General features: G+C 60.4%; 50 protein-coding genes, 2 tRNA genes and 1 pseudogene (1 of these 53 cut by a window edge). 32 read left to right on the forward strand and 21 right to left on the reverse strand.

What is annotated here, in order from left to right:
- Window positions 1-109 precede the first annotated feature (109 nt).
- Window positions 110-676 carry a hypothetical protein gene (locus WA070_RS16955; RefSeq protein ID WP_422635083.1) on the forward strand — a complete coding sequence of 189 codons (567 nt, stop codon included), beginning with the start codon at window positions 110-112 and terminating at the stop codon, window positions 674-676.
- A 250-nt stretch (window positions 677-926) separates the two neighbouring features.
- Here the strand turns inward: WA070_RS16955 and WA070_RS16960 are convergent.
- A tRNA-Leu gene (locus tag WA070_RS16960) sits at window positions 927-1,013 on the reverse strand.
- Between the two features lie 134 nt (window positions 1,014-1,147).
- On the opposite strand from WA070_RS16960, the gene WA070_RS16965 reads away from it, so the two are divergent.
- The 3 genes from WA070_RS16965 to WA070_RS16975 all read left to right on the forward strand — a co-directional run bounded on the left by WA070_RS16965 (window position 1,148) and on the right by WA070_RS16975 (window position 3,078).
- Window positions 1,148-1,903: an alpha/beta hydrolase gene (locus WA070_RS16965; protein ID WP_422635084.1), complete on the forward strand. Its 756-nt coding sequence runs from the start codon at window positions 1,148-1,150 to the stop codon at window positions 1,901-1,903.
- On the forward strand, window positions 1,903-2,754 hold the full coding sequence (locus WA070_RS16970; protein ID WP_422635085.1) for a tetratricopeptide repeat protein: 852 nt from the start codon (window positions 1,903-1,905) through the stop codon (window positions 2,752-2,754). Before WA070_RS16965 ends, WA070_RS16970 begins: the two co-directional genes overlap by 1 nt.
- A gap of 78 nt (window positions 2,755-2,832) precedes the next feature.
- Window positions 2,833-3,078, forward strand: a complete 246-nt coding sequence (locus tag WA070_RS16975; protein ID WP_422635086.1) for a glycine zipper 2TM domain-containing protein — start codon at window positions 2,833-2,835, stop codon at window positions 3,076-3,078.
- Window positions 3,079-3,092: 14 nt separating this feature from the next.
- On the opposite strand, the gene WA070_RS16980 is transcribed toward WA070_RS16975, so the two are convergent.
- A complete protein-coding gene (locus WA070_RS16980; protein ID WP_422635087.1) occupies window positions 3,093-3,800 on the reverse strand; it encodes an SIMPL domain-containing protein in 708 nt (235 codons plus the stop codon).
- A 101-nt stretch (window positions 3,801-3,901) separates the two neighbouring features.
- Here WA070_RS16980 and WA070_RS16985 point away from each other — a divergent pair, with 101 nt between their 5' ends.
- The 3 genes from WA070_RS16985 to WA070_RS16995 all read left to right on the forward strand — a co-directional run bounded on the left by WA070_RS16985 (window position 3,902) and on the right by WA070_RS16995 (window position 5,592).
- A complete protein-coding gene (locus WA070_RS16985; RefSeq protein WP_422635088.1) occupies window positions 3,902-4,333 on the forward strand; it encodes a VOC family protein in 432 nt (143 codons plus the stop codon).
- 5 nt (window positions 4,334-4,338) lie between these two features.
- Entirely contained in the window at window positions 4,339-5,061 is a 723-nt protein-coding gene (gene gloB, locus WA070_RS16990; protein WP_422635139.1) for a hydroxyacylglutathione hydrolase, read from the forward strand.
- Window positions 5,062-5,190: 129 nt separating this feature from the next.
- A complete protein-coding gene (locus WA070_RS16995; protein ID WP_422635089.1) occupies window positions 5,191-5,592 on the forward strand; it encodes a hypothetical protein in 402 nt (133 codons plus the stop codon).
- A gap of 169 nt (window positions 5,593-5,761) precedes the next feature.
- On the opposite strand, the gene WA070_RS17000 is transcribed toward WA070_RS16995, so the two are convergent.
- The gene (locus tag WA070_RS17000; protein ID WP_422635090.1) at window positions 5,762-6,484 is read right to left on the reverse strand and encodes a hypothetical protein; all 723 of its coding nucleotides are present in this window, start codon (window positions 6,482-6,484) and stop codon (window positions 5,762-5,764) included.
- 227 nt (window positions 6,485-6,711) lie between these two features.
- Between WA070_RS17000 and WA070_RS17005 the strand changes: the two genes are divergently transcribed.
- The 8 genes from WA070_RS17005 (at window position 6,712) to WA070_RS17040 (ending at window position 16,231) form a co-directional block, all read left to right on the forward strand.
- On the forward strand, window positions 6,712-7,161 hold the full coding sequence (locus WA070_RS17005; RefSeq protein WP_422635091.1) for a DUF3576 domain-containing protein: 450 nt from the start codon (window positions 6,712-6,714) through the stop codon (window positions 7,159-7,161).
- A 99-nt stretch (window positions 7,162-7,260) separates the two neighbouring features.
- On the forward strand, window positions 7,261-9,774 hold the full coding sequence (leuS, locus tag WA070_RS17010) for a leucine--tRNA ligase (RefSeq protein WP_422635092.1): 2,514 nt from the start codon (window positions 7,261-7,263) through the stop codon (window positions 9,772-9,774).
- Window positions 9,775-9,829: 55 nt separating this feature from the next.
- Complete coding sequence (gene lptE / locus WA070_RS17015) at window positions 9,830-10,348, forward strand: LPS assembly lipoprotein LptE (protein ID WP_422635093.1); 519 nt, start codon at window positions 9,830-9,832, stop codon at window positions 10,346-10,348.
- Window positions 10,345-11,373: a DNA polymerase III subunit delta gene (gene holA / locus WA070_RS17020; RefSeq protein WP_422635094.1), complete on the forward strand. Its 1,029-nt coding sequence runs from the start codon at window positions 10,345-10,347 to the stop codon at window positions 11,371-11,373. Before lptE ends, holA begins: the two co-directional genes overlap by 4 nt.
- 31 nt (window positions 11,374-11,404) lie before the next feature.
- Window positions 11,405-11,806 (forward strand): peptide-methionine (R)-S-oxide reductase MsrB, encoded by a 402-nt coding sequence (msrB, locus tag WA070_RS17025; RefSeq protein ID WP_422635095.1) that lies wholly within the window; start codon window positions 11,405-11,407, stop codon window positions 11,804-11,806.
- Between the two features lie 121 nt (window positions 11,807-11,927).
- Window positions 11,928-14,000 carry a transglycosylase domain-containing protein gene (locus WA070_RS17030; protein ID WP_422635096.1) on the forward strand — a complete coding sequence of 691 codons (2,073 nt, stop codon included), beginning with the start codon at window positions 11,928-11,930 and terminating at the stop codon, window positions 13,998-14,000.
- A 234-nt stretch (window positions 14,001-14,234) separates the two neighbouring features.
- A complete protein-coding gene (gene rho / locus WA070_RS17035; protein WP_422635097.1) occupies window positions 14,235-15,491 on the forward strand; it encodes a transcription termination factor Rho in 1,257 nt (418 codons plus the stop codon).
- Between the two features lie 20 nt (window positions 15,492-15,511).
- Window positions 15,512-16,231: a YjbE family putative metal transport protein gene (locus WA070_RS17040; protein WP_422635098.1), complete on the forward strand. Its 720-nt coding sequence runs from the start codon at window positions 15,512-15,514 to the stop codon at window positions 16,229-16,231.
- Window positions 16,232-16,286: 55 nt separating this feature from the next.
- On the opposite strand, the gene WA070_RS17045 is transcribed toward WA070_RS17040, so the two are convergent.
- Window positions 16,287-17,255, reverse strand: coding sequence for a quinone oxidoreductase family protein (locus tag WA070_RS17045; RefSeq protein WP_422635099.1), 969 nt, complete (start codon window positions 17,253-17,255; stop codon window positions 16,287-16,289).
- Window positions 17,255-17,956, reverse strand: a complete 702-nt coding sequence (locus WA070_RS17050; RefSeq protein WP_422635100.1) for a dienelactone hydrolase family protein — start codon at window positions 17,954-17,956, stop codon at window positions 17,255-17,257. The genes WA070_RS17045 and WA070_RS17050 overlap by 1 nt, the downstream gene beginning before the upstream one ends.
- A gap of 143 nt (window positions 17,957-18,099) precedes the next feature.
- On the opposite strand from WA070_RS17050, the gene WA070_RS17055 reads away from it, so the two are divergent.
- From WA070_RS17055 to pepN, 7 genes are all read left to right on the forward strand, one after another.
- Entirely contained in the window at window positions 18,100-18,354 is a 255-nt protein-coding gene (locus WA070_RS17055) for a DUF6489 family protein (RefSeq protein ID WP_422635101.1), read from the forward strand.
- 5 nt (window positions 18,355-18,359) lie between these two features.
- Complete coding sequence (gene mnmE / locus WA070_RS17060) at window positions 18,360-19,655, forward strand: tRNA uridine-5-carboxymethylaminomethyl(34) synthesis GTPase MnmE (RefSeq protein ID WP_422635102.1); 1,296 nt, start codon at window positions 18,360-18,362, stop codon at window positions 19,653-19,655.
- Window positions 19,656-19,714: 59 nt separating this feature from the next.
- Complete coding sequence (gene mnmG, locus WA070_RS17065) at window positions 19,715-21,565, forward strand: tRNA uridine-5-carboxymethylaminomethyl(34) synthesis enzyme MnmG (RefSeq protein WP_422635103.1); 1,851 nt, start codon at window positions 19,715-19,717, stop codon at window positions 21,563-21,565.
- On the forward strand, window positions 21,562-22,206 hold the full coding sequence (gene rsmG / locus WA070_RS17070; protein ID WP_422635104.1) for a 16S rRNA (guanine(527)-N(7))-methyltransferase RsmG: 645 nt from the start codon (window positions 21,562-21,564) through the stop codon (window positions 22,204-22,206). The genes mnmG and rsmG overlap by 4 nt, the downstream gene beginning before the upstream one ends.
- Window positions 22,203-22,985 (forward strand): ParA family protein, encoded by a 783-nt coding sequence (locus WA070_RS17075; RefSeq protein WP_422635105.1) that lies wholly within the window; start codon window positions 22,203-22,205, stop codon window positions 22,983-22,985. The genes rsmG and WA070_RS17075 overlap by 4 nt, the downstream gene beginning before the upstream one ends.
- Complete coding sequence (locus WA070_RS17080) at window positions 22,982-23,911, forward strand: ParB/RepB/Spo0J family partition protein (protein WP_422635106.1); 930 nt, start codon at window positions 22,982-22,984, stop codon at window positions 23,909-23,911. The genes WA070_RS17075 and WA070_RS17080 overlap by 4 nt, the downstream gene beginning before the upstream one ends.
- 65 nt (window positions 23,912-23,976) lie before the next feature.
- Entirely contained in the window at window positions 23,977-26,580 is a 2,604-nt protein-coding gene (gene pepN, locus WA070_RS17085) for an aminopeptidase N (RefSeq protein WP_422635107.1), read from the forward strand.
- Window positions 26,581-26,627: 47 nt separating this feature from the next.
- On the opposite strand, the gene WA070_RS17090 is transcribed toward pepN, so the two are convergent.
- On the reverse strand, window positions 26,628-27,143 hold the full coding sequence (locus WA070_RS17090; RefSeq protein WP_422635108.1) for an outer membrane protein assembly factor BamE: 516 nt from the start codon (window positions 27,141-27,143) through the stop codon (window positions 26,628-26,630).
- A 161-nt stretch (window positions 27,144-27,304) separates the two neighbouring features.
- Here WA070_RS17090 and WA070_RS17095 point away from each other — a divergent pair, with 161 nt between their 5' ends.
- From WA070_RS17095 to dinB, 3 genes are read left to right on the forward strand one after another with little or no spacing between them, the layout of a single operon-like run.
- Complete coding sequence (locus WA070_RS17095) at window positions 27,305-27,832, forward strand: ubiquinol-cytochrome C chaperone family protein (RefSeq protein ID WP_422635140.1); 528 nt, start codon at window positions 27,305-27,307, stop codon at window positions 27,830-27,832.
- Entirely contained in the window at window positions 27,829-28,359 is a 531-nt protein-coding gene (locus tag WA070_RS17100) for a YceD family protein (protein WP_422635109.1), read from the forward strand. Before WA070_RS17095 ends, WA070_RS17100 begins: the two co-directional genes overlap by 4 nt.
- Before the next feature lie 57 nt (window positions 28,360-28,416).
- Entirely contained in the window at window positions 28,417-29,496 is a 1,080-nt protein-coding gene (gene dinB, locus WA070_RS17105) for a DNA polymerase IV (RefSeq protein ID WP_422635110.1), read from the forward strand.
- A gap of 4 nt (window positions 29,497-29,500) precedes the next feature.
- Here dinB and WA070_RS17110 read toward each other — a convergent pair whose 3' ends face one another.
- On the reverse strand, window positions 29,501-30,301 hold the full coding sequence (locus WA070_RS17110) for a DUF1134 domain-containing protein (RefSeq protein ID WP_422635111.1): 801 nt from the start codon (window positions 30,299-30,301) through the stop codon (window positions 29,501-29,503).
- Window positions 30,302-30,526: 225 nt separating this feature from the next.
- On the opposite strand from WA070_RS17110, the gene WA070_RS17115 reads away from it, so the two are divergent.
- Window positions 30,527-30,618, forward strand: a tRNA-Ser gene (locus WA070_RS17115).
- Window positions 30,619-30,847: 229 nt separating this feature from the next.
- Here the strand turns inward: WA070_RS17115 and WA070_RS17120 are convergent.
- The 3 genes and pseudogenes from WA070_RS17120 to WA070_RS17130 all read right to left on the reverse strand — a co-directional run bounded on the left by WA070_RS17120 (window position 30,848) and on the right by WA070_RS17130 (window position 34,889).
- Window positions 30,848-31,609, reverse strand: a pseudogene (locus WA070_RS17120) (IS5 family transposase).
- A gap of 384 nt (window positions 31,610-31,993) precedes the next feature.
- Complete coding sequence (locus WA070_RS17125; RefSeq protein ID WP_422635112.1) at window positions 31,994-32,491, reverse strand: flavin reductase family protein; 498 nt, start codon at window positions 32,489-32,491, stop codon at window positions 31,994-31,996.
- A gap of 136 nt (window positions 32,492-32,627) precedes the next feature.
- Complete coding sequence (locus WA070_RS17130; RefSeq protein ID WP_422635113.1) at window positions 32,628-34,889, reverse strand: NADP-dependent malic enzyme; 2,262 nt, start codon at window positions 34,887-34,889, stop codon at window positions 32,628-32,630.
- Window positions 34,890-35,012: 123 nt separating this feature from the next.
- Between WA070_RS17130 and mutS the strand changes: the two genes are divergently transcribed.
- On the forward strand, window positions 35,013-37,670 hold the full coding sequence (gene mutS, locus WA070_RS17135) for a DNA mismatch repair protein MutS (protein ID WP_422635114.1): 2,658 nt from the start codon (window positions 35,013-35,015) through the stop codon (window positions 37,668-37,670).
- A gap of 9 nt (window positions 37,671-37,679) precedes the next feature.
- Window positions 37,680-40,442: a [protein-PII] uridylyltransferase gene (locus WA070_RS17140; protein WP_422635115.1), complete on the forward strand. Its 2,763-nt coding sequence runs from the start codon at window positions 37,680-37,682 to the stop codon at window positions 40,440-40,442.
- A 12-nt stretch (window positions 40,443-40,454) separates the two neighbouring features.
- On the opposite strand, the gene WA070_RS17145 is transcribed toward WA070_RS17140, so the two are convergent.
- From WA070_RS17145 to WA070_RS17160, 4 genes are read right to left on the reverse strand one after another with little or no spacing between them, the layout of a single operon-like run.
- Entirely contained in the window at window positions 40,455-41,069 is a 615-nt protein-coding gene (locus tag WA070_RS17145; RefSeq protein WP_422635116.1) for an ABC-type transport auxiliary lipoprotein family protein, read from the reverse strand.
- Window positions 41,070-41,110: 41 nt separating this feature from the next.
- Window positions 41,111-42,073 carry an MlaD family protein gene (locus WA070_RS17150; RefSeq protein WP_422635117.1) on the reverse strand — a complete coding sequence of 321 codons (963 nt, stop codon included), beginning with the start codon at window positions 42,071-42,073 and terminating at the stop codon, window positions 41,111-41,113.
- 3 nt (window positions 42,074-42,076) lie between these two features.
- Complete coding sequence (locus WA070_RS17155; protein WP_422635118.1) at window positions 42,077-42,958, reverse strand: ABC transporter ATP-binding protein; 882 nt, start codon at window positions 42,956-42,958, stop codon at window positions 42,077-42,079.
- Window positions 42,958-44,067, reverse strand: a complete 1,110-nt coding sequence (locus WA070_RS17160; RefSeq protein ID WP_422635119.1) for an ABC transporter permease — start codon at window positions 44,065-44,067, stop codon at window positions 42,958-42,960. Before WA070_RS17160 ends, WA070_RS17155 begins: the two co-directional genes overlap by 1 nt.
- 98 nt (window positions 44,068-44,165) lie before the next feature.
- Here WA070_RS17160 and WA070_RS17165 point away from each other — a divergent pair, with 98 nt between their 5' ends.
- Window positions 44,166-44,840, forward strand: coding sequence for an HAD family hydrolase (locus tag WA070_RS17165; protein ID WP_422635120.1), 675 nt, complete (start codon window positions 44,166-44,168; stop codon window positions 44,838-44,840).
- Here the strand turns inward: WA070_RS17165 and WA070_RS17170 are convergent.
- From WA070_RS17170 to WA070_RS17180, 3 genes are all read right to left on the reverse strand, one after another.
- A complete protein-coding gene (locus WA070_RS17170) occupies window positions 44,837-46,699 on the reverse strand; it encodes an AsmA family protein (protein WP_422635121.1) in 1,863 nt (620 codons plus the stop codon). The two genes, WA070_RS17165 and WA070_RS17170, sit on opposite strands and share 4 nt — an antisense overlap.
- 67 nt (window positions 46,700-46,766) lie before the next feature.
- Complete coding sequence (locus WA070_RS17175) at window positions 46,767-47,696, reverse strand: 2-hydroxyacid dehydrogenase (protein WP_422635122.1); 930 nt, start codon at window positions 47,694-47,696, stop codon at window positions 46,767-46,769.
- Window positions 47,697-47,700: 4 nt separating this feature from the next.
- A complete protein-coding gene (locus WA070_RS17180) occupies window positions 47,701-49,026 on the reverse strand; it encodes a cystathionine gamma-synthase family protein (protein WP_422635141.1) in 1,326 nt (441 codons plus the stop codon).
- A 179-nt stretch (window positions 49,027-49,205) separates the two neighbouring features.
- Between WA070_RS17180 and WA070_RS17185 the strand changes: the two genes are divergently transcribed.
- Window positions 49,206-51,617: a ligase-associated DNA damage response DEXH box helicase gene (locus WA070_RS17185; RefSeq protein WP_422635123.1), complete on the forward strand. Its 2,412-nt coding sequence runs from the start codon at window positions 49,206-49,208 to the stop codon at window positions 51,615-51,617.
- Here WA070_RS17185 and WA070_RS17190 read toward each other — a convergent pair.
- The 3 genes from WA070_RS17190 to gyrB are packed head-to-tail and all read right to left on the reverse strand — an operon-like array spanning window position 51,614 to window position 55,203.
- A complete protein-coding gene (locus tag WA070_RS17190) occupies window positions 51,614-52,138 on the reverse strand; it encodes a COG3650 family protein (RefSeq protein ID WP_422635124.1) in 525 nt (174 codons plus the stop codon). The two genes, WA070_RS17185 and WA070_RS17190, sit on opposite strands and share 4 nt — an antisense overlap.
- Complete coding sequence (locus WA070_RS17195) at window positions 52,135-52,710, reverse strand: DNA-3-methyladenine glycosylase I (RefSeq protein ID WP_422635125.1); 576 nt, start codon at window positions 52,708-52,710, stop codon at window positions 52,135-52,137. The genes WA070_RS17190 and WA070_RS17195 overlap by 4 nt, the downstream gene beginning before the upstream one ends.
- A gap of 3 nt (window positions 52,711-52,713) precedes the next feature.
- The gene (gene gyrB, locus WA070_RS17200; protein WP_422635126.1) at window positions 52,714-55,203 is read right to left on the reverse strand and encodes a DNA topoisomerase (ATP-hydrolyzing) subunit B; all 2,490 of its coding nucleotides are present in this window, start codon (window positions 55,201-55,203) and stop codon (window positions 52,714-52,716) included.
- A gap of 86 nt (window positions 55,204-55,289) precedes the next feature.
- Between gyrB and WA070_RS17205 the strand changes: the two genes are divergently transcribed.
- Complete coding sequence (locus WA070_RS17205; protein WP_422635127.1) at window positions 55,290-55,784, forward strand: hypothetical protein; 495 nt, start codon at window positions 55,290-55,292, stop codon at window positions 55,782-55,784.
- 27 nt (window positions 55,785-55,811) lie between these two features.
- On the opposite strand, the gene WA070_RS17210 is transcribed toward WA070_RS17205, so the two are convergent.
- A complete protein-coding gene (locus WA070_RS17210) occupies window positions 55,812-56,318 on the reverse strand; it encodes a DUF1993 domain-containing protein (RefSeq protein WP_422635128.1) in 507 nt (168 codons plus the stop codon).
- A 200-nt stretch (window positions 56,319-56,518) separates the two neighbouring features.
- On the opposite strand from WA070_RS17210, the gene WA070_RS17215 reads away from it, so the two are divergent.
- A protein-coding gene (locus tag WA070_RS17215; RefSeq protein ID WP_422635129.1) for a PLP-dependent aminotransferase family protein crosses the window boundary here: on the forward strand, window positions 56,519-57,523 show its 5' portion. Its footprint extends 465 nt past the window's final position; the window shows 1,005 of its 1,470 coding nt (coding positions 1-1,005); the start codon lies at window positions 56,519-56,521; the stop codon falls past the right edge of the window.

Below are 57,523 nucleotides of genomic sequence, written 5' to 3' on the forward strand. Positions count from 1 at the left end.
TCCAAAACCAACATCCCGATCTCGCCGCCTGAAAATCCAGCCGGCTGCTTAAACCATCGAAATGAGGGGTCCCTTTTAGACGCCGATCACCCCGCTAACGGGGTCCTTTTTGCACGCCGATCCACACTCCAGCGCGCATCGCGGTGACAGTCAATACTTCCAGGCGATTGTCGACGAGATGGAAAACGGCGGCCTTCAGGCAATGCTGTATGATCTTCTGACCTTTGTGCCGGAGAATGGATGGAACGTTCTCCGCACCGCACCCGTCACCCTGGGCTTGAAGGAACAGGTAGTGGACTCGCTCCGAGGGATTGATCGCTTTATGTATGAGCTGCTCTCGACCGGCATGTATGAGTGCGACAATCTTGTCGATGGCGGCATCTTCCTGTCCGAGGATCATGGCACGGACGTTAGCATGAAGGAACTGCGCGTTGCTGCCCGCGTCTACTTGGCGGACCACCACTCCGGTCAGAAGGCAGTTAGCTTCGATTTGATCGAACGTGCGGTTCGCGAATGGTTCAGCGCCAACGTAGTGACGCGTCCTGGGAGGCAGAACGCCTCCCGCTGGGTTTTCTTCCCTTCCTTGGCAGAGTGCCGCGAGCATGTACGTCGCACGAAAGGGATGGAGATCCCCGCACCAAAGGAGCGCAAGCCTAGCCTGGCAATTGCAGCCTAATCGACGAACATATTGCATAACCGACTAACGGGCTCCCAATCGGGGGCCCGTTTTTCATATGAGCAAATGATAAGCGCCGCCTGACTGAACATGACAAACAGGCAAACCGGTTAGATAAAACGCAAATCTAGCCGTTTTCGTCCGCACTGGGCCGGAACAATCCGGTCAAAAATGAGGGAGCAGCCGAGGGTTCGATGAAGGCATGGAAACTAGAAAACTTTGAGTTTTCAAATAGTTACCACGCCAATAATGGTGCCCAGAAGAGGACTCGAACCTCCACGACCTTGCGATCGCCAGCACCTGAAGCTGGTGCGTCTACCAATTCCGCCATCTGGGCACGGGGTAGGAGCGCGCAACTAGCCGGTGGCTGTTGGACTGTCAACGCAGGTGCGGCATTATTTTATGCATGGCGATGAAAAGCCGGTTTAAAGGGCTGACGAATGCTTGCCTACTCATCAGGACGACATCGCCATGCCAGATACCGCGTTGCCTCAGCCCACATTCTTTACCCGCCCTGACGGTTTGCGGCTGGCTTATCGGCAAAGGGCGGGCCTTGGCCCCACGCTGCTGTTTCTGCCGGGATATATGTCCGACATGGAGGGCAGCAAGGCCGTTGCGCTGGACCGGTGGGCCGCAGATGCGGGGCGGGCCATGTTGCGGCTGGACTATGCCGGAAACGGAGCGAGCGAAGGGCATTTTGCCGATGGCAAGCTGGCCAGTTGGCGCGACGATGTGCTGCTGTTGCTGGATGCGTTGACGACCGGGCCTGTCGTGCTGGTTGGGTCGTCCATGGGCGGCTGGCTGGCGCTGCTGGTCGCGCTCGCCCGACCCGATCGGGTGGTAGCCATCATTGGGATCGCCGCCGCGCCCGACTTTACCGAATGGGGCTTTACGGATGCGGACAAGGCGATCCTTGCGACGGAAGGCCGGATCGAGGAACCAACGCCCTATGGCGATCAGCCCTATGTCACGACGCTGGCTTTCTGGGAATCGGGTCAAGCCCTGCGTGTCCTGGACCACGCCATTGCGATCGATTGTCCGGTGCGGCTGTTACAGGGGCAGGAGGATCGCGATGTGCCATGGGAAACGGCATTGCGGGTTGCAGAGCGTCTGCGTTCAGCCGATGTGCAGACGCTGCTGATTAAGGACGGCGACCATCGCCTGTCCCGCGACGCTGACATCGCGCTGCTGATTTCCACTGTTACCACTGTGCTGGATAGTTTCTGATGCCCTTCTTTCTCCCCCTTTTGCTTCAGGCCTATGATCCGGAAATCGAGGCGGTCATGAACCGCAGCCGCAAGGAGAAGCAGGAGCAGCGCGCGACGGCGGCTTCGGCGGTGGCACCTGCATCAACGGCGCGCGATGGTGGGCATATTCCTGTGCCTGCCAAATATGCTGCGCCATTGCAGGCATGCTTGGATCAGGCGATCGAATCGACCGATGCCGGGGTGGCCTTTGCGCAAAAATGGCGGATCGACGGCGGCGGATTTTATGCGCGGCATTGCATGGGCTTTGCCTTCGCGCGCGCGGAACGGTGGGGACCGGCAATCATCGCTTTCGAACAGGCGGCCGAAGAGGCGGAGCGGGGCGGCGAAATGGCCCAGAGCGCCCGGCTCTGGGCGCAGGCGGGTAACGCCGCACTGGCGAGTGGCGACGCGGCAAAAGCGCGCAACGAATTTGATGCCGCGTTGGCGCGTGGCTTGCCGGACGGAATGGAAAAGGGCGAGGTGCATCTGGATCGCGCGCGTGCTCTGGTGGCACTGGGCGACTTACCGGCAGCACGCGATTCACTGGACATTGCGTTGACGCAGGCGCCGCGCGATCCATTGGGTTGGCTTTTGTCGGCAACGCTGGCGCGGCGATCGGGCGAGATGCCTTTGGCGCAGGCGCATATCGCGCGGGCGGTCCAATTGTCCCCTGACGACGCATCGGTCGCACTGGAAGAAGGCAATATTGCCGTTCTCACGGCCCATGAGGACATAGCACGCGCGGCATGGGGACGTGCGGTTAAGCTCAGTCCGCAATCACCAGCGGGGAAAGCGGCGGCCGATAATCTGACGCGGCTGACGCCTGGCTGATTGCACCAGCAAGATTTTGTCACGGAACGCTCTGTCATCCGACCCGTTCGCTTGTCAGTCAGACAGGAGTGAAAGACGATGAACGGAACGCATGGAAAATGGCTTGGTGCGGCCGTGTTACTGGCGGCGGCGATGACGACGACTGCCTGTTCACGTGGTGCGACACGAGGCGGATTGATTGGCGGGGTCGGCGGCGCTGTGGTTGGCAGTGCGACAGGACTGGGCACGACCGAAGGTGCGGTGATCGGCGGAGCGGCCGGCGCAGTCATCGGCGACAATGCCGACCGTTGTTCACGCCGTGACCGTCGTCGTGGCCGCTGCTGATTCCGACTGCGCGTTTATTTGAGATAGAAATCCACAGTGGTGACGACACGTACTTTTTTATAGGGCGTGTCGCCCGCGCCTTCACCACCTTCTCCATCGCGTGGTTCGATGGAAAAATAGCCTTGAGTGGCGCTCTTGATCCCGCCGACGCCAGACCCGCTGTCCTTGGCGAATTGTTCGGCGGCGGAACGTGCATCGCGGGTTGCGGCGGCGACCATGGGCGGTTTCAAATCGTTCAACTTGGTGAAGCTGTACCGCATCCCGGACCCCTCCTGTAAGGTGACGCCGCGACGGACAAGATCGAATTGCTGCGCTACGGCTTTTTCGGCGCGGGCGATGTCGCTGGTGCGCAACAGCATGCGTTGCGTAATGGTAATCGTGCTGACACCATTGTTGAGCCATTGGTTGACCCCAGCGCCGACAGGCCGGAGATCGCTATCCTTGAAACCCAATGTTTTGAAATAATCGCGTAACTCTCGGGTATTGCCATCAATCTCCGCACGGACGGATGGCAGGTCGAAGCCGGTGGCCGAATAGCTGATGGACCATGTCGCGAGATTGGCAGTGACGTCCTTTTCCGCCAGTCCGCGTACTGTGACCGAGCGGTCGGCGGCTCTGGCGCGTTTCAGGCCATCACCCAGAAGGTAGCCGCCGCTCACCAGTCCCAGCGCGATCAGTGCGGCGCTGCCCAACATGATGCGATTGTGCATGTCCAAAGCCATTCTCTTGCCCTCTTCCTTCCAACGCCTCGCGACCTTATCTTTGAACTCTATCTATTTCCCATCAGATGAACCGTTGCTGATAGCGACGAACGGAGGGTGATTTGCCCAAATTTCTGCATAGCATGATCCGCGTGACCGACATTGACGCAACCGTCGCCTTTTTCGGCCTGCTGGGGCTGGAGCAGGTGAAGCGGTATGATACTGAAGAAGGTCGGTTCACGCTGGTTTATCTGGCTGCGCCAGGAGATGATGGCGGACAGGTCGAGTTGACCTACAACTGGCCGGCCGAGGGCGGAACAGGCGAGCGCTATGACGGAGGGCGAAACTTCGGCCATCTCGCTTATCAGGTCGATAATATCTATGAGACCTGCCAGCGACTGATGGAAGCAGGCGTGACCATCAATCGACCGCCACGGGACGGCCATATGGCGTTCGTCCGCACGCCTGATGATATCTCGATTGAACTGTTGCAGGACGGGCGACTGGAACCGTCAGAGCCGTGGACATCTATGCCCAATGTCGGCAGTTGGTGAGCGCCGTGCTGGAAGTTGTCCGTATCCCGGTCCTTGCCGATAATTATGTCTGGCTGCTGCATGACGATGCGAGCGGCGAAACGGTGGTCATCGATCCGGCCGTGGCCGAGCCGGTGATGGCGGCGGCGCGAGCGCGAGGCTGGACGATCAGCCAGATCTGGAACACCCATTGGCATGGCGACCATGTTGGTGGAAATGCAGCGATCAAGGCGGCGACCGGATGCACGATCACTGGCCCCGCGGCGGAAGCGGAGAAGATCGAAACCCTTGATCGATATGTGGCGGATAGCGATACCGTCCATATCGGTGATCATCATGCGCTTGTGATGGCGGTCCCCGCGCATACGGCCGGGCACATTGCCTATCATCTGCCGGACGATAATATGGCGTTTGTCGGCGATACACTGTTCGCCATGGGGTGTGGTCGCTTGTTCGAGGGCACGCCTGCGCAGATGTTCGACAATATGCAGCGTCTGGCCGCTTTGCCGGGGGAGACGGTCGTCTATTGTGCGCATGAATATACGCTCTCCAACGGTCGCTTCGCTCAGACTGTAGAGCCGGACAATGGCGCGATAGTCGCGCGTCTCGCGGAGGTTGAGGCCATGCGCGCGCGGGGTGAAGCGACCGTGCCGACGACAATCCGGCAAGAGCGCGAAACCAATGTCTTCATGCGTGCCCGAACCGTGGCGGAGCTGGCTGCGCGGCGGGCTGCGAAGGATGCCGCTTGACGGATTCTGCGGCAGGGCATCGTTTGCAGGAAAGCTAATGCGGCGACACAGGCGACTGATGGCGATGTGTTGAGTAGAATGTCGTTCGCGCCAGTTGGTAGTAGCGGTACAGATATCTGGAGGACTGTCATGCGTGCATGGATATGGACGGCGTCTTTGTTACTTGCCGGTTGTGCTGGCCATTATCAACCGCAAGCTCTGACACCCAGGCAGGCCGCCACCCTGGAAAAGGCGCTGGATGGCAAAGTGGCGGGGGATAAGGTCAGTTGCATCAATCGGGAACCGCAGACCAGCCTGACAGTCATCAGCAACAACGTTCTGCTTTACCGGGTCAGTAGGCGGCTGATTTACAAGAATGAACTGATCGGCAGTTGTAGTGGACTGACCAATGGCGACACGATGATCGTGCGCGGGTTCGGTTCGCAGATGTGCCGCGGCGATTTCACCACCAGTGCAAATTTGATGACGGGCATGACCACTGGAGCCTGCGCCTTGGGCGATTTCATTCCTTATCGAACGCCGGGCAAATAGAGCCAGGCTTCAACGTAAAATGCCCCCATCCTATGCGATGACGGCCCAATGGCGCGATGACCTATGATCAGGTTCCCATTCGTAACTGAACGATGCAGCGCCCTGGAATCGATCACGCCGCCATAATCAGATGGAGCATGGCTCCATCGCTCTCATCACTTGCGACGAGTCAGAATTTGAAGATGGTGCCCAGATATACCGCCTGGCTATCCTGGCGATCGTCCGTCATCGGCGTCAGTCGACCTGCAACGCTATTGTTATAGCGAACGCCAGCCGTGACGTTCAGGTTACGCGTCAGGGAATAGGAACTGGCCAGATCCAGCGAATAATCCTTTTCCGTGCTGGGATTACGCACGGTGGCGGCCGCATCGCGGCGGCTTTCGATCAGCATCTTCGTGCTGAAGCGGTCCTTGCGATTGTCATCCAGCGAGAAATTCTTCGCGTCAGCAATGGTTTCTACCGGAACCGGATCAAGCGCCTTGCGGCCCACCGCTTCCGGCAGGGCAAATTTGCGCCAGCCATGAGCGCCGTTCAGGCTGAAGGCAACGGGCGTGATATCGATGGGCGTCAAGGTGCGATTTGCTGCGACTCGATCGTTCCCACCTGCCCGGACCATCACCGTCACGGCGCGTTCGCCGCTGAGCGAACCACTGGTTGGCGTGAAACGAAGACCCTGCCTGCTGGCCGATGCAGCTATTTTCGCGTAAGCGGCGGCAAGGCGAGGATCTTTGGTCGTGGGTGTGAAGGAAGAGATGCTTCCCAACGCGCCGAGCGAAACCGGTGATTCCGAACGGACCAGGCTGGTCGCCGCGCCGATGGCGGGAGACAGCACGAAGCCAGCAACGGCAATTGCCGCGCCCGCCAATGCAAAATGTCCCGTCTTGACGCGCATGATCCGATTCTTTCCCCCGCACTTAATTGAATAACGCATTACACCTACAAAGGGGGCACTGCCTAGTGGCTCACCCCTTTTTATCCCTCCTGTTGCATGGAACACACAGGTGCCTTTGGGCCTGCCGGGGCCTGGAGTAGGAATGGCGCTGGCCGCCCCTTGCTCCTTGGCGCTGGTGCATTATAGAAGCCATGCGTTTTTTCGACTTTTCAGCTAGGACATGCCTGATGGCCAGCCGCCTTATCCGTTCCGTTTCTGCCGGTCTGCTGCTGGCCGCGCTCGTGCCGCTTGCGGCCTGTGGGGGTGGTTCCAAAAACCGGCCCAAGGCCGATCTGGCCGCGTCACGAGTGACGACGATCGGCGTGAACGCCTATCTATGGCGGGCGTCGCTGGACACATTATCATTCATGCCGATGGTGCAGACCGATTCCAACGGCGGCGTTATCGTGACCGACTGGTATGCCAACCCCAGTAGCCCCAATGAACGGATGAAGCTGACGGTGTCGATTTTGGACCAGGATTTGCGCGCCGATGCGTTGCGCGTTGCAGCCAGTCGGCAGGTCAATCAGGGTGGCCAGTGGATTGACGCGCCAGTGGCTGCTGCGACTGTGCAGAAACTGGAAGAGGTCATCCTGACCAAGGCCCGTGACCTGCGCCGTTCGGCGATTGCAGGCTGATCCATTCGTTCGGGCGGCGCATCGGCAATGCCTTATTTCATGACAATCGGGGCTGGGCTTGGGAAAAGTCCAGCCCGCACGCATTTGTAAGGACAAGACATGCAAAGGCGCTTCAACCCGCTTGAGGCCGACGCCCGCTGGCAGGCGACCTGGGATGCTCAGCAGAGCTTCAAGGCGTCCGACACGAGCGACAAGCCTCGGTCTTATGTGCTGGAAATGTTTCCCTATCCGTCGGGCCGTATCCATATCGGCCATGTCCGCAATTACTCGATGGGCGACGTGCTGGCGCGTTTCCGTCGGATGACAGGGCATGAGGTGTTGCATCCGATGGGGTGGGACGCGTTCGGCATGCCGGCCGAAAACGCCGCGATGGAAAAGAAAGTGCATCCGGGCGAATGGACCCGGTCCAATATCGCCAACATGCGCGCGCAGTTGAAGAAACTGGGCTTTGCCATCGACTGGAGCCGCGAACTCGCCACCTGCGAGCCGGACTATTATGGCCATGAACAGGCGTTGTTCCTGGACATGCTGGCAGCGGGCCTGGTCTATCGCAAGGAAAGTTCGGTCAACTGGGATCCGGTCGACATGACCGTGCTGGCGAACGAGCAGGTGATCGACGGCAAGGGGTGGCGATCGGGTGCGCCGGTGGAAAAGCGCAAGCTGAGCCAATGGTTCCTCAAGATCACCCAGTTTGCCGACGATCTGCTGGAAGGGCTGAAAAGCCTGGACCAATGGCCCGACAAAGTGCGCACGATGCAGGAAAACTGGATCGGCAAATCGGTCGGCTTGCAATTTCATTTCAAGCCGGTCGCGCCCTTCGACACCGCGATCGACGTTTATTCGACGCGCCCGGACACAATCTTTGGCGCCAGCTTCGTCGCGATCGCCGCCGATCATCCGGTCGCGCAGGCAGTCGCTGCCGATAACCCGGACGCAGCGGCCTTCATCGACCTGTGCAAGGCAGGCGGCACTACGGCGGCGGAACTGGAAACCGCTGAAAAGCTGGGATTCGATACCGGCTTTACCGTTACCCATCCCTTCGACCCCGATTGGGAGCTGCCCGTTTTCATCGCCAATTTCGTGCTGATGGACTATGGCACCGGCGCGGTCATGGGCGTGCCTGCGCATGACCAGCGCGATCTGGACTTCGCGCGCAAATATATGCTGCCGGTCGAGCGGGTTGTCGCAGCGGAAGGCGACGAGGCCAAGCCGATCCATGACGAAGCCTATGTCGGCCCCGGCCGTCTGGTTAACAGCCGCTTTCTGGACGGCATGGCGGTGGAGGAGGCGAAGGCCGCTGTCATCACCCGTGCCGAAGGGGAAGGCTGGGGCGAAGGCAAGACGGTATTCCGCCTGCGCGACTGGGGCGTATCGCGCCAGCGTTACTGGGGGACGCCGATCCCCGTCATACATTGCGACAGCTGCGGCCCGGTGGGCGTACCCAAGGCGCAATTGCCGATCATCCTGCCCGAAGACGTCAGTTTCGACATTCCGGGCAATCCGCTGGACCGGCATCCGACGTGGAAACATGTCGATTGCCCGCAATGCGGCAAAGCAGCGGTGCGGGAAACCGATACGCTCGACACGTTTGCGGATTCCAGCTGGTATTTCATCCGTTTCGCCAGCCAGCCGGACGACAAGCCGTTCGATCGGGCGACGGTCGAAAAATGGTTGCCGGTCGGGCAATATATCGGCGGCGTGGAACATGCGATCCTGCATCTGCTTTATGCGCGCTTCTGGACCCGTGCGTTGCAACATATGGGGCAGCTGGGCTTTGCCGAACCGTTCACCGGCCTGTTCACGCAGGGCATGGTGACGCATGAGACGTATAAGTCGCCGGACGGTGGCTGGCTCGCTCCGCAGGATGTCGAAAAGCGTGGCGATGGCATTGTCATGGTCGATACCGGCGCGCCGGTGACGGTCGGCCGTGTCGAGAAAATGTCCAAGTCCAAGAAGAATGTCGTCGATCCCGATGACATCATCGCCCAATATGGCGCGGACGCGGTGCGCTGGTTCATGCTGTCCGACAGTCCGCCCGAGCGCGACCTGCCGTGGACCGAGGCGGGGATCGAGGGCAGCTGGCGCTTCGTCAACCGCGTCTGGCGCTTGTTCGGTGAAGCCGATGCCGGTGCCGAGGGGCAGGACAAGGCGCTTGATCGCAAATTGCATCAGACGATCGACGGCGTGGCCAGGGATATCGAGGCGCTGGGTTTCAACAAGGCCGTCGCCAAAATCTACGAACTGGTCAACGTGATCGAGAAGGCGAAGCCGTCCGCGTCGCGCACCGCTGCGATCCGTGCGCTGGCTTTGCTGGTCGCGCCGATGACGCCGCATCTGGCCGAAGAGGGCTGGGCGGACATGGCGGGGGAAGGCCTGATCGCCGACGCCGCCTGGCCCACTGTCGATCCGGCGTTGCTGGTCGATGATGAGGTGACAGTCGCCTGCCAGGTCATGGGCAAGCTGCGTGACACGATCATCGTGGCCAAGGGGACGTCGAAGGAAGAGCTGGAACGGCTTGCCCTGGCGGCGCCCAATGTCGTCCGGATATTGGATGGGGCCACGCCCAAAAAAGTGATCGTCGTGCCGGATCGTCTGGTCAATCTCGTCCTCTAGGCACAGGTCAGAGCGGGCTTCGACAAGCGTAGCCCGAACAGCTAAAGGTATCGGCATGAAGCGCTTTTTGCCCCTGTTCGCGATTCCGTTGGTCCTGTCTGCATGCGGATTACGCCCCGTCTATGGCGGGGGAGGGCATGGCGTCGTCGCCCAGACGCTGGGCAATGTCGAAGTAGCGCCGATCGAAGGGAAGGGGGGGTGGCTGGTGCGCAATGCACTCAACGACCGCCTGTCCGCCATGAGCAAGGGGTCTGGCCCGCGTTACCGGCTGGTCGTCAAGCTGGACGACCAGATCGCTGGTTTCGGCCTGCGTGCCGATGCTGCCGTAACGCGCGAGCGTCGGACTTTGCGCGCGCGCTATCAGCTGCTGGACGAAGCGACCGGTGTGCAACTGTTGGACGATAGCGCGGGGTCAGACGCGGGCATCGATGTGACATCCAGCGAATATGCGACCATCGCTGCTGAAGATACGGCGCTGGAACGGCTGTCGCAGACCATCGCCGATCAGATCGTCGCACGGCTGGCGTCTTATGCGAGCCGACAGCAGTCGAGCGCCAAACAGGCAGATCAGTGAAGGCCAATCGCGGCCAGATCGAAAAGGCGCTGGATGCCCCGCCAGCGGACCTGCGCTTTTTCCTGCTCTATGGTCCCGACGAAGCCGGCAGTCAGACGCTGGTCAAGCGGCTGGAGCGGGCGATGGGCCTCGAAGCAGAGCGGGTCGATCTGGACGGCGTGACCCTGCGCGAAGATCCTGCGCGGTTGGCAGATGAGGCCGCCTCTTTTTCGATGTTCGGCGATAAACGCTGGATTCGGGTTGCCGCGATGGGCGAGGAATCGGTTCCGGCGCTGACGGCCCTGCTGGAATCGGAAGTCGGGGGCAATCCCGTCATCGCGGTGGCGGGCGCTTTGAAAGCGACGTCCAAGCTGCTCAAGCTGGCACTCGATCATAAACAGGCGCTTGCCTTCATTTCCTACCAGCCCGATGCGCGGGAAGCCGAGCAGATCGCCATATCCATCGCACGGGATGGCGGGTTGAGGCTGTCGTCGGATCTGGCGCGCAGGATCGTCAGCCTTGCCAATGGCGATCGCGCACTGATGGCGGGGGAAGTCGAAAAGCTGATCCTGTATCTGGACGCAGCGCCCGATCGCCCGCGCGAAGCGACGACGGAGGCGCTGGATGCGCTGTCCGCCGACAATCCCGAAACGGAAGTCGGGCCGTTGGTAAATGCTGTTCTGGGTGGCGACCTTAAAGCCATGCACCGGGAACTGGGCGGGCTGGCCGAAAGCGGCACGGCCATGGCATCGGTGATCCGACCATTGTTGACGCGCGCCATGCTGATCGCGGGCATCCGTGCGGAGTTTGACGCCAGCGGTCGGTTGGAGGGCGCGGTCGAAGCGGCTGGCAAGGTGGTTTTCTGGAAGGAAAAAGGCTTGGTCACGCGGCAGGTGCGGCAATGGGATGCCACCGGCATCGCGCGCGTGTTGCAAAGGCTGCTGGATGCCGAGCGCGCAAGCCGGTCGGGGCGGGGGCTGGGCGACCTGATGGTGCGGCAGGAACTGTTGACGATCGCTCGTCAGGCTGCACGGGAACGGGCTTGATCGACAGGACCGGCGCAACCATATTGCGTTCATGGACAAGCTCAATCTGACCGAAGCGGAATGGCGCGAACGCCTTTCTCCCGAACAATATCATGTGCTGCGTGAAGCGGGCACAGAGCGTGCTTTCACCGGTAAGCTGAACGGTAATAAGGCAGACGGTGCTTATGTCTGCGCTGGATGTGGCGCGGAATTATTCGATGCCGATGAAAAATATGACAGCGGCTCTGGTTGGCCCAGCTTCACTGCGCCGGTCGATATCGATGCGGTGGAAGAGATACGCGATGTCAGCCACGGCATGATGCGGACCGAAGTGCGCTGCGCGACTTGCGAGGGACATCTAGGTCACGTTTTCCCCGATGGACCGGGCGTCAACGGCATGCGGTATTGCATGAATAGCGCAAGCCTCGACTTCAAACCGCGCGACGAGGAATAAACTGGTCATTCATCGCCGGTAAAGCGCGACTCTTCATGGAGACGGAACGGCCTTTTTCCGTGATCGGCGCATGATTTGCACTGGCCGGGGCCGGGATTAGCGCGTATCCGGGGCGGCATAGATGGCAGGATCAGGCAAGAGCAAAAATAATCCCGGCAGGGCACGGCAATGGCTGGTGCGCGGGTTGAAGATCGGCGCGGCAGCGACGGTCGCGGGCCTGCTGGCGATTGTCATCGCGGTGGTGATCGCGATGCAGTCCCTGCCCGACTTTGGGTCGCTCAAATCCTCCCCTAATGGCCAAATGATCCGCGTCCATGCCGCCGATGGCAGCGTCATCGTGTCGTTGGGGCCGAGTTTCGGCCGATGGCTGGATTATGACCAGATCCCCAAAGTCATGGTCGATGCCATGGTATCGACTGAGGACAAGCGTTTCTATCTCCATCCCGGTGTCGATCCGGTCGGCATGGCGCGTGCTGCCTGGGTCGCGATAGAAAACCGGGGGAAGGGCCGCCGCCTGCAAGGCGCGTCCACCATCACGCAACAGGTCACGCGCAACATCTTCCTGAACAACAGCTATAGCTGGGGTCGTAAGGTGCGGGAGATGATCCTGGCGATGGCGCTGGAACGGAAATTCACCAAGCGGCAGATCCTCGAACTCTATTTGAACAAGGTGTATTTCGGCGGCGGTGCTTATGGCATCGATGCGGCCAGCCGCAAATTTTTCGGCCATCCCGCCACGACGCTTGCCCTTCCCGAAGCGGCCATCATCGCCGGACTGGTGAAAGCGCCTTCAAGCTATTCGCCGACAGCGGACGCGGAAGCGGCGCGGGGCCGGGCCGGGGTGGTGCTCGACCTGATGCGGGAAAATGGCGTGATCAGCGCGGCAGACGTTGCCGACGCGAATGTCCAGACCGTCAAACTGGCCCCGGAGCCAGCGCAGAACAGCGTGCGTTACTTCACGGACTGGGCGTTGCCGCAGCTCGACCTGCTGATCGACGAGCAGAACGAGCCGCTGGAAGTCTATACCACGATCGACCTCAACATGCAGAAGGCCGCGACCGCCGCTGTTCAGGCTAATGTGCCATCAGGTACGCAAGGTGCGCTGGTCAGTCTGGATCGTGACGGCGCTGTTCGCGCGATGGTCGGCGGGCTGGATTATGTCACGTCCAACTATAATCGCGCGACGACTGCAACGCGCCAGCCCGGATCGGCCTGGAAAATCTTCGTCTACATGGCTGCGCTGGAGGGGGGCTATACCCCGGATACCGGCGTGACCGACGAACCGGTCGATATCAACGGATGGAAACCGCGCAACAGTTCGGGGCGCTTTTCCGGCGACATAGATATTCGCACGGCCTTCGCTTATTCGATCAATACGGTCGCTGCCAAGCTGGGGGTGGAAGTAGGTTTCCCGACCGTCGCCGACATGGCGCGCCGCTTTGGCATTACTACGCCGATCAACACACATCCGTCCATGGTGCTGGGGACGTCCGATGTTCGGCTGATCGACATGACGCGCGCTTTTGCGTCGATTGCGCGCAAGGGAATCGCCGTGGCTCCCTATGGCATTACCAAGGTGACGACGGCCGACGGCCGTATGCTTTATGAGCATAAGGATGACACCAGCCGCGTGCTGGTCGCGCCATGGGTTGCGGCGGGCATGACGGACCTGATGCAGACGGCCGTGTCCACCGGAACGGGCAAGGCCGCACAGATCGGTCGTCCGGTTGCGGGGAAGACCGGCACGACCAGCAGCAACAAGGATGGCTGGTTTCTGGGCTTTTCCAGCGGGATCACGACCGGCGTATGGATGGGCCGCGATGATGCGCGCGCCGTAAGCGTGCTTCAGGGGGGGCGCGCACCGGCCCGTGCCTTTGCCGACTATATGAAAATTGCCGTTGCAAAACGGCCCGTCGAGCCATTCGACACCGAAGTCACGCTGCCCGAATGGCAGTTGGAGCCGGACGACGAAGCCTATTATGGCAATGCCGACGAAGGCATGATGGTCGATGAAAACGGCCTGCCGGTCGAACACCCCCGTTCGGACGAGACGGACGAACAGCAAGATCCGCAACTGGAGGTCGATACCCAGGACAGGCCGCAGCCACCGCGCATCGACCAGCAGTGGATCGACAATGTGCTGGGGCGTGATCGGCAGCGGACGCCGCCGCCCAGCGGTCGCCCCAGCCCCTAAATATCTCTGCGTCGATAGGCGGCTATCGTCGCGATCCGGCCTCATATCGTCGGGATTGTGTGATTTACTCTTTCGCCCATGCCCGCTTCGCCTTGACTTTTGGGAATGCGGATCGCTAAACGGCAAGTAATTCACCTCGCCCGTCCGGAGCGCAGGTTTTCCCGATTTTCCTGTTCGGGCCATAGCTTTCCTTTTCCGGCCCATTTCCCACTCTCGTCATCGGACCGACTCGCAATGCATCTCAAAGATCTTAAAAAGACAGCGCCCGCAGACCTCGTCACCATGGCCGAAGGTCTGGGCGTTGAGGGCGCATCGACTTTGCGCAAGCAGGATTTGATGTTCGCGATCCTCAAGGCTGAGGCGGAAAATGGCGAGCAGATCATGGGCGAAGGGACGATCGAAGTCCTGCCCGATGGCTTTGGCTTTCTGCGCAGCCCGGAAGCAAATTTCCTGGCCGGTCCAGACGATATTTACGTGTCGCCCAATCAGGTTCGCCGATTCGGCCTGCGCACCGGTGATACGGTAGACGGTGAAATTCGCGCGCCCAAGGATGGTGAGCGCTATTTCGCTCTGGTCAAACTCAACACCGTCAATTTCGATGATCCCGATGTCGTCCGTCATCGTGTCAATTTCGACAATCTGACGCCGCTGTATCCCGAAGAAAAGCTGACGCTCGATCCCTATGATCCGACGCAGAAGGATAAGTCGGCCCGTGTTATCGACATCGTCTCTCCACAGGGTAAGGGCCAGCGGACGCTGATCGTCGCGCCGCCGCGCGTCGGCAAGACGGTGATGCTTCAGAACATTGCCAAGGCGATTACCGACAATCATCCCGAAGTCTTCCTGATCGTGCTGTTGATCGATGAACGCCCGGAAGAAGTCACCGACATGCAGCGTAGCGTGAAGGGCGAAGTCGTGTCCTCGACCTTCGACGAACCTGCGACCCGTCACGTCCAGGTAGCTGAAATGGTGATCGAAAAGGCCAAGCGGCTGGTCGAGCATAAGAAGGATGTCGTCATCCTGCTCGATTCCATCACGCGCCTCGGCCGCGCCTACAACACGGTCGTACCGTCGTCCGGCAAGGTGCTGACCGGCGGCGTCGATGCCAACGCGCTGCAGCGGCCTAAGCGCTTCTTCGGTGCGGCGCGCAATATTGAAGAAGGCGGTTCGCTGTCCATCATCGCCACCGCGCTGATCGACACCGGCAGCCGCATGGACGAAGTGATCTTTGAAGAGTTCAAAGGCACCGGCAACTCCGAAATCGTGCTGGATCGCAAGGTCGCGGACAAGCGCATCTTCCCGGCGCTCGACGTCGGCAAGAGCGGCACCCGCAAGGAAGAGCTGCTGGTCGACAAGGCCAAGCTCAGCAAGATGTGGGTGCTGCGTCGTATCCTGATGCAGATGGGTACGATCGACGCGATGGAATTCCTGCTCGACAAGATGAAGGATTCCAAGACCAACGAAGACTTCTTCGATTCGATGAACCAGTAAGCCGTCAGGGAACGACCGTCATGATCGACCTTTTCGCCACTGCCGCCGTTGCCGCGCAGGATATGGGATCGCCTGCTGATATCTGGGGGCATATCGTCCATGATTTCAGTAATATAACATCGCCTAGCGCGCTGGCCGCCTTTGGGCAGGTGTTGATGATCGACATCCTGTTGGCCGGCGACAATGCTATCGTCGTCGGCGCGCTGGCTGCGGGCCTGCCCGCGGCACAGCGCAAGAAAGTGATCCTGATCGGGATCATCGCCGCGCTGGTCCTACGTATCGGTTTTGCACTGGTCGTGAGCCAGTTGATGCAGATCGTCGGCCTGATCCTGGCGGGCGGTCTGCTCCTGCTGTGGGTCAGCTGGAAAATGTGGCGCGAGTTACATCCTGCTGGAAGCGCGGGATCGCCCGAAGTCGATGGCGATCAGGACAGTGGCGTGCGGTCAGCCAAGAGCTTCGCTGCGGCCGCCTGGGCCGTGGCGGTTGCCGACGTGTCGATGAGCCTCGACAATGTCCTGGCGGTCGCCGGGGCTGCACGCGATCATCCGGGCATCCTGATCATTGGCCTGATCCTGTCCGTTGCCCTGATGGGTATCGCTGCGAACATCATCGCCAAATATATCGAGCGCTTTCGCTGGATCGCCTATATCGGTCTGGCGGTTATCATCTATGTCGCGGTCAAGATGATCTATGAAGGCTTTATCGATCACCAGGTCGGCATATTAACTCTGTTCAACTGAACGACTGGGGAAAAAAAGGGGACGGAATCGAGAGGGGTTCCGTCCTCTTTGTGCTTTAGGGAATTAGGATCGTCGCTCCGGTCGTCTCCCGCGCTTCCAGTGCGCGATGGGCCTGTTCCGCGTCCGATAGGGCAAATCTTTGTCCAATAGCGGATTTCACAATGCCTCGTTGCATGCGGTCGAACAGGCGGTCGGCAGTTCGCGCCAGTTCCTGTGCTGTCACTATATAGTCGGCCAAAGTGGGCCGCGTGACGAAAAGCGATCCATTACGGCTAAGGTCCAGCAGGCTTATCGGCTGCACTGCCCCCGACGCATTGCCATAGCTGATCAACATGCCCCGCCGTTTGAGAGAGGCGAGGGAAGCGGCCCAGCTGTCTTTGCCCACGCCGTCATAAACGACATCAACACCCCGCCCTCCGGTCAGATCACGCAGGCAGGTGGCCAGATCATCGAAGGGCACATGCAAGCTATGGTCGGCATCAACCTTCGCGGCTTTTTCGGCTGATCCGCTGTGGGCAATCACGACCACACCCTTGTCCCGCAACCACGGTATCAGGATGGAGCCGACCCCGCCTGCTGCCGCATGCACCAGGGCAACTTCGCCCGGCGCTAGAGCGACCATGTCCTCGGCAAGATAGCAGGCCGTCATGCCCTTGAGCATCATGGCGGCGGCATCGCTTGTCGATACGCCTTCGGGAACGATCACCACTTTATCGGCAGGTACGATCCGATGCGTCGCATAGGCACCCAGGCCGCTGGCACAGGCGACCTTGTCACCAATGGCTAGCCCCGTGACGCCCGGCCCCACGGCTGCAATATGGCCCGCGCCTTCGGAACCCAAAGCAACGGGCAGAGGCGCTGGATAAAGTCCGCTGCGATAATATGTGTCGATGAAATTGAGGCCAATCGCCTCCTGCACAATGAGCACTTCTCCCTCGCCTGGCAAGCCGGGGTCGAAATCCTCACGCACGATGACGTTCGGCCCTCCATGGGTGTGGGCAACCATTCGCCATGCACGCGTCATCAGGCGAGATGCTCCGCAAAGAAATCGGCCGTGCGCCGGTCAGCCAGCGCGGCAGCTTCATCGTCCCGGCGTGCGCCCATCTCCGCTGCAAAACCGTGATCCTGCCCATCATAATCGAACAGCGTGACATGCCGATTACCGGTTAGTCCGTCGTGCATCGCCTTCTGCGCATCGGGCAGAACAAAATGGTCCGCTGTTGGCACATGCAGCAACACCGGTTTGCCGATGGCATTCTGTTCGTTCAGCAGTCCGTCGATGCCCACACCATAATAGCCGACGAAGGCATCGCCATCAGTGCGGCAAGCGGCCATGAAGGCGAGTCGGCCGCCCAAGCAATAGCCCACGATTCCGATCTTGCCCGATCCGCCCAAAGCGGTTCGTGCCGCCTTGATCGTCGCTTCGATATCGCGGATACCCGCATCCTGGTTGAATTTCTGCATCAACCCGATCGCCGTCTTGAAATCCTCAGGATCGTCAGCATCCAGTTCGACATGAGGTTCCATTCGCCAGAAGAGGTCGGGCGCATAGGCGAGATAGCCGGCCTTGGCCCACTGATCGCATTTGCGTCGAATGCCCTCGTTCACGCCGAAAATTTCCTGGATGACGATGATGGCCGCACCTGGCTCATCCTCTGGCATGGCGACATAGGCGTCGAACCGACCATCGCCGTCCAACGCAGAAATGGGTGCAAATTCGGCCATATCGATATTCTCTTCTCTGCTGATGGGTCATCGCCATATTGGCTATCAACGTGGTCGTGAGCAATGCCTCTGCCGCCAAAGAATTTGCCATATGCACTGCTGTTGCGGCATAACGACATATTGCCGCGCTGGAGTTCACGGACATGAAGGTTAGTGTTGATGTAGATTGCACGCCCGCCGAAGCGCGCGCGTTTCTGGGTCTGCCCGACGTAACGCCTATCCATGACAAATATATCAAGACGATGCTCGACAGTTTTGATGGCGTCGGCAACGTCGAGCAGATGGAAACGATGTTTAAAAGCATGTCTCCAATGGGTGATGCAGGTGTACGCCTGTTTCGGCAAATGATGGACATAGGCATGGCTGGCATATCGACCGGCACTGACGACAAGAAATAGTTTCAATGTTGCCGTCCAGGGGCGAAACGATCTTCGCTCTGTCGAGCGGACAGCCACCAGCGGGGATAGCCGTCATTCGCATTAGCGGATCTGCTGCGTCCCATGCGCTGCTGGTGCTCGCGCGACGTCTTCCCAAGCCACGCATCGCTAGCCTTGCACTTCTGACAGATCCGGCTGATGGCTCCCCGCTGGACCGGGCACTGTTGTTGTGGTTGCCGGGGCCATCGACGGTTACGGGCGACGATATCGCTGAAATTCATTGTCATGGCGGCCGTGCAGTAGTCGCGGCAATAGAGACTGCGCTGGAGGCAATTCCCGGATTGAGGCGCGCCGAAGCGGGAGAATTTACCCGGCGTGCATTTGAAAACGGCCGGATGGACCTCACCGCCGTTGAAGGCCTATCCGATCTGCTGGCTGCACAAACGCAGACACAGCGTCGTGCAGCACTCATGATGGTGGAGGGCCATTTTTCGCAACGTATAGAGGATTGGCGCGAACGCCTGTTGAACCTGTCTGCCATGGCAGAGGCGGCTCTCGACTTTTCGGACGAAGACGACGTCCCCGACGCGACGATCGAACTGCGCATCGGGGAAGGCATTCGGACGCTGGGCGTGGAGATTTCCTGCCTCCTTTCCGTGCCCAACGCAGAACGCCTACATGATGGCGTAAAAGTCGTTCTGGCTGGGCCACCCAATGTTGGAAAATCCACACTGCTTAATGCATTGGTCGGCCGGGATGCTGCCATCGTATCCGATATTGCTGGCACGACGCGCGACCGTATAGACGTACCGGTGGCGATCGCCGGGACGGCATTTCTCTTTACGGATACGGCCGGATTACGCGCCCAAACACATGATGCGATTGAAGCCATCGGCATGGATCGTGCGCATATCGCCATGCAGGCGGCAGACATCATATTATGGTTAGGCGATGCTGCCGACATGCCACGGGCAGATGCTGTGCTGATCGCGCCGCAAAGCGACAGGCAGAAAGGCGTCCTTCGACCTGGGCTATCCTTGTCGGCGCATACCGGTGAAGGAATGGATCGTTTGATTGCGCTCCTGCTGGAACAGGCCAGTTTGCTGCTTCCGGGGGAGGGCGAATTTGCTCTGCACCAGAGGCAAAAGGATCGAATGGCGGAAGCGCAATATCATCTCCATATGGCAGGTGATGCGCGCGATCTTCTGATTGTCGCGGAAGAATTGCGGCTGGCGCGGCGAGCGGTTGATGCCCTGACAGGGCAGGCGGGGACGGAAGACATGCTCGATCGCCTTTTCTCGGGCTTTTGTATCGGCAAGTAATCGATGTTCCACGTGGAACGCTTTTGACGCTCTGCCCCTTCCGATGGTAAGGGCCACTCATGCAAACACACTATGATGTCATTGTGGTGGGCGGTGGCCATGCCGGGTGCGAAGCCGCTGCTGCTGCTGCGCGCAAGGGTGCCGCAGTTGCGCTTCTGACCTTCGAGCGATCGACGGTAGGCGCAATGTCGTGCAATCCGGCAATCGGTGGGTTGGGCAAAGGGCACCTCGTTCGGGAAGTCGATGCTCTTGGCGGATTAATCGGCATGGCTGCAGACGCGGCCGCGATCCATTACCGCATGCTCAATCGCAGTAAGGGAGCGGCGGTGCAGGGTCCGCGCGTGCAGGCCGACCGCAAGCGCTATCGTGCCGCCATTCATCGGATGCTGGGCGCACAAACAGGCTTGGAAATCGTAGAAGGCGAAGCCCACAGCCTGTTGCTCGATGATGGAGGGGTCGTCGGGCTGGCACTTTCTGATGGCCGCACATTGAATGCTACGTCGGTTGTCTTGGCGACCGGCACGTTTCTGGGCGGCAAATTATTTCGCGGTGACGAGCGGCAAACCGGCGGACGGGTCAATGAGAAGGCGGCGACGGCATTAGGCCTTCAACTGCGCGAGATCGGCTTACCACTAGGACGATTGAAGACAGGGACGCCACCACGGGTTGACGGCCGCACAATCGATTGGGCACGTCTGGAGATTCAGCCATCGGATGACGAGTTTTGGACGATGTCGCCATTATCCGATGGACGATGCCTGCCGCAACTCGCATGCGCCATCACGCGCACCAATGCCCAAACGCATCAGATTATCCGCGACGGCTTGGGTCGCTCGCCATTGTTCAGCGGCGCGATTGAGGGGCGTGGTCCTCGTTATTGCCCATCCATTGAGGACAAAGTTATCCGGTTTGGCGACCGCGACGGCCATCAGATTTTTCTTGAACCCGAAGGGCTGGACGACCCGCTCGTCTATCCAAACGGCATCAGCACTTCTTTGCCCAGCGATGTGCAGCTTGCAATGATTCAGTCCATGGCCGGACTGGAACGAGCGGCAATTGCCGTACCTGGCTATGCGGTGGAATATGACCATGTCGATCCGCGCGCCTTACAGCCAACGTTGGAATCGCAGGCGATAGCCGGGCTGTTTTGTGCGGGTCAAATAAATGGCACGACGGGATATGAAGAGGCCGCCGCACAAGGACTGATTGCCGGCGTGAACGCGGCAGCGCGCGCGCGCGCATGCGCACCGATGATCCTCGATCGGGCCAGTAGCTACATCGGGGTGATGATCGACGACCTTGTGTTACAGGGTGTGACTGAACCATATCGCATGCTAACCGCGCGAGCGGAATATCGACTGCGACTGCGGGCGGACAATGCGGAAACGCGTTTGGGGCCGATTGCAGCAGAGCATGGACTGCTATGCGATGAACGGCTGCAAAGAATGTATTTGCGTCAATCGCAACGAGCCGACGCTGAAGTGGCACTTGCCCGGCCGGTAACGGCGACGGAAATGGCACGATCGGGTGCGGCTGTGCGCCAGGATGGGGCGCGACGAAGCCTTTTCGATTGGGCACGCTTCGCTGAGGTCGGATCAGATTTGCTCGCCAGAATGGCTCCAGAACTCGCGCAATTGCCATCCGACTTGAGGCAGGAGATACTGGAGGATGCGCATTATAAACCTTATCTGGATCGGCAAGACGCGGAAGTTTTGGAATTGCGCCGCAACCAGCGCGTTTTCATTCCCGGTGATTTCGATTTTTACACGATCGGGGGGCTATCCACCGAAATGATCGAACGCCTGAATGTCGCTCGACCTGACACGCTTGCGGCGGCCAGCCGCATTCGCGGAATTACACCGGCAGCGCTTGCCGCTATTCTCGTGCATGTTCGACGGATCGCCGCGTGACCGAAGATGAGGCCCGTAATTGGCTGCAGGAAAATTTTACGGTTCCACGTGAAACATGGGCGAAGCTCGAACGCTATGTAGCGATCCTCTTGAACGAGATGGATGAGCAGAATCTCATCGCGGAATCGACGCGTGCTCATATCTGGGCACGCCATATTGTCGATTCCGCGCAACTACTGATTCATTCAAAGGCGGCAGGCCAGGGGGATTGGGTCGACCTTGGTTCGGGCGCTGGACTACCTGGCATAGTGGTGGCCTGCCTTTTGGAGCGACCCGTTCTGATGGTAGAGTCGCGGCGTAAACGCATCGACTTTCTCAATAGGGTTATCGCTGATCTGGGACTTAAGAATGCCACTATCGTGGGCGGACGTGTAGAGACGTTGCCTCCTATGCGCGCGGCAGTGATCAGCGCGCGAGCCTATGCGCCTTTGCCTAAACTACTGTCCTCTGCGCTCCATCTGTCCGATAAAAATAGCATCTGGATACTGCCCAAGGGCAGAAATGCGCAAAATGAACTGGAGGCGGTGCGCCCGTCATGGCAAGCTGTGTTTCACGTGGAACCCAGCGTAACGGATGCGGATAGCGCGATCCTCATCGCACATTCCGTAAAGCCCGTCGCCAAAAGGAAAGGTCGCCCATGATCTGCATCACCATCGCCAATCAAAAAGGTGGAGTGGGCAAGACTACGACTGCGATCAACCTGGCGACAGGCTTGGCCGCCACGGGTCTGCGCGTATTGCTCGTCGATCTTGATCCGCAAGGTAACGCATCGACCGGGCTGGGTGTGGGCCAGGCGGAACGCGCCCAATCCAGCTATGATTTGCTGGTCGGAAACTGCGCGCTCGACGACGCAATCGTGACGACGCGCGTCCCCAAACTGGATCTTGTTCCGGCGACGCAGGATCTGTCTGGCGCAGAAATCGAATTGATTGAATATGAGCAGCGCACCCACCGCTTGGAACGCGTGCTGGCCGAAGCGCAACCGGGCAGGTGGGACATTTGCCTGGTCGATTGCCCGCCGTCACTTGGCCTTTTGACGATCAACGCCATGGTAGCGGCGCAATATTTGCTGGTGCCCTTGCAATGTGAATTCTTCGCGTTGGAAGGCCTGTCGCAATTGCTGCAGACTGTCGAACGGATAAGGGGGCGGTTCAATCCAGGCCTGTCGATTATGGGCGTCGCGCTTACCATGTACGATCGTCGCAACCGGTTGACAGATCAAGTTGCCGATGATGTCCGGGCCTGTCTGGGCGATCTGGTTTTTACCACCGTCATTCCGCGTAATGTCCGCCTGTCCGAAGCACCTAGCCATGGTGTTCCGGCTCTCATCTATGATTTTCGCTGCTCAGGATCGGAAGCCTATATGCGCCTCGCGCGAGAATTGATCGCTCGCCTGCCTCGTCAGGATCTCGCGGCATGAGCGATGAGATGATAGACAAGCCCAAGGTCATCAAGCGCCCACATGGGTTAGGGCGTGGCCTTTCCGCATTGTTAGGTGATGTGTCGCGGGACGAGACGGCAACACCGGTTGCCATGCCAGCAAACGGCAAATCCGTGCAAAGCATCGAAGTCGCGTTGATCCAGCCACATCCCGATCAGCCCCGCCGCCATTTCGATGAAGGCGCGCTACAGGAACTGGCAGAAAGCATCGCGAAGCGCGGGATCATCCAGCCGATCATCGTTCGCCCGAATGGTGGTGGTTTTCAGATCGTCGCCGGCGAACGCCGCTGGCGCGCAGCGCAGCGGGCGCAACTCCATCGCATACCGGCGATCGTTCGCGATTTTGACGAGCAGGAAACGCTGGAAATAGCGCTGATCGAAAATATCCAGCGCGAGGATCTCAATCCGATCGAGGAAGCAGAAGCCTATCGCAAGCTGATCGCCGAATTTCATCATAGCCAGGACGCGCTTGGCCGGATTGTTGGCAAATCCCGCAGCCATGTGGCCAATCTGATGCGCCTGCTGGAATTGCCCGATCCGGTGCAGCGGCAAGTCGTCGAACAAAAGATCAGCATGGGCCATGCTCGCGCTCTGATCGGTGTGCCCGATTGCGAGCGCCTGGCGCAACAGGTTGAAGCCAAGGGGCTGTCTGTTCGCGAAACCGAACAGCTTGTGCGGCGCTTGAAGAGCGGCACAGATACTCCGGCCAAACAGGCTGCTGTCCAGAATCGCGGTGTTGGTAAGGATGCGGACATTGCCGCACTGGAGGAGCATCTGGCGGACATATTGGGGCTGAAAGTCGATATCGATCATCATAGTGGAGCCGATGGCGTCCTCTCTTTGCGCTATTCGACGCTCGACCAACTCGACATGTTGTGCCAGCGTTTGTCGGGCGAGCGGATTTAGCACTACAGGACTATAATGACGCCCGCCGCGCTGGCATTTTGCATGATCCGACCCTAGCTTGGGGCATGACCGACATACAATTCACGGCTGCCGCTGCGCCTTCGATCGTTCGCCTGTCCGACTATCGTGCGCCAGACTGGATGGTCCCGGACATTATACTGAATTTCGACCTCGACTCTGTGCGAACACGGGTGCGCGCATCCTTGTCAGTCGAACGCCATGGCGAACATTCTCGCCCGCTGCGATTGGATGGTGACGGTCTGGTGCCCCTGGAGGTCAGGGTGGATGGCCGTCCGCTTGATAATGATAATTGGCATCTGGAGGCGGGCGCGCTCATTATCGCATTGTCCGGCTCTGCACATCGCGTCGAAACGCTGGTCGAGCTGACGCCCGACAGCAATAGCAAGCTGATGGGATTATATGCCAGCGGTGGCCTGCTTTGCACGCAGTGCGAGGCAGAAGGCTTTCGCCGCATCACCTTCTTCCCCGACCGCCCCGACATTCTTTCGCGCTACACGGTGGATATCATCGCTGATAAATCGCGTTATCCAGTCCTGCTTGCGAATGGCGACCCGGTGGAAAGCGGCGATCTCGACGGCGGTCGGCATTGGGCACGATGGACCGATCCCTTTCCAAAACCCTGCTACCTGTTTGCCCTGGTTGCTGGCGATCTGGCCTGTAACGCGGACAGCTTCGTGACGATGAGCGGGCGAGAAGTCGCATTGGGCATCTGGGTTCGCGAAGCCGATCTCCCACGCACTAGCCATGCCATGCAGGCGTTGAAAGACAGCATGGCATGGGACGAGCGTGTCTATGCCCGCGAATATGATCTGAATGTGTTCAACATCGTTGCGGTTTCGGATTTCAATTTCGGGGCGATGGAGAATAAAGGCCTTAACATATTCAATTCGCGATATATTTTGGCTGATCCAGAGACAGCAACGGACATCGATTATGATGGCATCGAAGCGGTCGTTGCCCATGAATATTTTCACAACTGGTCCGGTAATCGGGTCACCTGCCGCGACTGGTTCCAACTTTCGTTGAAGGAAGGCTTTACCGTATTTCGCGATCAGAATTTCTCGGCCGATATGGGCAGCCATGCCGTCAAGCGGATCGAGGATGTTCGGATATTGCGGGCTGCCCAGTTTCAGGAAGATAGCGGCCCGCTGGCCCATCCGGTGCGCCCGGAATCCTATATGGAAATCAGTAACTTCTATACGGCGACCATCTATAATAAGGGCGCTGAACTTATTCGCATGATGGCGTTGATGCTTGGCGCTAAACGCTTTCGGGCAGGTACGGATCTTTATTTCGCACGTCATGACGGGCAGGCCGCGACCTGCGAGGATTTCGTCCTCGCCATGGAGGAGGGGGGAGGCGCGGACTTTACCCAGTTCCGCCGCTGGTATGAGCAGGCGGGCACCCCGCATGTCCGTGCGTTGCTTAAGCATGATCCGCATACTCAGACAGCTGAGCTGTCGCTGGAACAGCATCTCGCGCCGACGCCCGGTCAACCCGATAAGTTACCGATGGCGATCCCGCTTCGCATCGCTTTGTTTGATCCGTCGGACGGCACACATGGCGGAGATACGCTTTTGATGCTGACGCGGGAACGGCAAATTTTCACCTTTACCGGTTTTGCGACCGCTCCGATCCTGTCGATCAATCGCGGTTTTTCCGCGCCGGTCGTCGTCGAAACGGATCGCAGCCAGCAAGACCTGGCGTTCCTGTCCGCCCATGACGACGACCCTTTCGCCCGGTACGAGGCCATGCAACAGCTTATGGTCAATATTTTGATCGGGCGGATCAGCGGCCAACCCGTAGATGAAACGACTGTCATCACCGCGATTCGCAGCATGATCGCGGATAGAACGCTGGACTCGGCTTTCGTCGCGGAAGCGGTACGTCTGCCTAGCGAGGCTTATCTGGGCGATCAGATGGCCCAGATCGATCCCAATGCCATCCACGCCGCACGCGAAGCCCTGCAACAGCGGATTGGTGCAGAACTGGAAATGTTATGGCGGGATGTCCATGCCCGTACGAAGGCAGACCGGTTTACACTATCGCCCTCCGCCAAAGGCGCCCGTCGTTTGCGCAGCATGGCACTGCAATATCTGGTGGCTTCAGCTGCTGACGATGGTCCAGCCATCGCCTTTGCCCAATTCCATGATGCGGATAATATGACCGAACGGCAGGCGGCGTTGGCCGTCCTTGCCAACGGGACATCGCCCGAACGCGAAGCGGCGCTGGATATTTTCTACAACCGCTATGGCGGGGATGCACTGACGCTGGACAAATGGTTTCAGACGCAGGCGTTCGCCCTGCATCCTGACACCATCGATCTCGTCAGGGAACTGGGGCAGCACAAGGACTTTACCCTGGCCAATCCCAATCGTGTGCGCGCATTGTACGGCGCTTTTGCCGGCAACCAGTGGGCGTTTCACCATCGGTCCGGCGCGGGCTATCAATTGATCGCCGATTGCATCATCGCGCTGGATCCGTTGAATCCGCAGACCGCCGCGCGGCTCGTGCCCCCGCTCGGTCGGTGGAAGCGATTCGACTATGCGCGGGCAACGATGATGCGCGCGGAATTGCAACGCATCCTTGCCCGGCCCGGCCTGTCGAAGGATGTTACCGAACAGGCCAGCAAAAGCCTGAACGGATAAATTTTTGAATCACAGTGCCGCAGCATCGCTGCGGCACTGTTCAGGGATCAGCTACCGTTGGGACCGCCGCCTGGGCCACTGCCAGCACCGCTTCCGCCCATACCGCCTGCGCCGACCGCGCCGATATTGCCAAAGATTTCGTTGAACAAGCTGCGGTTGCGGCCCAAAGTCGGCGTCTTGTCGCCCATCGGCGATATATGAGCGACCTGCTCCAGCCCCATGCGATCTACCGCAACGACGTTGCCCGTCGGATCAAATCTGACCCGCAGCACTGTCTGATCGACGGGCTTGGGATTGGAAAACGCCAGCGAACGCATGTCGCGCGACACATAATACCAGTCCTGCTCGCCAAATTGCGAAGCGAAGCTGGGGCGTCCCAGCGTGCCTTCCACTGACGCGCGATTGTCGAGGCCCGGCTGAACCGAATCGACCAGTAGCTTATCAACCTGATAGCCCTGATGCGTCCTGATCCGGGTGCAACCCGATGCCCCCAGCACCAAAGCGCTGAGGCCAACAGCGAGCAGGATATGCCCACGACGGGATTGACGGCTGAACTGACGCATGGACTTCTCCTGCGGGGGCGAACCCGCGAACCCAACAAAGAATGACACCGCCATTGCATTGGCAGGCACGGCGATCAATATGGAAATGCTCGCTCCCCGGCAAGGGGCGCCATATGGGACGGCACGCCGTCCGACAGTTCGTCACGAAAAGTTATCCGATCATGTCCACCGCTTCTCCATCCTTCCTCCAGCGCCTGTTCGGCCGTGCTGATCCGCGGGACAATCTAAGACCGCTTTATGCCGCCGTGATCGCGCAAGGTCGTCAGCCGCACTGGTATGTCGAAGGGGCAGTCCCGGATACGCTAGATGGCCGATTCGACATGATCGTCGCAATATTGGCCCAGATATTGATGCGATTGGAACAGCAGGGCGGCGCGCAGGATAGCGTATGGCTGACCGAATTGTTCGTCGATGATATGGACGGGCAATTGCGGCAGGAAGGGATTGGCGATGTCGTCGTAGGCAAGCATATCGGTAAGATGATGAGCGCGCTGGGCGGGCGTATCAGCGCCTATCGCGCCGCACTGACCGGGGACTCCAGTCTGGACGAAGCACTGCGCCGCAATCTGTATCGGGGTACTCCCGTTTCCGATTCTGCGGTAGCGCATGTCGAAGCCGCGCTACGTGCCCGCTGGGTTCGTCTGGGATGCCTGACCCGAGATGCCCTGCTGAAAGGAGATTTGGGATGAACACCGTGCCTGCACCCGAATTCTCCCGCCCGCTGCGCATCGATCAGATCGGGCGCTTGAGCGGCAGTACCACGATCGTCGCCGACGCCGCCGAGCGCGAAGCCTTGATGCGCCGCTTTGGCCTGATTGAGCTTGATCTGCTGGAAGCGGACTATGGAATTGGCGATGAAAACGGCTCGATCGTCGCGCGCGGTCGCGTCCGTGCACGGCTGTCGCAAACGTGCGTAGCAACCGGGCTTCCAGTGCCTGAAAATATGGACGCGGACTTCGTTTTGCGATTCGTGGTCGAAAGCGACGACTTATCGGATGCCGACGAACTGGAACTGGACGCACAGGATTGCGATACCATCGGTTATGACGGTCAGGTCATCGATATGGGCGAAGCAGTGGCAGAAACCATGGCTCTCACTATGGAAATATATCCGCGCGCTCCACAAGCGGACGCCGTCCTGGAAGAGGCCGGCGTGCTGAGCGAAGAACAAGCCAGCCCCTTTGCCGTGTTGCAGGCTTTAAAAAACAAGGAATAGTGGACTGGTCGTTCTGGCTGTTTCCCTTTCGTTCCTGTGCTGGCATAAGGGCGCGTCATGGACGCTCCCTCTCCGCGCAAGATCATTCATATCGACATGGACGCCTTTTATGCGTCAGTCGAACAGCGCGATAACCCTGCCTTGCGGGGAAAGCCGATTGCGGTAGGGGGCGGTGGCCCGCGCGGCGTCGTGGCGACTGCCAGTTATGAGGCGCGCAAGTTCGGCGTGAAATCGGCCATGCCGGGCAGCCGTGCCCGTCGGCTATGTCCTGCGCTCATTTTCGTGCCGCCTCGTTTCGATATCTATCGCGCCGTGTCCGGGCAGATCAGGGCGATCTTCGCGCAATACACCGACATCATTCAGCCGCTGTCGTTGGATGAGGCCTATCTCGACGTCACCATCAACAAACCTGGCATCGCATCGGCGACGGAGGTGGCGCAGGATATCCGGCGCATGATTCAGGCTGAGACCGGCCTTACGGCTTCAGCCGGCGTGTCTTATAATAAGCTGATTGCCAAGCTCGCGTCGGATCAGAACAAGCCGGATGGTGTCTGTGTCGTGCGACCGGGGGAGGGGGCGGCCTTCATCGCGGCGATGCCCGTCCGCCGCATCCACGGTGTCGGACCGGTGACTGCCCGTAAGATGCATGATCTGGGGATCGAAACGGGGGCGGATCTGCGTGCATGCGACATGGCCTATCTGCACGCTCATTTCGGTAGTGCGGCGGACTATTATTACCACGCGTCCCGCGGCGAAGATAATCGGCCAGTGCGGGAAAGGGAACGGCGCAAATCAGTCAGTGTAGAAGATACGTTTTTCGACGATCTGCGGGATGAGGCGGCGTTGATAGACGAGATTGACCGGATCGCCGCCAGTCTTTGGACGCGCATCGAAAAAGCGCAGGCATGGGGACGCACAGTCGTGCTCAAGGTGAAATTCGCCGATTTTCGCATCATCACACGGTCAAAAAGTTTCACCGGTCCTGTTCGCGCCCCGGATCTTCTGGCGCAAGCTGCTAGAGACTTGCTGCGTGCGCAACTCCCGCTGCCGATGGGCGCACGGCTGTTGGGTTTGGGGGTCCACAATCTGGAAACAGATGAAGTGGAAGGGCAGGGCGAACAACTCGCCCTGCTGTGAAGGATCAGAATGGCAGCCAGTTACGTTTTTCGGTGAATTTCATATAACCCGCATTCACGCCCAGCCGATACCCCACGCCCAGTCGGATGGGGATGAGCACGATATTGCCCCAACGCAGATAGCTCGCGGTAAAACCTCCGACAAGATAGGCCGTGCCCTCCGCCGCTGGGAAGCGATGGTAGAGATCCTGAGTATCGTATAGATTATAGACCAGCACGAATGTGTTGGCAGCGTTACCGCCAAAATCGAAGCCGATCGATGGGCCGGTCCAATAGACTTCACGCTTGCCTTCGATCTTGTGGGTCAGAGTGCCCGATCCATAGCGAAGCCCTACGACGAAGGCGCCAGACGCTTCCCGCCCGGCAATATAGGCGTTGGGGCGGCCCTGATCCTTCAATACTTTCTCGATAATGCCAGCTAAGCCTTCCGCGCCCTTGCCAAACACACCTTCGGCCGCACCGATCAAATCGTCTTGCTGGTAGGAATCTCCGGGCGCGATGGCTGCGGGGGGCGACTGGCTGGTGACGGGCGCACCGGTCGCCGTCGTGGCCACCGGGCTTGTGTTCTCAACTGGCCTGTTGCCGGGAATATTGCTGTCGGTCCGCACACCTGCATCGACGCCGGGGGCGGTCGGCATATCGGGTTTGGGGGGGGCGGGGGCCAGGTCGGCGTCGATCGCGGTATTCGGATCGACCGTGCGCACCTGCGCCTGTGCGAGTGGGGTCATCGACAAGCTGACCAGCGCAGCAAGCAGGGCAACTGCCTGCGCGAACCGGATGCCAGTCCACGTGCTTTTGCCGTTCATCCGCTTTGCTCCCCGAAAATAAATATCTCTGCGTCGATATCGATTATCGCTTTTCAAGCTGAAAGGCCAATGAACGAACGTCAATATGAGTCGATTCCGCGTCGGAATGAAATGCTGGTTGGAACAGCACGAAAATTCGCATTGTGACCCGTTGCCATGCGTGAAAGCCACCGCTATAGGCCAACGCCAAGCCATCGTCCGCTTAACTGGCGGGCGATTTCGTGCGGAGACGTGGGTGAGTGGCTGAAACCAGCGGTTTGCTAAACCGTCGTGCCCTGAATGGGGCACCCCGGGTTCGAATCCCGGCGTCTCCGCCAATATTCTCCAGGCACGGATGCGACGATACGGTCCCGCTTCGGCACTTTCGTAGGCTTGTGCGTCTCGCGCTTTCTTATCCGCAATTAGCGCTTGTCCTCTCGTCTCTTCCGCCTCGATCCACAAAGGCCTCATGACAGCCATTCACTATGCACATGCAACAGCAGTTCATGGCCGCAACTGACGATATTTTCTATGATCGTCCCCAGCTAGGGCGTGGTGACGATTTAACTATCGGAGCCATATAGCGATGGCTGCGAGTTTGACGAAGCCCATGAAGTTGGCGAGCAGCTTGTCGTATCGGGTTGCCACCCGTCGGAACTGCTTGAGTTTGGCGAAGAAGCGCTCGACGCGATTGCGCTCTTTGTAGAGTTCGCTGTCGTAGTGCCGTTGCGTCTTTCGATTACGCTTGGGTGGGATAACGACCTCTGTTCCAGCCTTTTCGATCCTGTGGCACAAATGATCAGCGTCATAGCCCTTGTCAGCGAGGATGGCCTGCGCTTTAAAGCCGTCGATGAGGTCGTGTGCCAGAGCGATGTCATTGCGTTGTCCCGGTGACCCGATCAAGCGGATCGGAAGGCCCAGCGCCTCCGTCGCCGCATGGATCTTTGTGCTCAGTCCGCCGCGAGACCTACCCAGGCCCTGGGCATCCGCCCCCCTTTTTCCTTGCGGGCACCCGCTGCGTGCTGATGAGCGCGTACGATGGTGCTGTCGATCATCAGCCATTCAAGATCGGCCTCACGCGCCAGCACCAACAGCATCGCGTCGAGAACGCCCATCTCAATCCAGCGATAATAGCGCCGTTTTACCGAACGATAGTCGCCAAAGCCGTTCCGGCAGGTCGCGCCAGCGCCCGCCCGAGCGCGCCATCCACAGCAGCGCATCCAGAAATTTCCGGTTGTCGGTGCGCGGTCCACGCTTGCCCTTGGTTCCGCCCGGCACGAACCCCTTAATCCGTTCCCATTGATCATCCCGAAGCGCGTCGCAATCCATCGCTGGTCTCCAAAAATCAGCCTTGAATCCGATTTCAGAGCGATTGGGAATCCCAAATCCTTAAATCATCACTACGCCCTAGCGGACCCATGGACGCGCAGGCATCCGAAATATGCCCTTGAAGCCGTTGCCTGACCCTGCGCCACGACCCGATCTACCGACCTATAGTCCGAAATCGCAACGCTCTGCTGCTGGAACAGGGCGGATAATTCGGTATTGACGGTGATCAGCAGGCTGTCATGACCGATCTGGTCAGGAAACCTTCGAACATGATAGGCGGCAGAGATTATGATTTCTGCCTGCGACCGGTGATCGACATAACGGCGATCGCGTATTGGCCCTGCTTGAAATGTGCTGTAGACTTCGTGCAAAGTGCTCCCGCCGTCACGCGATCAGCGCAAATTCACCGTAATTCCCCTGGAAAAACAACAGCGGTCGTTCCGGTCGGTCGATTTCCAGCGCCAGTACGTGGCCCAGGACGATATAATGATCGCCGGCCTCATGCACTGCGTCGAGCGTGCAATCGATCCAGGCAACCACATCATCGAGAATAGGGGAACCATTGGTAGATACGCGGTGAGCAACTCCGGCAAACTTTTCGGCTCCCGGCGATGCAAGCTGGCGGCATAGCGGCAGTTGGTCGCTGGCAAGGACGTTCACGCAAAACTTGCCGACTTTTTCGATTCGGGGCCAGCTGCTCGACGTTCTGGCGGGAAAGAACCCGACAAGTGGCGGATCGAGCGAGACCGACGTGAAGGAGCCTACGACCATCGCGATCGGCGTGCCGTCTGCTTCGACCGCAGTCACTACGCAAACGCCTGTCGGATAGTGTCCCAGAACACGCCGGAAGGTCGCACTGTCGAAACTGATGGCTTCACTCATGCCTTGGCTCCCCGATTGCTTCGTCCGTCAGGCAGGACGAACAGGATTGGCTGTCCTGTCGTCAGGACGAGGAAATATGGCAAGTGATATTCGTGGCAATATCTATAGCAAAAAGGCATAGGTCACTCAGCGATCATTACAGCGCGATACCACCCGCTGCTAGAACCGCCAGCGTCAACAACTCTGACGCATTGGATGCCATGGTCGCGATCTGAACCGATTTTTCCATGCCCACCAATACCGGGCCGATCATAGAAGTACCGCCCAGTTCACGCAGCAGCTTGGCCGAGATATTCGCCGATTGCAGCCCCGGCATCACCAGAACATTGGCCGGGCCGGACAGGCGGCTGAACGGATAGTTTTTCATCACAGCCGGGTTGAGCGCGACGTCTGCCGTCATTTCGCCTTCAAATTCGAAATCGACATTGCGCTCTTCCAGCAATTTTACTGCACCGCGCACATTTTCCAAAAAGGCGCCCGGCGGGTTGCCGAAATTGGAATAGGACAGGAAGGCGACGCGGGGATCATGGCCCATGCGCCGCGCGACGGCGACAGTGCCTTCGGCGATGTCGGCCAGTTCATCGGCAGTGGGCCGTTCGTTGACTGTCGTATCCGCCAGAAACACGGTCTTGTCCTTGGACACCATGACATGGATGCCAAAGGGAGTCCGGCCGGCCGCCGGATCCATCACCCGCTTCACTTCGCGCAATGTCTGCGCATACGGGCGGGTCATGCCGGTGATCATGGCGTCAGCGACGCCCATCTTGACCAGCAATGTGCCGAATATGTTGCGGTCCCTGTTGACCATCCGCTCGCAATCGCGGCGCAGATAACCGCGCCGCTGGAGGCGGGCGTACAGCAGATCGACCATCTCTGGCACCAGCGGCGAATTGACGCTGTTATGCAGTTCGAAACTTTCGGGATCGCGGACGCCCAGCGCGCGAAGTTGTTCCACGACTTCGCCGCGCCCGACCAGGACGGGCACGCCATAGCCCAGGTCGCGGAACTGGATCGCTGCACGCAGAACGACCTCCTCTTCCGCTTCGGCGAACACCACGCGCTTGGGATTGGCCTTCGCCATTTCATAAGCGGTGGTTAGGACCGAGGTGGTGGGGTTGAGCCGGGCCTTGAGTGACTGGCGATAGGCAGCCATGTCGGCGATCGGTTTTTGCGCGACGCCGCTATCCATCGCGGCCTGCGCGACGGCGGACGGCACCACTTCCATCAGGCGGGGGTCGAAAGGCGCGGGGATGATATAGTCGGGACCAAAGCTATGCGACCGGCCATAGGCCTTGGCCACTTCTTCGGGCACCTGTTCGCGTGCCAGTTCGGCGATCGCATGCGCGGCGGCGACCTTCATTGCCTCGTTGATCGTCGTCGCTCGCACGTCTAGCGCGCCGCGGAAGATGAAGGGGAAACCGATGACGTTGTTGACCTGATTGGGGTAATCCGAACGGCCGGTCGCCACGATCGCTTCGGGCCGAACGGACTTCGCATCGGGCGGAGTGATTTCCGGGTCGGGATTGGCCATCGCGAAGATGATCGGCTTTTCGCCCATGTCCTTGACCATGTCGGGCGTCACCGCTCCCTTGACAGACAAGCCCAGGAACACGTCCGCACCCTTCATCGCTTCCTTGAGCGTACGGGCGTCGGTCTTGATGGCATGAGCCGATTTCCACTGGTTCATGCCCTCGGTACGGCCCTGATAGATCACGCCCTTGCTGTCGCACATGATGACATTGTCGCCCGCGACGCCCAGCGCTTTGATCAGTTCGGTGCACGCGATGGATGCCGCGCCTGCGCCATTGACCACGACTTTAAGGTCTTTGAGTTCACGGCCGGTCAGCATTGCGGCGTTGATGATCCCCGCTGCTGCGATGATGGCGGTGCCATGCTGATCGTCGTGAAAGACGGGGATGTTCATCCGTTCCTTCAACGTCTGCTCGATGATGAAACATTCGGGCGCCTTGATGTCTTCCAGATTGATGCCGCCGAAGGTCGGCTCCATCAGTTCGACCGCGTCGATAAAACGATCAACGTCCTCAGTTTTTAACTCGATGTCGATGGAATCTACATCGGCAAAGCGTTTGAAAAGCACCGCCTTGCCTTCCATCACTGGTTTGGACGCCAGCGCACCCAGATTGCCCAGGCCCAGGATGGCCGTGCCGTTGGTGACGACTGCTACGAGATTACCCTTGGCCGTATAGTCATAGACCGTCGCCGGATCGGCCGCGATCGCCAGCACGGGGACGGCCACTCCAGGCGAATAGGCCAGCGACAGATCGCGCTGCGTTGCCATTGGTTTGGACGCGATGATCTCAATCTTGCCGGGGCGTCCGGTCGAATGGAAGAATAGCGCTTCGCGCTCGGAAAATTCCACATTCGACTTGTCTGTCATGACATTCCCGTCCTTGCAGTGCCTTGCCGCTGCCCTAGCGGCAAGCAAGCCTTGGGGGCAAGTGCGAGCGGGCTGCTTTTTCACGCCCTTTCCTGTGCGGCGGCTTGCGGCTATCCGGGCAGGATGCGCAAGACCCCGGACAATAGCCCACCCTCGCCATCATCCCCGGTCACGCCGATGATGGCGCAATATATGACGCTCAAGGCGCAGGCGACCGATTGCCTGCTGTTCTACCGCATGGGTGATTTCTTCGAACTCTTCTTTGACGATGCAAAGGCTGCTGCGGCTACGCTCGACATCGCGCTGACCAGCCGAGGCGAACATGACGGCGCACCTATCCCGATGTGTGGCGTGCCGGTACATAGTGCCGACGGCTATCTGGCCCGATTAATCAAGGCCGGGCATCGCGTCGCGATCGCCGAACAGACCGAAACACCGGCGCAGGCAAAGGCGCGGGGTGGCAAGACGCTCGTGGCGCGCGACATCGTCCGTTATGTGACTGCTGGCACGTTGACCGAAGAAACACTGCTGGATTCGCGTCGCGATAATATGCTGGTCGCGCTGGCGCAGGTTGGCGGGGAAGGGGAGATTGGTCTGGCTGCTGCAGACATTTCCACGGGCCGGTTCGAAACAATGATTGTGCGGTCGGTCGATCTGCCCGCCGAACTTGCCAGACTGCGCCCCAGCGAAACCGTGGTGGCGGAAGGATCGAGCCTCGATATTGCCGACGCCCATGCTTTTGACCGAGCGGCCTTTTCCAGCAGCCGGGCGGAGGATGCGCTCAAACGCTTGTTCAGCGTCGCTACGTTGGATGGCTTTGGGCAGTTCGGGCGGCCCGAACTAGCGGCGATGGGCGGGCTGATCGCCTATCTCGACCATGCGGGGAAGGGGAAGTTACCCTTTCTCGCACCGCCGCTGCGCCAGACCAGCGGTGGTCATGTTGCGATCGACGCAGCGACGCGCGAAAGCCTTGAGATCGTCGCTACCATGGCGGGCAGTCGTGCCGGTAGCCTGCTGGGAGCGGTGGACCGCACCGTAACCGGCGCGGGCGCGCGTCTGCTGGGGCAGGATCTGTCGGCACCGTTGATGGACCTTAGCCTGATCGAGGGGCGGCTGGGGCTGGTCGCGCTGTTTCACGACGATGCGGGTATGCGCGACCAAGTGCGCGCCGTCTTGCGTGCCTTGCCAGATGTCGGGCGCGCGCTGGGCCGTATTGCGCTGGGTCGTGGCTCTCCACGCGATCTGGGCCAGTTGCGCGACGGTTTGGGGGAAGCGCGGTTACTGCGCGAACGGCTTGGTCGCTTGGACGATCCGCCTGTGCTGCTCGCCCGGCTGCTCCCTGCGCTGGACGGGCATGGTGCGTTGGTCGATGCGCTGTCGCGCGCGCTTGTGTCGGCGCCGCCTACCGAAACGGCGAACGGCGGCTATATCGCCGATGGCTATGATCCCTCGCTTGACGAACTGCGCCGTATGGCGGGGGACGGTCGTCGCGCCATCGCAGCGCTGGAAGCGAAATATCGCGAACAGACCGGCATCTCTTCACTCAAGATCCGCCATAACGGGGTGCTGGGTTATCATGTCGAAGTGCCAGCCCGCGCTGCCGATGCGCTGATGGTGCCGACCAGCGGCTTCACGCATCGCCAGACTCTTGCCGGCGTCGTGCGTTTCAATTCGGTCGATCTGCATGAGGAGGCCGGGCGCGTGGCGCAGGCAGGCGCGCACGCTCTGGTGGCGGAGGCGGCGCATCTCGAAGAACTGATTTCCGCTGTGCTGGCGCGTAAGGGCGACATTGCGCGCGCTGCCAGTGCGCTCGCTCGGCTCGATGTTGCGGGGGCGCTGGCGGAGCGGGCGGCTGAGGGGGGGTGGCAACGTCCGCGCTTCGTTGCCGAGGATGGGACCGGCTCTTGCCTCGACATCATTGGTGGACGCCACCCAGTGGTGGAGGATGCGCTACGCCGTGACGGTCAGGCCTTCGTCGCGAATGATTGCCGCCTTTCGCCCGATGATCGGCTGTGGCTGGTCACCGGTCCCAACATGGGCGGTAAATCGACATTCCTGCGCCAGAATGCGCTGATAGTCATCCTGGCGCAGGCGGGCGCCTATGTCCCGGCGCAAAGTGCGACGCTCAGTCTGGTCGATCGACTGTTCAGCCGGGTCGGCGCATCGGACAATCTGGCGAAGGGACGATCGACCTTCATGGTCGAAATGGTCGAAACCGCTGCAATCCTGGCGCAGGCGACGCAACGCAGTTTCGTCATCCTGGACGAAGTGGGGCGCGGCACATCGACTTATGATGGGCTGGCGCTGGCATGGGCCGTTGTGGAAGCGGTGCATGAGGTCAATGCATGCCGCTGCCTGTTCGCCACTCATTATCACGAACTTACGCGGCTTGCCGAAACGCTGCCATCGCTGTCGCTGCATCATGTGCGTGCGCGGGAATGGAAGGGCGATCTGGTGCTGCTCCATGAATTGGCGCAGGGACCGGCCGATCGTAGCTATGGCTTGGCGGTCGCACGTCTGGCGGGGCTTCCTGCCGCCGTTTTGAAACGCGCAAAGGATGTGCTGGCGCGGCTGGAGGCGGGGAAGGCGAAGACCGGCGGCATCGCAGCAGGTCTGGATGACCTGCCTCTGTTTGCTGCTGCTGGGGCGCAGGTGGAGGACATGCCTGACCCGTTGCGCGCGGCGATTGATGCGATCGACGCCGATGCGCTTAGTCCGCGTGATGCGCTCGATCATATCTATCGTTTGAAACAACTGGCTGCGACGGCGCAGGCGGACTAAGGGGCGGGCATGGTCATGCATTTCCCCGCGCTGGGATCGCGCCGTTCGATCATCGACCGGCGCGCGATTTCCGATAGAATCAATGCCCTGGCGCTGACGCACTCGGGTGATCCCACGCAGCTGCGTGGGATGATCGTCAAGGAACTTAAGGGCGCGCTGGAAGAAGGGCGGCTGGAAGTTGCCAAGCGCCTGGCGGCAAAGCCGACGCGCGGGCGGGAGGTGGTGACGGCCTTCGCCTTTCTGGTCGATCAGATTTTACGTCTCCTGTACGACGCGACTACGCATCATCTTTATCCGGCGGGTAACCGCAGCACGGGCGAGCGCATCGCGCTGATGGCCGTGGGTGGTTATGGCCGGGGCGAAATGGCGCCGCATAGCGACGTCGATATCGGCTTCATAACCCCCTGGAAGCCGACGGGATGGACCGAGCAGGTTATCGAATCGATGCTCTATTCGCTTTGGGATCTGGGCCTCAAGGTCGGACATAGCAGCCGCTCGATCGACGAGACGATGCGGATGGCGAAATCCGACCTGACCGTGCGCACCGCTTTGCTGGAGGCGCGCTATGTGTGGGGCGACCGGGCCTTGTACGAAGAGACCTCCACCCGCTTCGACGCCGAAGTGATGCAGGGTACGGCCCGTGCCTTCGTGACCGACAAGCTGGCCGAGCGGGACGAACGGCACCGGCGAATGGGCGACAGCCGCTATGTCGTCGAACCCAATGTCAAGGAAGGCAAGGGTGGCCTTCGTGACCTGCATACGCTGTTCTGGATTGGCAAATATGTAAATCGCGTGCGATCCGTCGCCGACCTTGTGGATGTTGGGTTGCTGACTGACGTTGAACTGCGCCAGTTTCAGAAGGCGGAAGATTTCCTGTGGGCGGTGCGATGTCATTTGCACATGATCACGGGCCGGGCCGAGGATCGGCTCACCTTCGACCTGCAATTGGAAACCGCTACCCGGATGAAGTTTATCGGCCGACATGGCCGTTCAGGGGTGGAGCGCTTCATGCGCTATTATTTCCTCAACGCAAAGATTGTAGGCGACCTGACCGCTGTCTTTCTGGCGCATCTGGACGACCAGATGGCGGCGAAAGGGCGGCGCTATATTCCGTCCATGTTTCGACGGCCCAAGAAACTCGACGGCTTCGTTCTTGAACGTGGCCGCCTGTCCTTGCCCAGCGATGATTTCTTTCAAATTGACCCCGTCAGAATGATTGAAATTTTCGCGCTGGCGGACAGGCACAGTCTGTCCATCCATCCCAGTGCCATTAGGGCGGCCAGCCGCGACGCGGGTCTTATCACGGCCAAAGTCCGCAAAGATCCGCGTGCCAATGCGGCTTTCATGGAAGTGCTGACATCGCCGCGTGACCCGGAAACCGTATTGCGCTGGATGAACGAATCCACGGTATTCGGCCGGTTCGTGCCTGACTTTCGTCGTGTGGTCGCGCAAATGCAGTTTGATATGTACCATCACTACACGGTGGACGAGCATACGATCCGTGCGGTGGGTTTGCTGGCCCGGATCGAAAAGGGTGATCTGGGACAGGATCATCCACTGGCTTCCGAGATCATGGGCAAACTGCTGTCACGCCGCGCGCTATATGTCGCGGTACTGCTGCACGACATCGCTAAGGGGCGTGGTGGCGACCATAGCCTATTGGGCGCAGAAGTCGCACTCAGTCTGTGTCCGCGCTTTGGCCTGACCCCGGCGGAGACGGAGACGGTCGCCTGGCTGGTGCGCTATCATCTGCTCATGTCCGCGACAGCCTTCAAGCGAGACCTGTCGGATTACAAGACTATCCTCGATTTCGTCGATGTGGTCCAAAGCCCGGAACGGCTTCGCCTGCTCCTGTGCCTGACCGTAGTAGACATCCGCGCCGTGGGGCCGGGCGTTTGGAACAGCTGGAAACGGCAGTTGCTTGGCGATCTCTACGAATCAGCGGAGGAACTGCTACGCCTGGGCCATAAGCAAAAAGGCCGGACCGAGCGTGTCGTGGTCAAGCAGGAGGCTTTACGGCAGGCGTTGGGGTTACCCGATGCAGAGTTCGATGCGCTTCGCCGCCGCTTGCCCGAGTCCTACTGGATCGCGGAGCCGGACGATATATTGATCCATAATGCTCGTCACATATTGGCTTCGGGCGAAACGCAGTTGGCGATCGCCGCGCAATATTATCCACAGCGTGGCGCTACGCTGGTGACGGTCTATGCCACCGATCATCCCGGCCTGTTCTACCGGATCGCGGGTGCCATTCATCTGGCCGGCGGCAACATCATCGACGCGCGAATCCACACCACGCGCGATGGCGTGGCGATCGACAACTTCCTGGTGCAGGATCCGATGGGTGGGGCGTTTCATAGCCCAGAACAATTGACGCGGATTCGCAACGCGATCGAGGATTCGCTGTCCAATCGCCATCGCATGATTACCAAGCTATCCGCCCGCCCGCTTAGCCGGACAAGAGCAGAGGCGTTCCAGATCGTTCCTAATGTCCTGATCGACAACAAGGCGTCGAACCGCTTTACCGTGGTAGAAGTCAACGCACGCGATCGTCCGGCATTGCTGTTCAGCCTGGCCAACGCTCTGTTTCAGTCGAAGGTCACTGTCCACAGCGCGCATGTCGCCACCTATGGCGAACGGGCAGTCGATACCTTCTACGTCACCGACCTGTTTGGCGGCAAAATCGAGAGCAAGGCACGCCTTCAGACGCTGGAGCGCCGTCTGCTCGAAGCAGCCGGGGGCGAGGCCAACGAGGCATTGCAGCGGGCCTGACGACCCACCGATTTAGCGAGTGAGCGCCACCCATGTTGCGACATCCGTCGCAACTTTGTTGGCGGCGCCGTTGAGTGGAACGCCGATGGTCATGGGATCAATTTTGCCGCTGACAGGCACCGTGGCGGTAAAACGCTGACGGGCGATGGCGACGCCGTTCGGGGTCATCAACACAGCGTCATAGGTTACGACGGCATTGTGACTGGTGCCATCGATACCGAAGGCAACCAGTTCGCCGCTCAGACGCTGACCACCATCGCCGGAGAATTGCCCCGAATCGATGACGATCCGGTCCGTCGATGCTGAAATGGTTTCCGCCAGCAAGTTGCGGAACAAATGACGGGGTGTGTCGGCCCACTGCACCTTGGTCACATAAGCAACCGATGTGGGAGACACCTGCACGGGCACGCGCACGGTATCCAGCATCTTGGGCGCGTCGGGATCGGTGACGATCAGGGTGCGGCCTGCTCCGGCGCTGCGCACTGTGCCTGCAGGCACTTTTTGCACCGCATCAAGTGTCAGAAGCTGGGCAGGGGGCTTCGCACCGAAGGATACACAGCCCGATAGCAAAAGGGCGGCGGAGATCGCCAGAATGGAACCAGTGGATTTTGATTTTGCGTGGCGCATCGTCGGCATCTTTCTCATCCGGGCCAGGGTCTTGACCACTATCATGGCTTGTAATCGGGCAACTTGGGCGAACCGACCAGCGATCCTGCGCCCTGTTGATCGAGCTTTTCGGCGACACCGCGGAAGGCGCGCGACATTTCGCGCAGGTCGCGGACCAATTGGTTGACCTCAGGCATCGTCTGGTTGCTGAACGCTTTCACGCCCGGCTGCGCTTCGCCAATGGTCTTGTCGAGCGTATCGATACTGCGGTTTGCGGACTGCACCGTCTTGCGGAGGTCCGCCATCAGCGGAACGCCCTGATCGTTCAGCAGGGTGTTGGTCGTGGCGGCCAGCTTGCCGATCTGTTCGACCGCGACGCCCGTCCGCTGCACCGCGATGCGGGCCTCGGCCAAGGTAGCAGCTATTTCGGGGCTGCGATCCGCCAATGCGCCCGATACGCGCTCAACATTGGCCAATATGCCCGCGATCGAATTCTGGTTCTTGTCGCTCAGCAATTCGGTCAGCCGCTCGGTCAGCGTAGTGATCCGTTCCAGCAATTGCGGCGCATTATTAAGCAATTCACCCAGCGCGCCGGGCTTGGTAGGGATCACCGGAATGCCATCGGGGCAGGCCGACAAGGGGTTTTCGGTCGGGCACTGGATCGGTGGTGCGCCCTTGACCGCGCCGTCCAATACGATTTCGCTGACCCCGGTAAAGCCGACGCCCGCGATCGTCGCCGTCGTGCCTTGCAGGACCGGCGTGCCGTCCTTCACGGAAATACGGACGCGCACGAAGCTGGGGTCGCGCTTCCACAACTCGATCTTTTCCACCTGGCCCGACGGCACGCCTGAATAATTGACGCTCGATCCCTTGGCGAGGCCATTGACCGACTGTTTGAAGAAGATGTCGAACTGCTTGTTTTCGCCGTCCGAGATACGCGAGAACCAGAAGGCGGCGGCGATGATCGCAGCCAGCAGCAGCAGTGTGACCGTGCCCACCAGCACATGGTTGGAGCGGGTTTCCATATCCTATCGCCTTCCGTCCGGCGGGGTTTGTGCCGCCCTGTTCTGTTCGCGGTCTTTTTCGCGTGAAACCGCTGCGGTGGCCGCACGGCCACGGGGACCGTTGAAATATTCCTGTATCCAGGGATGATCGAGCGCAAGCAGTTCATCGATCGTCCCGACCGCGATCACTTTTTTGTCCGCCAGCACCGCCACCCGGTCACAGATGGAATAGAGCGTATCGAGATCATGGGTGATGAGAAATACGGTCAGGCCCAGCGTTTCTTGCAGTCTGCGCGTCTGGTCGTCAAACGCCGCCGCGCCGATCGGGTCGAGACCGGCGGTCGGCTCGTCCAGAAACAAAAGGTCAGGATCGAGCGCCAGAGCGCGTGCCAGACCCGCACGCTTCTTCATGCCGCCCGATAGCTCGGACGGGTATTTGGGACCGGCCTCGCTTGGCAATCCGGTCAGGCGGATTTTATAGGCGGCGATCTCATCACGCAGTTGTGGCCCGATATTGGGATAATATTCCCGGATCGGTACTTCGACATTTTCCGCGACAGTCAGCGTGGAAAACAGTGCGCCGCCCTGAAACAGAACGCCCCACCGCTTGCGAATGGCCAGAGCCTCGCCATCTTCGCGTCCGATCATCGATTCGCCGAACACTTCGATACTACCCGCATCGGGGGTCTGAAGGCCGATGATCGATCGCATCAACACCGATTTGCCGGTGCCAGATCCGCCGACGACGCCGATGATCTCACCGCGTCGCACATCAAGGTCGAGATTGTCATGGACGATCTGATCGCCGAAACTGTTGCGCACGCCGCGCACGGAAATGGCGATTTCGCTATGTTCCATCGCGTCCTCGACGCGCACTTCCTGCGCCATGTCATCTTCAGGCGGCATCAGTTCCACCCTATCCATGTGAAGAACACTGCGAAAAAGGCATCGATCACGATGACAAGGAAAATCGCCTGAACCACTGCGGCGGTCGTGCGCAGGCCGACTTCCTCGGCATTGCCCTTCACCTGCATACCCTGGAAGCAGCCGGATATGGCGATGATGAGGCCGAACACGGGTGCCTTAATCAGTCCGACCCACAGATCGGTGATGGGTACGACTTCGCGCAGGCGCTGAATGAAGGTTATCGGCGGGATTTCAAGGGCGATCCAGCACAGGAAGCCGCCGCCAATCACCGACAGGATGCAGGCATAGAAACTCAGCAGCGGCATCATGATGACGACCGCCATGGTCCGTGGCAGCACAAGCGCTTCCATCGGCGACACGCCGATCGTGCGCATCGCATCGACCTCTTCGGTCAGCTTCATCGTGCCAAGCTGCGCGGCAAAAGCGGACCCGGACCGGCCAGCGACCATGATCGCGGTCATCAGCACGCCCAGTTCGCGGAAGGTCAGGCGACCGACCAGATTGATCGTCAGCATTTCCATGCCGAACTGGCGCAGCTGCACCGAACCCTGTTGCGCGATGACGATGCCGATGAGGAAACTCATCAGGCCGATGATGCCAAGAGCGGCGACGCCGACCACTTCGAAACGCTGCACAACAGCGTTCAATCGGAAACGATGCGGATGGCGAATGACGTTCCAGCTGGCTACCAGCGTACTGCCGAAAAAGCCGAGCAGGCCGAGCATGGTTGATCCTGCGGCGATGACCGCTTCACCGATCTGGCCGACGACGCGGCTGACAGCAGGGACATGATCGGGATGGATCGACACCGGTTCATCAAGCGCGCCGACCGCCTCGATCAATCGCTTGGCGTCATCGCTCCCGCTGCTGATATCGCAATTCAACCGCTTGGCATTGCGATGCACGACCCATGCACCGATCGTGTCGATATGATCGACATCAGACAGGTCGATCGTGCTGACCGGACCTTCGATGGCGTCCAGACGCGCAGGAAGGTCGTGCAGGTTGGCGATCGCCAACGATCCCGACAAGCGAAGGACCGTGCCGCCGTCGCGTGTTTCTTCAGCTATATCGGCAGCTTTGTTCATGCGTTGGAAGTAGTGATCCAATATCGGTTGCGCGGCAAGCCGAAACAGCCCATCCGCAAGCCAGAACGAAGGGCGCACGGAAAAGTTTCGGATACGGCATGACGCACCGGCTGGCAATTTACGACATGGATCGTACGGTGACCTTCACCGGCACCTATACGGGATTTCTGATCCACGTTGCGCGGGCTATGGCGCCATGGCGGCTGGTGCTGCTGCCGGTCGTGGCGCTGTTGATGTTGGCTTATGTCTTTAAGCTCATTTCGCGCCAGCGGTTGAAGGAACTGAACCAGGCGTTGATGATCGGCTTCAATGTCGAGCGCGCCAGATTGATGCCGCACGTCGAAAGCTATGCCGACAAGGTCGTGGCGACCAATTTGCGCGCAGGCGCGGTGGAGCAGATCGCGCGCGACCGGGCGGACGGCTACCGGCTCGTCCTCGCCACGGCGTCCTACCGCCTCTATGTCGAGCCGATCGCGCGCAGGCTGGGGTTCGACGCAGTGATCGCGACCGATCATCTGAGCCAGGATCTGCGCTATGTGCGGGCGCGGATCGCGGGCGAGAATTGCTACGACACCGGCAAGCTGCGCATGATCAAGGCATGGATGGCGGCAGAAGCGATCGACCGGACGCAGGCGCATATCCGCGCCTATTCCGATCATGTATCGGACGCGCCAATGCTGGAATTTGCCGACATCCCCTTTGCGTCCAACCCGCACAAGCGGCTGGCCCGGCTGGCGGCGGCGCGTGGCTGGACGCGGGTGGACTGGAACTAACGCAGCGCCGAGCGTGCCAGGCCGTCACAATCGGCGTCGGTCGCTTTGGGACGTTTGTCGCCTGCGATCGCCTTGCCGATCATCTTGAAGATATTCTTGGCTGACCGCACCCCTTCGGGCACCACGATATGTGGAGCCTTGATCGTGCCGCGCACCGGCACGCTGCCATCGATCCGCAACAGGCTGCCCTGTTTGGGCTGACCGCTCAGTGTCAGGTCCAATGTTTCGTTGGAAAGGTTGAAGCCGCCGGTTGCACGGGTCTGCGCCCGCGACGTGTCGATCAGCACTGGATCGGCACGCGCTGCGCCGCCCTTCACGGTAAAGCGCGCCACGGCGCAGCGCAGCGTCGCCATCTTGGTGGCGTCGAGTGTCAACGCCTTGCCGACATCCTGCCCCATCAGCGCGGCCGTGCGGGCGGGGATGCTGCCGTCACGGGCCACCAGCGCGACGACGCCGTTCGATCGACCTATCGCCTCGCGAATCGTCTTGCCACGTCCGTTGAGGGCGAAGCGGCCGACCAGAGCGCCGTCGATGTGCGTCCTGGGAAAGAAGTCGAGCAGTCGCGCGGAATGCAGGTCCAGCTTGATGTCCAGTGTCGGGCCGCCAGACCGCTGGTCTACGACCAACTGGCCCGACATGGTCCCCCGCGTCAGGCCCATGGCCAGTGGCGCGACCGTCAGGCGGCTGTGGTCCAGAGCCAGTACGCCCTTGAGCGCGCGGAAGGGACTGGAACCGGGCCACAGCAGCCGGTCGGCCTGCAATTCCAATCGCCCGTCCGTACGCGCCAGATTATGCAGGTCGATGGCGGTATCAGGCACCAGCCGGTCGCCCAGCCGTGCGCGCTTGGCGGCGGCCTTGCGCTGTCCTTCATCCGACGACAGGTCGTTGAAATCGAAGCGTGCGGCGCGGATCGCGCCGTCAATACGGGTGCGTCCGTCCTGTTTGCGGATGGTGGCGTGGCCGGCAATGTCGGAACGGCCGATCGTCCCTTTGAGCGATTGAATTGTCCAGTCCGGCTTGTCGCGCACCACCTGTGCCACGATGCGCACCGGTTGTGTGCCGGGCAGTCCGGCTTCCAGGATCGCATCGAGTATTTTGAGGTCGATGGCATGGGCTGTAGCCTTGCCGCGCAAATGACCGACATCGAGTGGACCGTCCATTGTGCCGTCCAGCGTCAGGCCGACGGCGTCGCCCGCAATGTCCGCGCGAAAGGGCCAGCGTGTGCCGGGCCGATGGCCCAATATCGGCGCGCCTTTTGCCGTGACGCGGACCGGATAGCCGCGCACCCGTCCCGTGCCGGACAGGCGCAGCCCCGCCGCATCGACCGCCAGGTTCGCGTCGATGGAGCGCTCCCGTTTGTCATCGCGATAGAGTATATGGCTGTCGGTTACGTTCAAAGACCTGAGGGCGGGGCGCTTGCCACGGCTGTCATCGCCCTTGCTGCGTTCGCCGGTCCAGCTTTCCTGTCCATCGCGGGCGCGATAGAGGGCGATATGGGCTTTTTTGACGTCAAGCGTCTCCAGCACCGGGCCGCCGGTGATTAGCGCCATGGCGGAAAAGCCGACCCTTGCTTCACCGATCGTCGCCAGGTTGCCCATGTCTTGGGGCGCCCAGTCGGGTTGCGGCACCCGGATGCCAGTCAATCTGACGACCGGATGCAGGGACAGGCTATCTTCTCGCTCCATGGTGGTGATGGTGACTGGCTTGCCGATCCGGTCGGACAGGCGCTGCGCGATCCGATCCTTGAACAGGCCCCATGGCATCATGGCAAGAAGCAGGGTGAGCAGGCCGACCAGCAGGAGCAGGCCAGAACCGATACGGATCATCCACACTCGCCCGCGCGATCCAGACTGATCCATTGCCGCTCCCCCCCCATCCGGCTGAAATCTCGCCATGGCGCGCTTAACGCACGGACTGGCTTATGGTTCAGTCGCGTACGGGTGATGGCAAAGGGGTGCCGCCGAAATGCGCAGCAAGGTTGGCAAGCAGCATTTGCGCCATCCGGCCGACGGCTTCGTGCGTCGCGCCGCCGATATGCGGGGTCAGCACGACATTGGGCACGTTCGACCAATGGGTGGGATCGGTAGGTTCGGGATCGAACACGTCGATTGCCGCACCGCCCAAGCGCCCGGCCTTCAGCGCGTCGATCAATGCCGCTTCGTCCACCAACTGCCCGCGCGCGACATTGACCAGCAGCCCTTCAGGACCAAGAAGGTCGAGGATCGGAGCGGAAATCATGCGACGATTGCTTTCATCGGCGCGGGCGGCGATGACTAAGATGTCGCTGTCTCGCGCCAGAGCCCCCAAATCTTGGGTGCGCGGCCATGGCAATTGGGGCTTGGCGCGCGGTCCCCACCAGGCGATCTGCATCTTCATCGCCTGCGCCCGCTGCGCGACGGCGATGCCGATCGACCCCATGCCCACGATTCCCAGCCGGGCGGACGCCATGGAATGGGTGCGCGTTTTCGCCTGGATCGTCCAATGGCCCGCGCGCAGATGACGGTCGCCCTCCACGATCCAGCGACGATGCGCGATCATCAGGCCGATGGCATGGTCCGCAACATCCTCGGCGTTGGCGTCGCCTGCATGGGTAACGGCAATGCCGCGCGAGTGGGCCAGCGCCAGATCGACCCCGTCATAGCCCACCGTGAAGCAGGCGATGAGCGCCAGTCGCGGCATCGCGTCCATCAAGGTCCGGTCGAGCGGAAATTCGCCTGCCCAGATCAGCGCATCCACGGTGGCCAGGCGCTCCGGTCCCGGCGCGTCCCATAGAGCGATGACGTCGTAGGTCTGTGCCAGCACTGGCAGCAGCGGAGCAAGTAGTGGCTGTCCCACCAGCAAGGACGGGCTTGCCATGAGCTTAGCCGATCGCCCGCAGTGCCTGCGTGAAGTCGGCGATCAGATCGTCCGCATCTTCGCAGCCGATGGATATGCGGACCATATTGTCACCGATTCCCAGCGCGGCTTTACGTTCGGCGGGGACCGAGAGATGCGTCATGGCGGCGGGATGGCTGGCCAGAGTTTCCGTTCCCCCCAAGCTGACCGCCAGCTTGGCGATCTTGAGTGCGTCGAGGAAGGCGAAGGCTTCGGTTTCCCCGCCTTTGAGATAGAGGGAGAAGGTCGATCCCGCGCCCGTGCAGTGGCGGCGATAAATGTCCGCCTGCCGCTCGGTCTCTGGGAACCCAAGGTAGACGATTTTTTCGACCTGCGGCTGGTCGCGCAGCCAGCCGCAGACTTTTTCCGCATTCTCGCCCGCACGGCTCATCCGCAATTCCAGCGTTTCGAGCGATCGTAAAAGCATCCAAGCGCTGTGGGGGTCGAGGATGGTGCCGATCGTGTTGCGCATCAGGCGGATAGTGTTGATCGCCGCGTTCGACCCCAGCACGCCGCCCGCAACCAGATCGCTATGCCCGCCGGCATATTTGGTCAGGCTGTAGATGACGATGTCCGCGCCATGAGCGATCGGCTTGTGCCACAGGGGGCCAAGGAAGGTATTGTCGATCGCGATCGGCGGGACATGGTCTTCGCCCGCGAACAACGCGTCGCGCCGTGCGACGACAGCCTCCAGATCGACCAGTACATTGGTTGGGTTGGCCGGGCTTTCCAGATAGAGCAGCGCTACCCGGCCCAGCCCCTTGGCCTTTTCGATAACAGCGCCGATCTCCGCCTCAGTCGCGCCCGCCGGGAAATCGAGCCATTGCACGCCAAACCGGCCCAATATGCGCCCGATCAGCGATTCGGTGGCGGCATAAAGTGGCGCGCTATGGACGATTACGTCGCCCGGCTGGACCAGCGCCAGCAAAGTTGTGGCGATCGCGGACATGCCGCTGGAAAAGAGCAGCGCATCCTCCGCTTCTTCCCATACAGAAAGGCGGTCTTCGGCGATTTCCTGATTGGGACCGTTGAAGCGGGAATAGACAAGACCTTCTGATCCGCCCGGCCGGATGCCGGTGATGCCTTCAAAATGGCGCTTGCCCGCCGCCGCACTTTCGAAGGCGAAGGTAGAGGTCAGGAAGATCGGCGGCTTGAGCGACCCTTCGGACAGGGTTGGGTCGTAGCCATGGCCCATCATCAGTGTGGCAGGCTTCAGCTTTCGGCCATCAATCTCCATGACCGGCGGCTTGGGGCGGCGGCGGTTGCCGCTGGGCGTTGCGCCGGTAAGGTCTGCTTCGGTCAGGTCGGTCATTGCTTCAATCTCCTGGCGGTGTCGCAGCGTCTGATGCGCTGCTGTCATGGGCGCAGTGTAAGCGAGAGTGATCGCGCAGGGCCAGAGTGTTTGCGTAAGAAAATGTCGCCTGGCCGCACTTATATTTCCAGCAGTCAGCGCGGCTTTCGCTGACAGGGCATCGTCCCTACATGCTCGACATGGACGATCGCCTTCCCCAGCCGCTGGAACATTGGTTCGCCAAGCGCGGCTGGACGCCACGCCAGCATCAGCGTGCGATGCTGGCTGCTGCGCGGGAGGGACGGCATGCGCTGCTTGTTGCGCCGACGGGGGCGGGCAAGACGCTAGCAGGTTTTTTGCCGACGCTGGCCGATCTGGTCGATCATCCGGGGGAGGGACTGCATACTCTGTATGTCTCTCCGCTCAAGGCTTTGGCGGTGGATGTGCGGCGCAATCTTCTGACGCCGATCGAGGAGATGGACTTACCGATTCGGGTGGAGACGCGGACCGGGGATACGCCATCGGATCGCAAGGCGCGGCAGCGCGCTCGCCCGCCGCATATATTGCTGACGACGCCGGAATCGCTGTCGCTTCTGCTATCCTATCCCGACAGTCATTTGCTGTTCGCCAACCTGCGCACCGTCATCATTGATGAAGTCCATGCCTTCGCCACGCAAAAGCGGGGGGATTTGCTCAATCTTTCGCTCGCGCGGCTTCAGATGATCCATCCCGCTCTGCGCCGGGTGGCGCTGTCCGCCACCGTGGCGGACGTCGATGCCTATCGTGCATGGCTGGCGCCCGATGGCGACATCAATGCTGTGACGAGCGTGTTGGGGGAGGCGGGGGCGGACCCCAATGTCACCATCCTGATTCCCGAAGGACGCATCCCCTGGTCCGGTCATTCGGGTAAATATGCAGCGCCGCAGGTGATGGCGGAGATTGCGCGGCGGCAGACCACGCTTGTTTTCTGCAATACGCGCGGACTGGCCGAACTGATTTTTCAGGAACTCTGGTCCGCCAATGACGATAATCTGCCGATCGCCATCCACCATGGCAGTTTGTCGGTGGAGGCCCGGCGCAAGGTGGAAGGCGCGATGGCAGAGGGCAGGTTGCGCGCGCTGGTCGCGACCGCCAGCCTCGATTTGGGCGTCGATTGGGGCAATGTCGATTGCGTTATCCAGATGGGTGCGCCCAAGGGCAGTTCGCGCCTGCTCCAGCGCATCGGCCGGGCCAATCATCGGCTCGATAGCGCGAGCGAAGCCATCGTCATTCCGGGCAATCGTTTCGAATATCTCGAAGCGCGGGCCGCGCTCGACGCGGTGGAAGCGGGGGAGCGGGATGCCGATGATTTCCGTGCGGGCAGTCTGGACGTGCTGGCCCAGCATGTCATGGGCATCGCCTGTGCCGGGCCGTTTGCGCAGGACGAACTCCTGAGTGAACTCCAGTCCTCTACGCCCTATAGCGGATTGACGCCCGACGCTTTTGCCCATGTGCTGCACTTTATCGAGGGCGGCGGCTACGCGCTGCGCGCCTATGATCGGTTCAAGCGGCTAACGCAGGATGCCGATGGGATGTGGCGTGTGTCGCATCCGCGGTTTATCCAGCAGCATCGCATGAATGCGGGGATCATCGTCGATCAGCCTGCGCTGGCCGTGCGGTTCAACAATGGCCGCAAGCTCGGCACGGTGGAGGAAGGGTTTGCCGCGCAGCTTGCGCCGGGGGACAGTTTCTTCTTTTCCGGCATGGCGCTGGAAGTCGTGCGGATGGACAGCAGCGACCTGTTCGTGCGGGCGACGACGAAGCAGGCGCGGATGCCCAGTTGGGGCGGGAGCCGGATGGCGATGTCCACGCGGCTGGCCGATCGGGTGCGTGGGTTTTTGGCTGACCCTGGGGAGTGGCATCGTTTTCCGTCGGATGTGCATGAATGGCTGGAGATGCAGCAGTTGCGGTCCGCCTTGCCGCATCCTGATGAGCTGCTGATCGAGACTTTCCCGCATGAGGGGCGGCATTATCTGGTCTGCTATAGTTTCGAGGGGTGGAATGCGCATCAGTCGCTGGGCATGTTGCTGACGCGTCGGATGGAAAGTCAGGGGCTGATGCCGCTGGGCTTCGTTGCCAATGACTATGCGCTGGCGGTCTATGGACTGAAACCGATCACCGACCCCAAGAGTCTGTTTTCGCCCGATATATTGGATCATGAATTTGTCGATTGGGTCGAACAGTCCAGCCTGCTCAAGCGCGCGTTCCGCGATGTGGCGGTCATATCCGGCCTGATCGAACGACAACATCCGGGCCAGCGCAAGTCGGGGCGGCAGGTCACGTTTTCGACTGATTTGATCTACGACGTCCTGCGTAAATATCAGCCCGACCATTTGTTAATTAAGGCGGCCTGGGCCGATGCGCGCGCGCGGATGACCGATGTCGGGCGGCTGGGCGATCTGATCGATCGCGCGGCATCCACCATGCTGCATAAGGTACTGGATCGTGTCAGTCCGCTGGCTGTGCCAGTGCTGATCCTGATCGGTCGGGAACAGGTGGCGCAAAGCGCGGCGGAGGATGCGCTGCTGATCGAGGCGGAGGCGCTGGTCGCTCAGGCGATGCGCAAAGATTAGCGCCCGGCGCCTGGCATATCTTCGCGCACGCCGCCGCAGCCTTTGAGCGTTCCTTCTCCGAAGGCGACGGCCACGCGGTCGGACCAGAGCGAATCGCTCATCCCGTCGCTACATGGGCCGGGGGTCAGGGTCATGGCAAAGCCGTTACCCTGATAGCGGATCGCAACCGGGTCCGCGCTGCGGCTGACAGCGAAACGTATACGGTCTTTGTCCGGTCGTTCCAGCGTAGCGGTCGATCCAATGACTGTCACAGCCCAGAAGGGTTCGGTGCCGATCGCATGATAGCCGGTGCGTGGTTTTGGGGATGGGACGGGCGCTGCTGCAGGTGCGGGACGCGGCGTTGCTGTTTCACGTGGAACATTTTCGGAATGATTTTCGGGGCTTACCGAATTGTCCACTATGTTGTGGATGATGATGGGCGATGTGGATTCGGGCTGGGCATTGTCTGCCACAGGCGCGTCGTCTCCCTTGCCGCATGCGGCCAACAGCAGGACGAGGGGCAGGGGCCAGACCCGGATCATGTCGCCGCCACTTCTTCCCGGCGAAAGCAGTGATCGGCGTGGTCGTTGACGAGACCGATCGCCTGCATCCAGGCATAGACAATCACCGGGCCGACGAATTTGAACCCGCGTTGTTTCAAATCCTTTGAAATCCGTTCCGACAAGGGGGTTTGCGTCGGGAAGGTCGTCCCGTCATTCTGGACAGGCGTGCCATCGACGAAGGCCCAGACATAATCAGCAAAGTCTTCGCCCGCGTCGCGCATGGCGCAAAAGATGCCCGCGCCTGCAATCGTCGCCTCGATCTTGGCCCGCGCCCGAACGATGCCAGCGTCACCCATCAGCCGTTCGACATCCGCAGGTCCGAAAGCAGCCACGGCGTCGGGATCGAAATGGGCAAAGGCGGCGCGAAAGGCATCACGCTTGCGCAGGATAGTGATCCAGGACAGGCCCGCCTGAAAACCCTCCAGCATCAGCATTTCCCAGAGCATACGCGAATCGCGCTGCGGCACGCCCCATTCTTCGTCATGATAGGCGCGATAGAGCGGATCGCCCTGTGGCGCCCAGGCGCAACGGGGACGATCCGCCTTCGTCATGGATCAGACGTCCAGATTGGCGACGTTGAGCGCATTGTCCTGAATGAACTCGCGCCGGGGTTCGACCACTTCGCCCATCAGGCGGCTGAAAATTTCGTCCGCAATGTCGGCCTGTTCGACCTGCACGCGCAGCATCGAGCGGTTGTCCGGGTCCAGCGTGGTTTCCCACAACTGCTCCGCGTTCATTTCGCCCAGCCCCTTGTAGCGCTGGATCGCCAGCCCCTTGCGGCCGGCGGTCAAAACGGCTTCCAGCAGTTCGCTCGGCCGCGTCACGACCGCGCCCTTGACCGGAGCGGCAGGCAGGTCGTCCGCGCCCGCTTCCTCGGCAGCCTGGGCCGCCTTGACCGTGATCAGCCGGGCAGGGGTGTGGTAGCTGTCGGCATCTTCGGCCGCGATGCTGTGCAATTTGCGCGCTTCGGCCGATCCGATGAAGCCCGCTTCGACGACATGGTGATCGGTAACGCCGCGCCAGAGACGCTGGAAATGGAAGCCACCTTCTTCGGCAATCATGCCAGTCCAGCGTCCTTCGACATCCTGCGCGCCCATCCATGTCACCGTCGCGTTCAGCTTTTCGAGTTGCGCAGCGGTATCCAGTTCGGGATCGAGTGCGCCATTGAGGCTCAGCGCCTCTATGATCGCGGGATTATAGCGACGCGGCACATAGCGCATCACTGCGCGCATCCGTCGCGCATGTTCGATCAAGCTGCGCAGATCGTCGCCCGTGCGCCGCCCGCCATCGCCACCGTCCAGCGCCATCGAATCGACGCCATTGTCGACCAGATATTGTTCCAGCGCCGCTTCGTTCTTCAAATAGACTTCGGACCGACCGCGCGTCGCTTTATACAAGGGCGGCTGGGCGATATAGAGATGCCCGTTCTCGATGATCTGGGGCATCTGGCGGTAGAAGAAGGTCAGCAGCAGCGTGCGGATATGCGCGCCGTCGACGTCCGCGTCGGTCATGATGACGATCTTGTGATAACGCAGCTTTTCGATGTTGAATTCTTCGCGGATGCTGGTGCCCATCGCCTGAATGAGCGTGCCGACCTCCTTGGACGACAGCATGCGATCGAGTCGAGCACGTTCGACGTTCAGAATCTTGCCCTTGAGGGGAAGGATTGCCTGATTGTGCCGATTACGGCCCTGCTTGGCGGAACCACCCGCAGAATCACCCTCGACCAGGAACAGTTCCGACTTGGCGGGATCGCGTTCCTGGCAGTCGGCCAGCTTGCCGGGCAGGCTGGCGATATCCAGCACGCCCTTGCGCCGGGTCAGTTCACGCGCCTTCTTGGCGGCTTCTCGCGCGGCGGCGGCATCGATCACCTTCTGGATGATCATCTTACCGTGGCCAGGATTTTCCTCCAGCCACTCGGCCATCTTGTCGGCCATCAGGCTTTCGAGCGGCTGGCGCACTTCGGACGATACTAGCTTGTCCTTGGTCTGGGACGAGAATTTGGGATCGGGCAGTTTGACCGACACGATCGCGGTCAGTCCTTCGCGCATGTCTTCACCGGTCAGCGACACCTTTTCCTTCTTCAACATGCCCGATTTTTCGGCATAATTGTTGAGGGTGCGGGTCAGTGCAGCGCGGAACGCAGCCAGATGGGTGCCGCCGTCGCGCTGCGGAATGTTGTTCGTGAAACACAGCACATTTTCATAATAGCTGTCGTTCCATTCCAGCGCGACGTCGATGGTCACTTCGTCGCGCGTGCCGGAGATCGCGATCGGCTCCGGCATCATCGCGGCTTTGTTGCGATCGAGATATTTGACGAAGGCCGCGATGCCGCCCTCATAATATAGTTCGACCGTCTTGCTTTCCTCATGCCGCGCGTCAGTCAGGAACAGACGCACGCCGCTGTTGAGGAAGGCCAGTTCGCGATAGCGATGTTCCAGCTTTTCAAAGTCATATTCCGTCACATTCTTGAATGTGGCGGTCGAGAACATGAAGGTGACTTTCGTCCCCTTTTGCCCGCCGGTTGCCGGACCCAGCACCTTCAACGGTGCTTCGGCGTCGCCATTGCGGAACCGCATCCAATGTTCCTGCCCATCGCGCCAGATGTTCAGTTCCAGCCAGTCGGACAGCGCATTGACCACAGAAACGCCCACGCCATGCAGGCCACCCGATACCTTATAGGCATTGTCGTCCGACGTATTCTCGAACTTGCCGCCTGCGTGGAGCTGGGTCATGATGACCTCGGCCGCCGATACGCCTTCTTCGGTATGGATGCCCGTTGGGATGCCCCGGCCATTGTCCATCACGCTGACCGAACCATCGGGGTTCAGCGTGATGTCGATCCGGTCGCAATGCCCAGCCAGGGCTTCGTCGATCGCATTGTCGCTGACCTCGAACACCATATGGTGCAGGCCCGACCCATCGTCGGTATCGCCGATATACATGCCCGGCCGTTTGCGGACCGCATCCAGACCTTTGAGCACCTTGATGCTGTCGGCGCCATATTCGTTATTGTTGGGGGTGTTGACGGGTTCTTCGCTCATGGCGAGCATATAGGGAAAGCGCCCTAAAAACTAAAGCGAAACATGGCGGCTTCCCCGCGGCGTCGCGGCGGTCTATCCCATGGGCCATGTTCCGTTTGATCGCGTCCCTGTTTTTGCCTGCCCTGCTGCTCACCGCTTGTTCGGACAGCCGCGAGGTGGCGGATGAATTGCCCAACAGTTCGCTGGCCGGGGCGGCACGCGCGGATGTCTCCGAAAGCCGCATGGACGCGCCGGTCGCGCGGCCTGTCGTCATAGGGGAGGACGGGCCGCGCCTCGACGCGTGCGGTACATTGGGACAGGTCACGCGCAGCGGGGCGGACGGGTTGGCGTTGCGCGCCGCACCGTTCGCCGACGCGAAGGTGTTGGCGCAACTGGGCGAGGGGCAGCGGGCCTTCGTCTGTACGCGCAGTATCGACCAGAAATGGCTGGGCGTCGTGGTGCTGCCAGCAGCCGGTGCCGAAACGGATGCGCCAGGCGTCGATTGTGGCGTGTCGTCGCCGGTGGATCGCAAGCAGCCCTATGCCGGGACTTGCGCCAGCGGATGGGTGGCGAGCGCATATGTCCGGTTGATCGGCGGATAGGCGCTCGCTCAATTGAGCTGCTGGATGTCAGACGCCGCCCAGATAATCCATCTTGCCCACTGGCACGCCTGCCTGCCGCAGCAGCGCATAGGCGGTCGTGACGTGAAAATAGAAATTGGGCAGTGCAAAGGTCAGCACATGGCTGCGCCCCGTAAAGGGAATTTCGGCGCCCGGCACTTTCAGAACGACCTGAGCATCTTCACGCCCGTCGATCTTTTCGCGTGGCACGGCTTCCAGCAAAACGATGGTCCGGGCGATCCGGTCCTGCAGCTCTGCAAAGCTTTGTTCGGTATCGGCCATCGCTACTGGTTCAAGCTCACCCAGCCGGGTGACCGTGCCCTTGGCAGTGTCGCAGGCGAACTGCACCTGGGCGGTGAGGGGCTTCATATCCTCGATCAGCGTTGCTTGCATCAGCGTGACGGAATCGATGCCTTTGTCCGTCGCGAAGGCTTCGCCCTTGTCCAATAGGCCGGACAGGCTTCGCAGGCCGCGTATGAACAGCGGCACGGTCAGATCATATAATTGGGTGGCCACGGAATGTCCCTCTCATGAATATCGGAAAGGCGACATAGCTGGCCTCCCCCGCCCCTAGATATGGCGATGGGGGCCGGTATCAATGGCGTGGCTCATGATCGACCGCCCAAAGCGATGCATGTTTGTACCAACTGGCCTTTTCTGAAGAGACCATTTTGCCGTAATTGGATTTGACCCAACCCCATGCCGGAGAGCGGCTCATGTCCACTTCTTTGCTTCGTCCACCTTCCTTGCTCCGCTTGCTGGGTGCCTGGCGTGCGCTGGACAGCGGCGAACCGGCCTATAAGCAATTGGCGCAGGCGCTACGGATGCTGGTACTGGACGGGCGGATCGGGTTGAACGTCCGCCTGCCGGGCGAACGCGAACTGGCCTCCGCGCTGGGCCTGTCTCGCACCACCATCGCTGCGGCTTTCGATCGGCTGCGCGAGGAGGGCTATCTCGAAAGCCGTCAGGGGTCGGGCAGTGTCACGCGTCTGCCGCCAAGCGGGATCGCGCCGATCGTCGCGACGGACGAGGGCGCGGCGCACAATGGCGGCAATCTGCTTAACTGGACTCATGCCGCGCTACCCGCTGCGCCGGGCATTGCCCGCGCGGTGCAGGCGGCGGTGGAGATGTTTCCGGCCTATTTGGGCGATCTGGGCTATGATCCGTTGGGGCTGCCGGTGCTGCGCCGGGCCATCGCGGCCTATTATGAGCGGCGCGGCTGTCCCACCGACCCGGAGCAAATCATCGTCACCAACGGCGCGCAGCAGGGTTTTTCGCTGCTGCTCAAATGGCTGGCGGGACCGGGCGACCGGGTGGTGATCGACCATCCCACCTATCATAATGCGATCCAGGCATTGCAGCGCGCGCATGTCGTCCCGGTGCCGGTGGGTCTGCCGCGCCAAGGGTGGGACATTGACGCGATGGAGGCGGCGTTTCGCCAGACGTCGCCGCGTTTCGCCTATGTCATCGCCGATTTTCACAATCCGACCGGGCGCAGCATGGACCTTGGCACCCGGCGCGCGCTGGCGGCGGCGGCCATGCGTAGTCATACGCCGTTGCTGGTCGACGAGACGATGGCTGCGATGGGTCTGGACGCGCCCGCGCCGCCGCCGGTCGCGATTCATGATCCGTCGGGGCGGCAGGTCATCACCATTGGTTCGGCCAGCAAGATTTACTGGGGTGGCCTGCGCATCGGCTGGGTGCGCGCCGATGCGCAGACG

It is taken from the genome of Sphingobium sp. (assembly GCF_049304695.1).
GTDB lineage: Bacteria > Pseudomonadota > Alphaproteobacteria > Sphingomonadales > Sphingomonadaceae > Sphingobium.

Bases quoted from the DNA above. Each gene is read 5' to 3' on its own strand.
- WA070_RS17090 (WP_422635108.1), bottom strand. From the start codon at position 27,143: ATGCGTCAGTTCAGCCGTCAATCCCGTCGTGGGCATATCCTGCTCGCT.
- WA070_RS17145 (WP_422635116.1), bottom strand. From the start codon at position 41,069: ATGCGCCACGCAAAATCAAAATCCACTGGTTCCATTCTGGCGATCTCC.
- WA070_RS17190 (WP_422635124.1), bottom strand. From the start codon at position 52,138: ATGATCCGGGTCTGGCCCCTGCCCCTCGTCCTGCTGTTGGCCGCATGC.
- WA070_RS17110 (WP_422635111.1), bottom strand. From the start codon at position 30,301: ATGAACGGCAAAAGCACGTGGACTGGCATCCGGTTCGCGCAGGCAGTT.
- gyrB (WP_422635126.1), bottom strand. From the start codon at position 55,203: ATGAGCGAAGAACCCGTCAACACCCCCAACAATAACGAATATGGCGCC.
- WA070_RS17155 (WP_422635118.1), bottom strand. From the start codon at position 42,958: ATGCCGCCTGAAGATGACATGGCGCAGGAAGTGCGCGTCGAGGACGCG.
- msrB (WP_422635095.1), top strand. From the start codon at position 11,405: ATGGACAAGCTCAATCTGACCGAAGCGGAATGGCGCGAACGCCTTTCT.
- WA070_RS17100 (WP_422635109.1), top strand. From the start codon at position 27,829: ATGAACACCGTGCCTGCACCCGAATTCTCCCGCCCGCTGCGCATCGAT.
- dinB (WP_422635110.1), top strand. From the start codon at position 28,417: ATGGACGCTCCCTCTCCGCGCAAGATCATTCATATCGACATGGACGCC.
- WA070_RS17175 (WP_422635122.1), bottom strand. From the start codon at position 47,696: ATGGCAAGCCCGTCCTTGCTGGTGGGACAGCCACTACTTGCTCCGCTG.
- WA070_RS17160 (WP_422635119.1), bottom strand. From the start codon at position 44,067: ATGAACAAAGCTGCCGATATAGCTGAAGAAACACGCGACGGCGGCACG.
- WA070_RS17180 (WP_422635141.1), bottom strand. From the start codon at position 49,026: ATGACCGACCTGACCGAAGCAGACCTTACCGGCGCAACGCCCAGCGGC.
- mnmG (WP_422635103.1), top strand. From the start codon at position 19,715: ATGCAAACACACTATGATGTCATTGTGGTGGGCGGTGGCCATGCCGGG.
- WA070_RS17125 (WP_422635112.1), bottom strand. From the start codon at position 32,491: ATGAGTGAAGCCATCAGTTTCGACAGTGCGACCTTCCGGCGTGTTCTG.
- mutS (WP_422635114.1), top strand. From the start codon at position 35,013: ATGCGCAAGACCCCGGACAATAGCCCACCCTCGCCATCATCCCCGGTC.
- WA070_RS17005 (WP_422635091.1), top strand. From the start codon at position 6,712: ATGGCCAGCCGCCTTATCCGTTCCGTTTCTGCCGGTCTGCTGCTGGCC.
- WA070_RS17045 (WP_422635099.1), bottom strand. From the start codon at position 17,255: ATGACGCGTGCATGGCGAATGGTTGCCCACACCCATGGAGGGCCGAAC.
- WA070_RS17130 (WP_422635113.1), bottom strand. From the start codon at position 34,889: ATGACAGACAAGTCGAATGTGGAATTTTCCGAGCGCGAAGCGCTATTC.
- WA070_RS17030 (WP_422635096.1), top strand. From the start codon at position 11,928: ATGGCAGGATCAGGCAAGAGCAAAAATAATCCCGGCAGGGCACGGCAA.
- pepN (WP_422635107.1), top strand. From the start codon at position 23,977: ATGACCGACATACAATTCACGGCTGCCGCTGCGCCTTCGATCGTTCGC.
- WA070_RS17165 (WP_422635120.1), top strand. From the start codon at position 44,166: ATGACGCACCGGCTGGCAATTTACGACATGGATCGTACGGTGACCTTC.
- rho (WP_422635097.1), top strand. From the start codon at position 14,235: ATGCATCTCAAAGATCTTAAAAAGACAGCGCCCGCAGACCTCGTCACC.
- WA070_RS17150 (WP_422635117.1), bottom strand. From the start codon at position 42,073: ATGGAAACCCGCTCCAACCATGTGCTGGTGGGCACGGTCACACTGCTG.
- WA070_RS16970 (WP_422635085.1), top strand. From the start codon at position 1,903: ATGCCCTTCTTTCTCCCCCTTTTGCTTCAGGCCTATGATCCGGAAATC.
- WA070_RS16980 (WP_422635087.1), bottom strand. From the start codon at position 3,800: ATGGCTTTGGACATGCACAATCGCATCATGTTGGGCAGCGCCGCACTG.
- WA070_RS17000 (WP_422635090.1), bottom strand. From the start codon at position 6,484: ATGCGCGTCAAGACGGGACATTTTGCATTGGCGGGCGCGGCAATTGCC.
- WA070_RS16975 (WP_422635086.1), top strand. From the start codon at position 2,833: ATGAACGGAACGCATGGAAAATGGCTTGGTGCGGCCGTGTTACTGGCG.
- mnmE (WP_422635102.1), top strand. From the start codon at position 18,360: ATGTTGCCGTCCAGGGGCGAAACGATCTTCGCTCTGTCGAGCGGACAG.
- WA070_RS17095 (WP_422635140.1), top strand. From the start codon at position 27,305: ATGTCCACCGCTTCTCCATCCTTCCTCCAGCGCCTGTTCGGCCGTGCT.
- WA070_RS17185 (WP_422635123.1), top strand. From the start codon at position 49,206: ATGGACGATCGCCTTCCCCAGCCGCTGGAACATTGGTTCGCCAAGCGC.
- WA070_RS17170 (WP_422635121.1), bottom strand. From the start codon at position 46,699: ATGGATCAGTCTGGATCGCGCGGGCGAGTGTGGATGATCCGTATCGGT.
- WA070_RS16965 (WP_422635084.1), top strand. From the start codon at position 1,148: ATGCCAGATACCGCGTTGCCTCAGCCCACATTCTTTACCCGCCCTGAC.
- WA070_RS17050 (WP_422635100.1), bottom strand. From the start codon at position 17,956: ATGGCCGAATTTGCACCCATTTCTGCGTTGGACGGCGATGGTCGGTTC.
- WA070_RS17205 (WP_422635127.1), top strand. From the start codon at position 55,290: ATGTTCCGTTTGATCGCGTCCCTGTTTTTGCCTGCCCTGCTGCTCACC.
- WA070_RS16995 (WP_422635089.1), top strand. From the start codon at position 5,191: ATGCGTGCATGGATATGGACGGCGTCTTTGTTACTTGCCGGTTGTGCT.
- WA070_RS17080 (WP_422635106.1), top strand. From the start codon at position 22,982: ATGAGCGATGAGATGATAGACAAGCCCAAGGTCATCAAGCGCCCACAT.
- WA070_RS17075 (WP_422635105.1), top strand. From the start codon at position 22,203: ATGATCTGCATCACCATCGCCAATCAAAAAGGTGGAGTGGGCAAGACT.
- leuS (WP_422635092.1), top strand. From the start codon at position 7,261: ATGCAAAGGCGCTTCAACCCGCTTGAGGCCGACGCCCGCTGGCAGGCG.
- WA070_RS17055 (WP_422635101.1), top strand. From the start codon at position 18,100: ATGAAGGTTAGTGTTGATGTAGATTGCACGCCCGCCGAAGCGCGCGCG.
- WA070_RS17195 (WP_422635125.1), bottom strand. From the start codon at position 52,710: ATGACGAAGGCGGATCGTCCCCGTTGCGCCTGGGCGCCACAGGGCGAT.
- WA070_RS17040 (WP_422635098.1), top strand. From the start codon at position 15,512: ATGATCGACCTTTTCGCCACTGCCGCCGTTGCCGCGCAGGATATGGGA.
- lptE (WP_422635093.1), top strand. From the start codon at position 9,830: ATGAAGCGCTTTTTGCCCCTGTTCGCGATTCCGTTGGTCCTGTCTGCA.
- WA070_RS17140 (WP_422635115.1), top strand. From the start codon at position 37,680: ATGGTCATGCATTTCCCCGCGCTGGGATCGCGCCGTTCGATCATCGAC.